This is a genomic window from Methanolobus psychrotolerans, from assembly GCF_002243045.1.
GTDB lineage: Archaea > Halobacteriota > Methanosarcinia > Methanosarcinales > Methanosarcinaceae > Methanolobus > Methanolobus psychrotolerans.
This window is the reverse complement of record NZ_MBKP01000005.1, coordinates 57,672-113,614: the sequence shown is the minus strand read 5'-3', so window position 1 is coordinate 113,614 and position 55,943 is coordinate 57,672. Positions and strand designations below refer to the sequence as shown.

Below are 55,943 nucleotides of genomic sequence, written 5' to 3'. Positions count from 1 at the left end.
GAAAAGATACACCGTGTATTACAATAACGGCATCGACGAGGTTCCCGATGTGGTTAAAAAAGTCGCAGGAAATGATGTGATAGTGCTTGAGATTACAAAGAACGATAACACCAACCTGAAGATAAAAGCCGTTACAAAAGATGGTTTAATCACAGAGTTCCGTGAAGTTTCCTCAACCAGCGGAATCGACCCCTCCGTATCCGTTTCAGCCGATGAGACAACAATAAGATCGATACTTTCCAGCGATGACCCCACTGGACAGTTGTCCTATTCACTTAACAATGGCGATCTTGATATTGAATGTAAAGGTTTCTTGAAGAAGGCGGCACTTGCAGCATTGAAGGCTTTTGCTTAAGTGATATTTGTTTTTTTGTAATCAGCCTGATAAACCTGTAATATTACTGAATTTGACTTCCAATTTTACCTCGACTACAGTACGACCTTAATTGAAAAACTGTATTAATTTGAGAAACAATCTGATGAAATGAAATGTAGATGTTATTATAAAGCGTTTGCTAAAATTTTTTGCTACATTCAATAACTTCAGTGTCGAAAATAGTATATTAATTCGGCTCTGTGGAAATCCTCTACTTTCTAATAAACAGCAGATAAATGCGGATAAACACGGAAGCACTTCCCTCTTGAGCTAAATGTCTGCTAAGCATTTGTTTGATAGATGATACAACTGTATCATATCTGCGTGCATCAGCGTTTATCTGCGGTTCATAATTCGTTGATGGTAGTCTGCATCCAGAGTCAAATAAATCAACATAATACCATCAGGCAGAGATTCTAAATATTTCCTATTCACTTTTTCTTTACATGTGTATCATTTAGATTTCCATATAATGCATAACCAGTTCTCATGACACCAAACACCCACCCCCAAGTCCTCGAAATCCACACCGACACCGAAGGCACACTCATAGAGCGCCCGAACCGCTTCCTTGCCATAGTTGAAATAGATGACAACGGCATCAAAAAGCAGGAGAAGGTCCATGTGCATGACCCCGGCAGGCTCATTGATGTACTTTATCCCGGCAACAGGGTACTTTTGCGAAAGGCCGAAAATCCGAAAAGAAAGACCGCATGGGATATGATAGCAGGCAGGATATCTGGTAACTGGATACTCATTAACTCTGCTTTTCACAGGCAGATATCCGGGTGGGTGCTGGAGAACGATATCGTTGATTTTCTGAGCAACGCAGACAGTATCCTGCCTGAGCAGAAGTACGGTGACAGCAGGCTTGATTATCTTATTCTCAAAGAGGGTAAGAGTATATGGGTGGAGGTTAAGGGCTGTACACTGGCAGAAGGCAGGGTCGCCTTGTTTCCTGATGCTCCGACCACGCGTGGAAAGCGGCATCTTGAAGAACTGATCAATGTTGTTGACGAGGGAAACGAGGCAGCGGTCATCATGCTGGTATTGCGGCCGGAGGCTAAGTGTTTCACTCCTAACTGGAAGATCGACCCGGAATTTTCAGAAACAATGCTCAGAGCATCAGAAAAAGGAGTAATGATCTTTCCGTTGCAGTTCACCTTCAAGGATAATAATATTTATTATCTGTCAGAGATCCCTCTTTGTTTTAAAAAGCCAGAGATCATCGAATAATCTTGTGAAGTTTTCAGTCAAGTGAGATCGCTTCAACCGGACAAACATCTACACATTTATCACAGTCCACACATAATTCTGCGTCAACAACCGCAACTCCTTCGTCATCCAGTGAAATGGCTTCCACCGGACATGTATCAACACATTGACCGCATCCTGTACACAGATCTCTATTAATTCTAGCTGCCATAATTATACTTCCTGATATCTCTTTTGCAAAAATACTGCAAACAGACTCTGGGATCATTGGATAAATAGTTATCTAATTCTTAATGCCGGATCTTATTCTGTGGGGATATTCTATAATCAAGCACTTATGACTGCGGATATTCTATGAATGAAAATCCACATGTATCAATCAATAATTGAGTATTTTTGAGATATCGATTTTATATGCATGAATTCAAGCATCCTTTATAATAGACAGTAGAAAAGAGCCTATCGTTTTAGAGCTCTGACAACCACAAAAGACCCTTTCCCATGACCTGGTATTACAGGCTCCGGCTTCTCAATATCCTTCATGCTTTTGAAGATAGTCTGGGTGAAAGAAACGTTATCAAAACCAGAATATTCGAGCAAGGACACGATCTCTTCCACAGAATAGAAAGTAGCAAGCTTATAGAATACACTTTGCGTCCTTTTTTCCTGATATACCCTGCCAACAAGTGAGTTCTTATCTATGAAACCTATGACAAAGTAACCACTGTTTTTTAGTATCCTGTTCACTTCCATGAATGCAGATCGAGCGTCATCCAGGAAACAGATGGTTGTGACCATCAGTGCAAGGTCGAAACTGGAATCTGCAAATGGAAGTTTTTCAGCCACACCATAGACTGCCTGCACTCCTCTTCTGCGGGCAACATTCATCATCATAGGTGATGGGTCCACACCAAAACTGATCCCCAACGGAACAGCAAACCTGCCGGACCCAACACCGATTTCAATTCCTTTTGCATATGGTGGCATATTAGCACGCAGTGCTTCAAGCTCTGATTCATAGACAGGTCTATTCTCTTCAAACCAGTAATCATATCTGGATGTATACTTTTCAAAGGGTCCGATCCTTGGCATGGAAGATGTCTAACCTCATAACTTCTTGTTAAGAATATAGTGAACTACCACCCTATAAATAGAGTGGATTCTTGCTTCATCATCAAATCTATTGATTTAATTCCACAAGCTTGAACTGTAGTTCCAATAGGGGACGTAATTCATCCACCTGTTCCAGTTCAGAGAACTGGAACTCCCATTAAATCTACTATTTAATGTGAGTTTGAAAACGGTGGTCTTCTTACTCCAAATTGATAAATTCAATTGAAGGAACTGAAGATCTACTTTAGAAAGTACACTCCCCCATAATAGTATCTCCTGAAAATTCCAGGTCCGCCACAATTCCCTCCTCCTCTTTTCTCAAACCATCTATCACTAACACCTGCCTGGCCTTGCTCCCGTACCGATAGACTGTGATTCCCTTGCACTTCAGCTCATAGGCCATCACATATATCTTTCTTATTTCTTCCATAGTAGCACTGGCTGGCAGATTTACAGTCTTGGCAACAGCATTGTCGACGTACATCTGGAAAGCCGCCTGCATCCTGACATGCCATTGCGGTGCAATATCCAGTGATGTGACAAATACACGCTTAATATCCCCGGGTATATCCGGGATGCTCTTAAGAGAGCCTGTTCTGGCTATCTCTATCATGATATCTCCACTGAAGAATCCTCTGTCCTTTGCGATTTTCTCAAATATCGGGTTTAATTCCAGCAACTGCGTCCCCATGACATTTCTAACAAAGGATAAAGCAAAGATTGGTTCTATACCGGAACTCGTATTGGCAATTATGCTTATGGTCCCGGTAGGCGCTACTGTATTGACAGTGGCATTTCTCATGGATCGATAATTATTTTCCCACATACTACCCCTGAAGTTAGGAAAAGAACCCCTGCTATTCCCAAGCTCAACTGATCTCTTCACAGATTCATCCCTTATGAATTTCATGATCTTTTCGGCGGTCTTTATGGCTTCCTCCGAATCGTAAGGTATTGCAAGTATGGCTAACATCTCAGCAAATCCCATCACACCCAGACCGATCTTACGGTTGTTCTTTGAGATCCTTTCGATATCTTCCAGAGGATATTTATTGGCATCGATCACATTGTCCAGAAAATGCACACCAAGCCTTGTGGTCTCACTAAGTTTTTCCCAGTCGATCTTACCATCACTTACCATTCTGGAGACATTGACAGATCCCAGGTTGCAAGATTCATAAGGAAGAAGAGGTATCTCACCACATGGATTGGTACTTTCAATTATACCAACATGAGAGACAGGATGTTTACGGTTCATCTCATCCAGAAAGACCAGACCAGGATCCCCTGTACGCCAGGCCATGGTCACTATCAGGTCGAAAACTTCCTTTGCCCGGAGTTTATTCGTGCTTTCTCCAGTCCTGGGGTTTATAAGGTCGTATTCCCTGTCATTTTCCACCGCTTTCATGAACTTGTCGGTAACTCCCACAGATATGTTAAAATTATCAAGGAATCCTTCCTTTTCCTTAGATGTTATGAATTTGATTATATCCGGATGGTCAACTCTCAGAATGCCCATGTTGGCTCCCCTTCTTTTCCCACCCTGTTTTATTACTTCGGTAGCCTGGTCAAATATCCTCATAAAAGATACAGGTCCCGAGGCCACCCCCCTGGTAGACCTTACCACGTCCCCTGACGGCCTTAATCCCGAGAATGAAAAGCCAGTTCCTCCGCCTGACTGGTGTATCAGGGCCATGTTGGTCAAAGCTCCAAAGATACCCCTCAGGGAATCCTCCACAGGCAATACGAAACACGCACTCAACTGCCCCATGTCCGTCCCGGCGTTCATAAGGGTCGGAGTGTTGGGCAGGAATTCCAGGTTTGCCATCATCCTGTAAAAATCTTCTTCTGTTTTTTTTGCATCCTCTCCATATCTCCGGTCAACTGAGGCTACAGTCTTTGCCACCCTCCGGAACATCCCGGCAGGGGTCTCTATGATGTTGCTTTCTGTATCTTTCAGGAGATATCTTCTTTCCAGTACCCTGACGGCATTGACACTAAGCTTGAGCTCATCTTTATGCACCCTCAGAAGCTTCTTTGCATCCCTAACATCTGCTCTTTTCTGGCGATACAGAATGTAAGATTTGGCCACCCTGGCATATCCATTCCTGATCAGTTTTTCCTCAACTATGTCCTGCACATCTTCCACATCAGGTATACTGTTTTTGAACGTATCTTCAATGGCCTCAACCACCTGGCCGGATATTTTCCCTGTCAGGTCGCCGTTCTTTTCCCCCACCGCCAGAAAGGCTTTTTGTATTGCCAAACTGATCTTTCCAGGTTCAAAAGCTACTATCCTGCCATCCCTTTTCCTTATATTTTCCATCTAGTACCCCTATCCCAATTAGAATTGATACTCATTCCTACTCAACTTTGACGGTTGAAAGTAATAAAAAAGTCCTTGATCAGTTGTTAAAACAAGACATACGTCATTTCTCCGGATGTACCAGCCAGCAATGGCAGTTCGACTGGAATATATCTCCGTGGGCAAAATTCGCTGCAATACAGCTTCCCCTGCAAACGGGAAGCCAGTTGCAATCCTGGCAAAAACCTTTTACATCCGAGGCTTTCAGGCTTCTGAAATAATTGAGGAAACGTGAATTATCCCATATCCACCGGAAATCCTTCTCTTTGACATTCTCCGTCTGCGCTCCCGAAAAGTAGTTGCATGGGAGCACTTCACCACTGGATGTGACAGTGCAGTAGGAAATCGCACCATCACACCCTATTCTTGTGCCGGCATCGATCCCATGTCCATGGGGCGGGCTGAAAGTGCACTCGAATTCCATTGGAGCTATATTGATACCATCCTTCTCTTTTTCAGAATGTAGAAACATGGTCAGCTCTCTCATTCTTGCAGGAGCCACTTCCAGTTCATCGGCATACTTGCCTCGTCCAAAAGGAACAAAGGGGAGAATGCGGAATGTCGTTATCCCCATTTCATTTGCAAGCTCATAAAGACGGGGGATATTATCAATGTTCATTGTGGTCACCGTAGCTGCAAGGGTAACAGGGACATCTGCCTTGATAAGAAGTTCAATACCTTTCATGGTTTTCTGCCATGAACCGGGGCACTGACGAAAATTGTCATGCACAGCAGGTTCAGAAGAATCAAGACTCACCTGCACACAGGCACCTATACTGGCAAGTCGCTGTGCAGCAGTCTCATCTATCAATGTCCCGTTAGTAGCAACCTGGATCAGTATGCCTTTTTCGGCTGCATATCCTGCAATGTCGAAAAAGTCATTTCTTATCATTGGCTCCCCTCCGCTTAGTATCAACTGCGGGATGCTGAAGGTTGCAAAATCATCTATCAGTTTGCAGCAATCACCAAAGCTTAACTCATCCCGGCCTGCCTCTCCTGCGCTGACAACACAATGCCTGCACCTGAGATTGCATCTTGATGTAAGGTCCCAGAGAACCCCGGCAGGAGCCGGAAGTTTCCAGTAGCTCAGTCTTTCCCTGCGCCACCAGAGAACCCCGTCATCTGTAAGCTTTTTAAGCAGGGGAGCACTCATGTCAAAGACATTTTTCCGATCAGCATTATAAGCTCCTGAAATTTCCGTGATGATCTCATCAAGTGTCCTGTACCCGTCACAAAGTTTCAAAAGCCAGAAGGCAGCCTCATTCAGTTCACGTTCATATCCTGTAAAAGGGTCTGTTATAACCCATATTTTGTCGTCCCTGTTTATCTTGAAGGGGAAATATGGCACAAGCTCATTTCTCTCCAAAATAGAAAAAGGTCCGGGAGCAGCTCCCGGTGCGTTTTGCCCAAAACTCACTTTATTTCCCCAATCATAACAAGGGTCTTCTTTCTCCAGTCGTGTATCTTTGCTTCTGATATTCCAAGAGCATGTGAAAGTTCAGTGATCTTCTTCGGATTCTCCGTAGCCTTCAGGAAATCTCCCAATGTCAAGATCGATCTTCCCTTGAACAGGACCGCAGTTTCATGACCAATTCCCGAAATTTCTATCAGGTCTGTTTTCAGTGTAATTTCCGGTAGCCTGACTCGTATATCCGGGATGTATGGTAGTGGGTCAGGTCCTGGCAGACATGAAAGTCCTGGTGACGGAGGACATGAGATATAAGGCGAAGGCGGGCATACTATCATCGGTGAGGGCGGGCATAGCAGGTCCGGTGCGGGCGGGCAGATGTATGGAGAAGGCGGACATACAAAACCCGGTGCAGGCGGACAGATGATGTGTGGTGATGGTGGGCAGATGAATGGCGCTATCCAGCATATCAGCGGGCAGATGACCGCTGTACCAATACCGACAGCAGCAAACGCATTGATTATACTTGCTCTCCAGCGTGAGTAATGTGGATTGGCTGCATAGAGATCATCAAGTGAATCAAGTACAGCATCCCGCATATCGCTGAAATCAGAGCTTAAGACAAGGTGTGTTGTAAGTGCCTGGTAGTAAAGAATACCTAGTACATCACGTCCAAGTCCCTCGCATATCCTGATACCACGATGAGTACCGCCGGTTGCTATCAGGTAGGCGGCTTTATTCATGATACCGCTGTTTATATGTACACCGCCATTGTCAGAGAAACCGACATACTTGTCTGTCATATGGTCCGGCTGATGGCCCGCAAGAACACTGTCTATAGGGTTTGCCGGGTCGTACAGGCCTCCATTGGTAGGGTCTTCCATATTGCGTGATGCAGGTGCAGACGCAAGCAGCCAGGCATCTTCTCCAAAGAGCCAGTTACCAGTTATAAGCGCGGCAAAGACATCTGACATGGATTCATTCAGGGCACCGGATTCGTTACTATATACAAGATCTGCAGTGTATCCTGTCACCGCATGTGTCCATTCATGTGCGATTATATCCAGCGCACAAAGTGGATCATAGCGTATTCCGTCACCATTGCCTATCTTGACATAACTGCCGTTCCATGATGCGTTGTTCCAGTTTACTCCGCAGTTGGCATAGATATGCATGTCAGCGCCGGCATCATCGTAGCTGTCACGTCCGTGTACAGTAAAGAAATAGTCATAGACCATTCTCGTATATAGGTGACAATCAACATCAGGTCCTTGAGTAGCTGCAGACCAGTTATTGTTATCGTCTTCAGAAATGGCTGCAGGGGGATAGCCACCGTCGGCATCGTGGGTTATTATCCTTGCAGTGCTGGGCACCCATTGGTCCTCAAGCAGATATTTGGCAGTGCCATGGTCATGTAATGTGTTAATCGTCATCGCACCCGCATATCTTCCTATTCCGGAACCAGTGGTTCTGGTATGTGTCTGCTCATTATTGTATTTCCAGACAATTTTCCCGGTTAATGCATCAACGAAGTATTCCCATTTTGCAGGTGTTTCATCCCCGCCGAGATCTTTGTCTGTACCGTTAACGGTCACATGCCACACAAGATGTGGCTCCTCCACAAACTGTGAAAGTACTATCAGAGTAGGTTCTGCATGTAAACGTGGCCTGGAATTGTTCCTGTCATCACTCAGCACCGCTTTGATAGCCTGCTCATCTGTAATTTTGGGTTTATCCGGCAGGTCCAGATTTGGTGCCAGCTTTCCTGTTGTTCCTTTTATATTGTCATTAGAGTCAATGTGAACGATTATTTCGCTGCCAAATACAGGCAGTTCTTTGTATATCTGCTGCATGCGGACATGTCGAATACCAATCCTGTCAGTATATACCTTTTTGAGCAGCATCTCCTTTTGCACAGAATTCAATAAAAAGAGCTCTTTGTTCGCATCCATGAATTCCATGGCAGCATTTCCGGGATCTTTCTGCCCTGATCGGGCAAGTATTCCCTTTACCCGCAGTGGACTACCCGTTTTTTCATCCCATTTGATCTCAATATTAGGGTCTGTTTTCCTAAGATTCTCTAATACATCTTTCTGTTTCTTAACAGGCTCATACATAGTTCTCTCCCCTGAGTACAGCCTCCACTAATTGGATTGCTGATTTTTCGTTTATTGAGGATATGGTCTTAGCCATAAGACTTAGAGCGCCCCCGCTAAGCTCTGGCTTTGACTCTCTCTCTCATTTATATTTGAGAGCTTATAAATTATAAAGTTTACTCTCAAAAAACATTTAAACTATCTTAATACCCAATCGAAAAAATAGAAATGTAAAGGATATTTACTTTTTATGCTTTTTCTTCTCTTCATGTTCCACAGTGGTGTTGTCGCACCAGGCATCGATTTCAAGGTCTGCTGCACTTTTTGTATCGTCATTTTGTTCCGGTATGGTACACCAGTTATCTATTTGTTCCTCAAGACTCGGAATTTCAATGTCCTCTATCTCTTTTTCCTTTTTTTCTTTGATTTTATCCATCGTGTCCCTCCTAAAAATATATCATCTCTGCCGGTTAAAAATGTTTTCACTTGTTCATTTACTTAAGATATGTGCCCCAGTTTGATGTTTATCGATCACAGAATAAGAATGCTATCCGGAAAAATATAATTATAATTGAAATAATTAGTAAATATATTTGCCATGAAGAAGTCTGGCCACCAAAGTTGAAATACAGGTCGTTTTAATCATTTTATGGAGATTGGTATGAAACGGATCGTTTTAGGATTCCAGCACGTGCTGGCGATGTTCGGTGCGACTGTGACTGTTCCTCTGGTTGTTGGTTCTGCTATAGGACTTCCATTGTCGGATATTGCAGTGATGATACAGGCTGTTCTTCTGGCGATGGGAATTGCAACCCTGTTACAGACATTTATAGGTTCCAGGTTTCCCATTGTCCAGGGTTCAAGTTTTGCCTTCATCCCGGGTCTTATTGCCATTGGTTCGGGAATAGGTCTTACCGCGGTGGAAGGCGCCCTGATCGTAGGTGGTATTGTCGAAGGGCTGACCGGGGCTTTAGGGCTCATCGGTAAACTTAAAAAGCTTTTCTCACCCCTTGTAACAGGCATAACCATCATGCTTGTGGGTTTCTCCCTTGCCAATGTGGCTGTCCAGTATTCTTTTAACTATTTTGCTGATGCTGCCGGTACTACAATCCTGCCTTCTTCTGTCATTGCCCTTGCGACTTTCATCACCACAATACTTGTTGCATTGAAAGCAAAAGGCACCTTCAGGACCATGCCTGTGATTGCAGGCGTATTGGCAGGCTACATTCTGAGCATAGCATTCGGACTGGTTGATTTCAGTCTTGTGAAAAGCCTGCCATTTTTCAGTCTCCCAAAATTGCTTCCATGGGGCACTCCGATATTTGATATAAGTGCCATAGTAATACTTCTTTTCGCATTCATGGTAAGCATTATAGAAAGTGTGGGCGACTATCATGCCATATCCACCATTGCAGACCTGCCAATAGACAACGGGAAAATAAACCGTGGTATTGGTTCGGAAGGTCTTGCATGCTCTATTGCCGGTGTATTCGGTGCATGTGGTACTACCAGTTATTCTGAGAACATTGGCCTTGTGGCTCTGACAAAAGTATCCAGTGTACAGGTAGTTCAGATAGGTGCAGGCATTCTCATACTGTTCTCACTTATTCCAAAATTCTCCGGCCTGCTGGCATCTATCCCTGCGCCTGTACTTGGTGGCCTGACAACCGCACTCTATGGAATGATAGGTGTTACAGGACTTAAACTGATAAAGGATAGAGTGGAGCTGAATGACAGGAACACGCTCATTCTTGCAAGCTCACTGGTGCTTGGTCTTGGTGCTCCGCAACTTCCTGCAGAGTTCCTGGCAAATTTCCCGCAGATAATTGCAAGTATCCTTGAATCAGGAATGGCAGTAGGTGCCATATCAGCAATAATAATGGATCAACTGCTCAAATAATTATAAAATTAATTATTCAAATAAGGTGGAAATATGATAAAAGATGTAAGATGGGAAGGTGTTTATTCATTTGAGGACTCTCCGTACCTGATGGAGGTCCTGACCGAACTGCGGTCAAAAGAAACAGAGAACATCAAGTTCAGGAAGGGTCTTGTTAAATTAGGGAGGTATATGGGTTATGAGTTTACCAAGACCATGGATTTTAAACGTGTCAGGATAGAAACCCCTCTTGAGAAAGCCGATGGTGTTGTTTCGGGTGACAGGAACAATGTGTTCATTATCACAGTGCTTAGGGTTGCCATTCCTCTTATGGAAGGTCTTATCAAGACTCTTGAACATGCAAGGGTGGGAATTGTATCAGCTTCAAGGGGAAAGGCACCTGACTTTGAGATTGAGATGAAGTACATCAAGGTCCCGCATATAAAGGAAGAAGACACCCTGATAGTAGCGGACCCAATGATAGCAACCGGTTCAACCCTTCTGAAGACAATCAAAGCGATAAATGAATGCGGCAATCCGAAAAGGGTGGTCATAATCGGTGTACTTGCAGCTCCCGAAGGGATCAGCGCAATCAAAAAAGAGCTGCATGATGTTGAAATATATGTGACCAAAATAGACAGAGGACTAAATGATAATGGTTACATCCTGCCGGGTCTTGGGGATGCGGGTGACAGGGCATTTGGTGAGCCTATCAACATTTCCTTCCTCCCGATGATGCATAATCTGGAATAATAAATACAAAAAAAGAATCTGTTACCACGGTAACAGATCATATGTTTTTACTCACTGATCTCATTGATAGTCCTTATTTGTACGAGTTGCCCCCACATGTGGAAACTCATCATGTCATCTCTTGAGTATGCAACGAATTCAACTTTAGTTCCATCATTCTTGAATTGTTCAGCCAGATTAATGGGATCATAGTGCATATCATCTTCAGTTATTATGCCATAGAATCCGCCTTCAAGGTTCTGGTATGTAACTGTCCCGCTGCCTTTTATCAATTCGTCTTCTGCAAGGACCATGATGTCCAGACTGAAGGTGTCTTCAGTTCCGGTCTTTTCTTCCCATGGGCGCATGTAAACTGCGGATAAGCTTTGGTCGTCAGTATCGGTAACTTCAAATGTCCACTGGTGTGAGCCACCTGCACCTGTCAATCCCTCAGTTCCTGTCGTTTGTTCATAACTGTCACCTTTAAGCTCAAGCCCCTCACTGGCGGTCATGTTCCATGAGTATCCTGTTGTGGGATTCTCTTCAAGTATAACAATGATGGTATCTCCCTTAAGGGCATATGCAGTACTCTGGCTGTCATTTTCTGAATAGGAAATCATAATGGGCTGTACTTCCTCAGTCATTTCATCAACTGCATTATTTTCCCCAGCAACCGGTAATTCTTCCTGTGTGGTATTATTATCCGTGGCCACACATCCAAGACTTACGATTGTAATTGAAAGCATTGCAATGACGGCAACGATCTTAATGTATTTATGATTCAAGCATCTCATCTCCTCGTTTATTTCCTAATAATTGATTTTCAACTATATACGCATTTATTTAGATTCAGTTTGGTTTGCAGTTACATAAGGCTAATAACTCGTCATCATTTTGCAACAATAAAATATAAGTATTATGGCCTGTAATACTTAAATATAAGTTTAATTACTTATTATACTTAATAATAAGTCCTAAAACTGCTATTATTTACAATAATATAAGCAATGTTTTCCAAGAAATATTTTCCACGAAATGGGGCTGAAGGCTATAATCTACAAAGATGACTTATGTGCTGTTATAACAGGGGATCTGGTAAGATCTTCAGAACTTGAATACGAAGACCGGAAGTTGTTTCTGTCCTATTTGCGTGAGTCTTTCACATTTATAAAAGAACAGTTACAGCTTCAGGATGCTATTCTCCTGCCTTTCGGGATATTCAGAGGCGATAGTTTTCAGGTAGTTCTTACCCGGCCGGAGTGTGCTTTGCTTGCTTCTGTCCTCCTGTCCCTGAGACTCCGTTTGTTTAATAAGGATGCAAAGGACTTAGCTGCACGCATTTCCATCGGTATTGGGACAATTGACTATATTCCTGAGTCCGGTAATGTGGGAGAAGCGGATGGTGTGGCTTTCAGGCTTTCTGGCAAGACTCTTGATGGCATGAAGCAAAAAGATCAGAATCTGATGATCGTTACTTCAAACCAGGCACTGAATCTGATGCTTGAAGTGCAATGTGTTTTTTTGGATCTCATTGCCGGGAGGTGGACAAATGTCCAGAAGGAGATACTTTTGGAGAGACTTTCAGGTTCAACACAGGAAGAGATAGCTTCAAGGCATGGAAAGTCTCAGTCTACTATATCCCAGAGCCTGAAAGCCGCAGGTTTTGATGCTGTCAAAAAGTTCCTCACGAACTATGAAAACTTATTTGAATATCCGGATGCATTTGTAAAGAGTGATAAATGATGGACACCGACCTTCTGAATGTTTCACTGCTTGCAAAACTAATTCTTTCACATTTGCTTGCTGATTTTGTATTCCAGAGCAGGTCTATGGTCGATGACCGTTTTGAGAATAAATGGCGTTCCCGATGGCTTTACATGCATGGATTGATCGCAGGTTCACTTGCATATGTCCTGTCAGGAGCTTTCACTTATATCTGGTTGTTTGTTGCTTACACAGTTTCCCACATACTTATAGATGGTTTCAAGTCCACAAGGAAAGATGATCTGAGATGGTTCATTCTTGACCAGATGGCACATATTATTACAATACTTGTTGTTTGGACCCTGATCACGGGACCACTGAGTGTTGTAGGGGAACTGTCATTTATTCCATTTGCCGGAACTGAAATGTGGGTACTGCTTGTTGCCTACATAGTTGTGATCTGGCCAAGTGGAATAGTAATTGGGAAATTTACTGAGCCCTGGCAGCATGACAAAGAGGGAAACGATGGTGAAGGTTTGCTGAATGCCGGACTATGGATAGGTCGGCTGGAGCGTTTTTTACTCCTTACGTTTGTCCTGCTTGACCAGTATCAGGCAATTGGTTTGCTTGTAACTGCCAAGTCCATATTCAGGTTCACAACGGATCGGAAAGTGAGTGAGTATATACTGATAGGCACCCTGTTGAGTTTTACCATTGCTGTTTTTATAGGCATAATTACCAAGTGGGGATTGGGGATTGGTTTATAAGTTCTGCTTTATGTTTGTCAATATATGCTTGAAACCCATGATACATAAATTTAAATATTACAGAGTAAGATATTAACTGCCGATTAGAGTGAAAAAGTGAAAATATAGATATAGCAACAAAACTGAGATACAGGGCAATAAACCTGAACCATTTCAGAAGGTGTATGATGAGCAGACTAAGCCACCAGCTTTCATCATGCTGGAAAAAGACGCAATATCCCTGCTTTCAATGTGAAGCCGGTTGATACGTTACCCTTATATGCCGTCAATTCAATCTTTACTAAAAACGAACTGTATCTCCCCAATAAGAAGACCGGTTTCGAAAAACCAAGGGTAAAGATTTCCGTTTCCATATTTTATTAAGAAAATTCATTAATATTATTTTTGGTTACTATTTGCTCTCAGGTGTTTAACGAAAGGTTAAAGCATGTTGTGAACATAAAAATATTTAATATAATGTAAAGCCCAGTCTTCAAAGCCAATTACCATGCATTTTCAGAGTTGCATATCATGACAGTTATTATTTCATTGGAAAATATTTGCAGGAACAAAACAACGATACTTGCCCAGCACGAAGGTAAAAACACACGTATAAATGTTGATACTACCTGTGCAAAGATTAAAAAATGGGGGAATGAGTTCAATCTCCCAAAAATGGATCTTATGGATAGAGATGTAGCTTTTGATCTGCTTAACAAAAAAATGGAAATGTACTCAATTTGCAGTAATTGCTATGTTCCGCCAACGGTGATGAGTGCTTACTGGATAGAGAATGGGAAGATCTCCAAAGATATCGTAAAGAAATACAAGAGTGTGAATATAACGTTTGAAGAGATAAAGTGAGGAGCACTCCCTGAACAACGTTTTTCAATGGAAGATACATATGGTTGTAACAATGTCAGTAGAGTCCCTTTGCGGATATAAGACCTACGTAACAGCAGTCACTGAAGGCAGGAAGACGCATATACATATCGAAACAGATTGTGATAAATTGAAAAAATGGGGCTGTGATTTTGATCTTCCCAACACTGAAATGTCAAATCAGAATATTCCTTACTATGAACTTATTATGAAGAGCATGAAGAACAGTATATGTGAGAATTGTTATGTTCCTGCAACAGTAATGAATGCATACTGGGTGGAAAATGAAAAAGTATCCAAGACCCTCGTAAAAAAAATACATAAAGTGGAGATTTTCATTGAGAAGATTGAATGAATATTTTCAGATAAATATGAATATTTTTGGTGTGACTGCATTTCAAACTTTCAGAATTAAATATCTTTATTATAAACAAAAAGTCTCAGGGTATAAAGGATAAATTGTTATTGAAGCTGAGGCGCAAAAACTAACAATAATTAAGATATATATTCTTAAAAGGACAATAATGGCAATTTGGGAGAGTGTCATTATGTGGGATTCTTTTGCAGTGGAATTTTAGAAAGTAATCTAAGTTTATTCTGTTTCAATTGTAGTTATTGGTATAATATTTTCTGTATGTGCCCGAAATTCATTTGATTCCTGAAGCAAGAAATGACCAGAGCAATATTACCCGATACAATGTCATAGGTGTTGAATATGGTTCATTGTGAAACAGTAAATCGGATTGATAAACGCAATAACAGGTATAATAGTGAACAAAATGGAACTGAAAAAATTACTAAAGGATATGTTAAAGCATCTGAGAATGAGAATCTATTCAAAATTTATACAAACTCCATAGGAATGGAATTTGTACTCATTCCTGCAGGTAAGTTCATGATGGGTTCAAAACAGGATGTTACTGCAAGACCGGTTCATGAAGTTACAATTTCAAAAGCATTTTATCTTGGAAAATATCCGGTAACACAGAGAGAATGGATGTCGATAATGGGTAGTAATCCATCTTTCTTTAAAGGACATTATAACCACCCAGTAGAGCAGGTTTCATGGAATGATGCACAGGAGTTTGTTAATAAACTGAACGCAAAAGAGGGTACTGATAAATACCGTTTGCCATCTGAAGCCGAGTGGGAGTTTGCCTGCAGAGCAGGTACAACAACCAAGTATTCTTTTGGAGACAATGAATCCGATCTGGATGAGTACGGATGGTGTTCAGGAAAAACGACTCATCCGGTAGGTCAGAAGAAGCCAAATCCATGGGGTTTGTATGACATGAATGGCAATGTTTGGGAATGGTGTGAGGATAAATGGCATTCAAGTTTCGAAGGTTCTCCTGTAGATGGTAGTGCCTGGAAGTATAGCACCACTTCCCTCCGTGTTGATCGTGGAGGTTGCTGGAGCAGCCTGTCCAGATACTGTCGGTCAGCACTTCGCAGCGCCAACATTGCCTCCGATCGTATGGGATTTACAGGATTCCGTCTTCTAAGGGAACTTTAATAACTTACTGCTTATAGTTTCCTCATATATTTATAGTTATATTTCTATTTCTATTTATAGTTCTATTTGTTTTCTGATCTTGTAAATTCCAGGTTCAATTCGTTTCTTTTTTCCAAGAAATGTAGGAAAAACTAAAACCTCATCTATTTTGTTTGAAACCAGACCTGTTTTGAGAGAAAAACATATATTCACGTTGTGAATTACATTATATATACTAAAGTTTTTCTTGCATTTTATCAATCCAATTAAAACTAAATACACACTGATTACTTTTCACTGCAAAAAGCATACTAGGAATTGGAAAACAGGGGATTTTACATGCAATCGGTCGTACACGTAAACTCAAGCATCTGTGGCTTCATACATATAGTAAAAGGAAAGCTTGATGGGAAGAACATCATCATAGATATTGAAACACCTTGTTCAAAGGTAAAAGAAATGTCGCACATGGAAGTTCCTATGATGGAAACCCTGGACATCAAGGACAATTATGTGATGGACAGAGCTCAGAAAGCTCGTTGCTGTCCCGGATGTATCTTACCTACAGGTGTTTTACACGTCTGCAGGCTGGAGTCAGGGATGATCGCAAAGAGCCTTGCAAAGCAGGTGGAAACAATGACAATTGAGTTCAAAGAGGGCTGATATTCCTGATTATGAATAATTAAGCTGCTTTTTGATAACTTTTTGTTCCTTGTTCTCCATATTTTCCTCTTGCATAAAATATTATATTAGATACACGCAGTGTAACTGTTATAGGATACATAGTAAGACTGCAGCTTCTTCTCTTTTACAGCACCACATTAATAATAAAGTTCATTATTATTGGCTGTCATTTTTGTAAGCCAGCAGAGATTGCTATTCTAAGCTCTGTTTCTTGAATCTTTACAGTCGTCTCTCTAAATAAGATAGCTAGAAATTTCAAACTTTTTCTACCGAAGCTATGTTGGATAGTCTTATTAACTAATCAAGCAAATGATAAAATGGGAGTTATATGAAGTCTAATAAATCAGCTCAAGATGATAAGAAAGATTCTGAAAGTGCATTGAGTAAGGTTCTTGAAAGAAAAGAGGAACTTGAAATGATAAGAGATAGCAGTCCTGTTATTTCTTTTCTCTGGAAGGCGGGTCCGGATAATGAAAAGGAGCTTTGGCCTGTGGAATATGTTTCAGGTAACGTGAACCTTTTAGGCTACACAGCAGATGACTTTCTTTCCGGTGACATTCTTTATGCTGACATAGTTCATCCGGATGATCTGAATATTTTGCGGGAATCTCTCACAAAACAATGTCAGGAAGGAGTTGATTTCTTCGACCACAAATACAGGATAATCTTAAAGTCCGGTGAAGTACGCTGGGTTAATGAGAGGACTTATGTACTGCGCGATAAATCTGGTAATGTGGCACATTACCAGGGTACGATCTTCGATATAACTGAGCAAAAAGAACAAGAACAAACTCTTCAAGAAGTATTGAAAAAAAAGCAGCATCTGGAAGAAATTATCAATAATAGTTCTATCATGTTATTCCTGTGGAGAAACGAGCAGTTCTGGCCTGCAGATTATGCTTCCGATAATGTTTCAAAACTTGGTTATCCAGTTGAGGATTTTGTAGAAGGCCGTATCGTTTATAGTGACCTGATACATCCAGATGACTATGAAATGGTTAAAAAAACACTTGCAGAGCAGTGTGATAGTGGCAGTGATACTTATAATCAGGAATACCGCATAATAACAAGAGACAATAAGACATTGTGGGTGAGTGAGAAAACTTTTATCCTGAGGGATAGAAATGGAAATGTAACTCATTTTCAGGGAATTGTTCAGGATATCACAAAGGAGAAAGAAAATGAAATAGCCCTCAGACTGGCACTTGAAAAGCAGGCTGAACTGCTGGAAAGAAAGAAAGCCCTTGAAACTATTGTTAACCATAGTCCTGTAATAGCTTTTCTGTGGAACGCAGATCCGGACGACGAAAATGAGCTTTGGCCGGTTGAATTTGTTTCAGATAACATAGATCAGTTTGGATACTCAGTTGATGATTTCCTCTCTGGAGAAATCCTTTATGGTGACATAATCAACCCTTTGGATCTCCCTTATATCCAAATAGAACTTTCAGATGTTGTCAAAGAAGGTGGAAATGTCTTTGTCAAGGAATACAGGATAAGAACTAAGTCCGGAGATGAGAGATGGGTGGAAGAGCAAACATTCATTCAGCGTAATGATGATGGGGTTGTGACACATTATATGGGTGTTATCCAGGATATTACGGAACGAAAGGATAATAATACTAATTCAAACACATCTGTTAAATAAAACCTTCTATTGTTTGAGATTTAGGAGCTAATACTAGCAGTTGATTTTATCTCTGCTGTATATTTATATCCGCAATCATGGTATTTGTAATGTTGGCATTCACTTATTTTACCGTTCTTTTTGTGGTTGGAACTCTCACACCTGGGATAGTTCATGCTGAAATATAGTCCCTCTTAATACATATCTATCTATGATTACCAAAGCCAAATGTATTAAGTTTCACTGAAATCAATATCTACCGCACCTACCTTTTTTGCCAGATTTTTTGAAAGCATGCCCAGTTCCATTTTACACACATACATAACTGCAGCAGGAACAATGCAGATAGAACAACAAGTGTCTTTTGCCTGTTCCATGGCATAATTTTCCTTAATGTTGAGTGTTTGCTTTTTGGGTATTTCCATATGTGACATCTTGGCTACCTTGGCACAATCCGTTTCGATATCAGTTATTACCGTTTTTCCTTCAAGCTGGCCACTGATCTTATGTTTAAAACCGCATATTGTTGAATTTACTTTTACACTCGATGGCATGTTTTATCTCCTGAACTAATGTTGTTGGATTACATTCTTTTTATGTGATATGACTCCAAAACTAAGTATAGTATGTGGGATTAAGATAGGTTTAAAAGTTTTTGTTAAAATCAAAAAACACCTGTTTTTCAGCAGTTCCGTTTTTTTGCTATCAAAATAAAGTAATGTGACTGATGCCACATTATAAAAGCTATTCTTCGTCACCAGAACAACTGCAACAGATATTTCCTTTCAAGATCTCTTTCCAGTCCCCGATCACATCATGTGTCCAGCAATCATCTGCACCTGCTGCCTCTCTCATAGTAAGCGCAAAAATGTATGAGAGATCTTTTACTGTGGCTCCTGCTTCCAGAGCACCTTTGAAATGTTTCAAAACACATGGTTTTGACCTGGCTTTGATGGAAAGTGCAAAGCATAGGAACTGGTATGTTTTTTCATCAATTGGCCTTTTCTCGGCATAGAGTTTGTCTATTTCATCAAGTTTACTGGTAAATTCGGGGAAGAACTCTTCAAGCATTCTCATTTTATAATCTCCGCAGTTTTATATAGTTAACACTGTAAATCCGGCATATGTTCTATGAACTAAATGCCAATTAATTCAAAATATGTTGAAATACATATTTAAATCTAATTATTCATTTTCTTCCTGCCAGAAAATATGCCTGGTATAATGGCTTCATACCTGTATCCTGAAGTATTTGCCAAATACTCTGGGACTTTTCTCCATTACAGCAACATATGCACCGAGCAGGATGAAGACACAACCAATAATAGTGTTTGCAATTAAGGGTGTATGCAGGATTGTGTAATCAAAAAAGATGCCACTTACAGGTTCAATCAACGCCAGGATGCTGCCTTTTTGCGCTTCAATTTGTGCGATACCACTTACATAAAGCAATGCTGCCAAGGCAGTGTTAACAACACCGAAGATTATTAGCATATTCAGATTATCTATAAACACTGGTTCTGAGACTTTGCCAGCAAATGGCAGAAGCAGTATCACGCCTATAAAGGTATACCAGAATAACTGGGCAACGCTCGAGTAATCATCTTTAATATAGCGGATAGTAACAATTTCACTACCAAAAGAAAAACCAGAGAGTACTCCCGAAGCAATGCCTATTATGTACCCGTTGCCAGTTGTTAAACCTGCAGTAACATTACTCAGATCAACAATGAATAAAAGTCCGATAAGTGATAGTATCAATGCTACTATCCCTTTGAGGGTAATCTTCTCCTTGAGTATGAGCGGCGAGAGCAGGGTAACATACATAGGTGCCGTGTAAAGCATTAGTATTGCCACTGAGAAACTTGTATATTTTATGCAGACAAAATATGTGAAAATAGTAGTAGTATTAATAAACCCGAGCAATAATAGGCATCTTTTTTTCTTCCTAGGTACGATCTGGGACAATTTTCCAGTGATTATTATGAATATCAGTAGTGAAAGCACACCAAAGAGTTGCTTGTAGAAGATCAACGGTCCTGTCGGGATAGCTTCCAGGTAATCAACAAAAACGCCCATCAGGCCAAACAGAACAGAGCCAGTAACAAGTTCAACATATGGTTTTTTAGTTGACGGGCTCATCAGATGGGAAATGGTGATATGGGTTATATAGGATTTGGTGGTGTAAGGTGCCTTAAAACAGTGATAAAAAAACATGCTAATCTAGCTGAATGCACATTAAATGAGCTGCTTTTAATGCAAAAGTATTAATTCTTTTATATCCAAATTTTACCGGGGGTCAGGAAATGCCAACATTTGTTCATATTGACATACCGACAGATAAGCTTGAGCGTGCAAAGAAGTTCTATTCCGATCTTTTTGAATGGGAATTTGAAAAACCATTTCCAGAAATGGATTATTACCTTTTCCAGACAACTGGACTGGATGGAAAAGAGGCCATAGGGGGTGGAATGGGTCTCCGTGGCGAGCCTGACCAGCGAATAGCCGGTTACATAGGAGTCTCCTCTATAAAGGAATACGCAGAAAACATAGAAAAGGCAGGAGGTAAGGTACTGAATCAAATGCCTGTGCCTGGATGGGGATATCTTGCAATATGCCCTGATACTGAAGGAAACCTATTTGGTCTGTGGGAAGAGAATAAAAATGCAAAATAAGGACAGGTGCTGAATGAAAATATGCAACATCAGGCTTTGCAACATATCCTCTCATTATTATATCCCTCATTGTTCCTGATATGTGACAATTTTGCTGGCAGAGGAACAGATTAATTGTTACACTCGTTTTTTATTTTATTGTTTTATCGTTCACGAGCAAACATAATAAATTAAATTATCTGTTTTTAGACGTTACCTTTACATATCAGACTCACACTTAAACTATCCGTTAGTAACGTGTATATACAAAAATTATTTATTACGGTCGTTTACTCGCCTGTAAGCAGACATAGGCCGTATAGAAAACACGAAATCTATTAAAGGAGGCTTAATGCTGGATATAGATCCTACAGGTATCCTTGTCAGATACAATGTCAAACTCGAGAGTGAACTATCCTCTGATGAGGTTGCAAGAGAACTTTTCCCTACTGACATAATGCTACGTAATATTGTTGAAGCAGTCTTTGAGGGTGATGAAGATGAGGTCATTGTTGCTCTCAAAGACGCAATAAAAGCCGGTAAAGACCCTATATCCCTGATAGACGATGCCCTGATGGTAGGAATGGGTATTGTATCTCAATTATATGATGAGGGGCTTCTTTTCCTTCCTGATGTGATAATTGCATCCCATGCCATGAGTGATGGGATCGAACATTGTAAACAGATATCCGGAAAAAACCATGAATGCAAGGGAACAGTTGTATCCTATGTTGTCGAAGGGGATATCCATGATATCGGTAAAAAGATATTGACTGTGCTTTTGAAATCCAACGGATATGAGGTTATAGATCTTGGAAGCGATGTGCCTACAGATCAAGTTATAAGTGCTGTCCTGAAACACAAACCTATTATGCTCACTGGCACTTCTCTTATGACTACGACAATGTATTCATTTATGGAAGTTAATGCCCGTTTGCTTGAGAACGATATAAGGATACCGTTTGTTTGTGGCGGAGGAGCTGTAACCCAGGATTTTGTAATGAATTATGAACTTGGAATATATTGTGAAGATGCTGCAATAGTCCCTAAAATTGCAGATCTGATACTCAAGAACAAAAGTATCGAAGAACTAAGGGAACAATTTCATGTACACTAAAAGTGTTAATGCACAAAAAACAGAAAAGGACAGGTGGCTCACATCCAAAGATATATCCCTCTTGTGTAGATTGGATTGAAGGAAGTACATAATTCAGATGAGAGCCAAATATTAATCTGCAACTTCCATGTATTTAATATCTCCTTTTTTTAGGGAAGAATAAAGATGCTGGAAATTAGTTTTTAATTAGATGCTTGTACATAAGTGTGCTTTATCTAATGCCTGTAACTAAAGAAAACATATCTGTAATGTCGTAAGAATATATAATAATGAAAATGGAGGTCATATCATCAGTTCTGATAATCTCATGGGAAATATAAATCCATCCTGCCTAAGGGACGCAGAGCTGATAAGTGTTGGTCCTGTTTTTTCTATAATCTGGGATAATAAGGATACGAGATCAGTATTATCCATTTCAGATAACATCTCTCATTTAGGTTATTCACCCGCGGACCTGATATGTGGGAAAATAAATTATTCCGACATTGTCTATTCACAAGATCTGGAAAAGCTGAACGAAGATTTAGGTCAATTCCAAAAAGACCACAAGAAATCATATTTTTCAACTGGTTACAGAATACAGGCCAACGATGGCAGGATATGTGAGGTCATTGAAAAGACCTTCAAGATTTTACAGGACGGAAGTGGTCTTCTTCACGGACTTGTATTCGTAACAAGAAATCCTGGTTCTAAATACGCCATAATTGAGCAGGAAAATAACTATTGTAAACATATAGTTGATAGCATACAGAATTCTCTTTTGATACTTGACAATACATTACATGTTCTTTCTGCCAACAGGTACTTTTATGAGATTTTCAAAACTTTTCCGGAGAAAATTGAAGGCAGGCTGTTTTTTGATATTTATGGAAGAAACTGGGATCGTCCACAACTGAAACTGTTCCTGGAAAGATTGCTGGTTGATAATATTTTCTTTGATAATCTTGAAATCGACTGTAATGTTGAAGATCTTGGCAGCAGGACAATGCGCTTTGCTGGAAGAATTCTTGATATTGGAATGGATTCCAACAGACATATTCTTCTTTCAATAGAGGATATTACAGTCCAGAGAAAAGCTGAAATGGAGCTAAAGGCATTTGAGGAAAAGTATTCCACACTTGTTGAGAAAGGAAATGACGGAATTATTATCATTTATGATGAAACGCTGAGCTTTGTAAACTCCAAGTTTTCCCAGATGACGGATTTCAATAAAAATGACATCAATGGAAGAAATCTTCTGTCCCTCGTTCCTCTGGAATATCACCGCATGATCTCAAAACGTTTAAAGAAAGTCCTCAAAGATAAACGTGGTATCAGGAGAAATGATGAGATCGAGTTTCTTAAAATGGATGGAACTGCCTTCCCTGCTGAGATAAGTATTTCTTATATATTACATGAATACCGGCCTTCTGTGATGATGGCTGTAAGGGACATCTCGGAAAGAAAGAAAACTGAAGCGGAGCTTAAAGCATCAGAGGAGAAGTATTCTACACTTGTGGAAAAGGGAAATGACGGTATAATTATTATTCAGGATGAGATTTTCAAATTTGCCAATTCCAAATTCTCGGAATTAACAGGCTATTCCCGGGAAGAATTGCAAGAAAATGAGTTCATGGATCATGTGCCTATCGATTATCAGCGCATGATAAGCAAACGCATTAAGAAAGTCCTGAAAGACAGGCATAGTATTCGTCGGAATAACGAAATAGAATTTATTAAAAAAAATGGTGATGCTTTCCCTGCAGAAATAAGTTTGTCTTTCATTGTCCACGAGGAAAAACCTTCTGTAATGATGGCTGTAAGAGATATATCGGAAAGAAAGCTTGCTGAAGCAGAGATCAAGGCTTCCGAGAAAAAATATTCCACACTTGTTGAAGAAGGGAATGATGGTATCATAGTGGTACAGGATGAAGTTCTTGTATTTGCCAATATGAAATTCTGTGAAATTACCGGTTTTTCCAGGGCTGAAATACTTCACCGGTCATTTGAAGATTTCCTGTCACTTGAATACAAGCGTCTTGTTATGAATAAATTCAAGAGGAGCCTTGAAAAGAACCGCAAGGCTTCCCTTAAGTATGAGATAGAGTTTGTCTCAAAAGAAGGAAAGAATACACCTGCAGAAATAAACTCCTCCATCATAGACCATGAAGGCAGGCCTGCTATTATGGCTATTATCAGGGATATTACTGACCAGAAACAAAAAGAAAAGGAACTCCTTGAGCTTATTGAAGTTCAGAAAGTCCTGGAGACCGTAATCAAGAGCAGTCCTGCAGTTGTATTTTTCTGGAAGCCTGATGAGGAATGGAGAGTTGAGTTTGTTTCAGAGAACATTTCCCAGTTTGGCTATGAGGCTGATGAACTTATGTCCGGCAAGGTACTTTACGGTGATATAATTCATCCATCTGATATGGAGAGACTCACACTGGAATATGATATCTTCTCTGGCGAGGATAATCTGTCGTTTGAGTATCGCATACTCACTAAATCCGGAGAGGTCAGGTGGGTAGATGAGAGATCGGTTCTAAAACGTGATGCTGAAGGAAATCTGCAGTATATACAAGGTATTATTGTTGATATCACAGAGCGTAAAAATGTGAAGAACTTCATGCAGATAGGCTCAGATATGGGTATACTTTTCAGTCCGCTGGGTGATGTAGGTGATATGTTCTCCCAACTTGTAGAGTTCACCTCCCAGATGGATAATCTGGATTGCGGTGCTCTTTATCTGGTCGATGAGATGACCGGTGATATGAATATAGTGGCTCATTCCGGTTTGTCCTCTGATTTTATTAAAAGCACAAGGCACTACGGTGGTAAATCCATTCATTCACGGCTTCTTAAAACCGAATATCCTCTGTATACAAGATATTATGAACTTATGTCCATGACTCCCGGGGATAAGTTAAGTTATGAAGGTCTTGAAGCCACTGCCCTGATACCTGTCAGGTATGGTATGGAGCCGGTAGCTATATTGATGCTTGCTTCACATAGTGCTTATGAGGTTCCGTTTGATGTCCGTGAATCTCTGGAAGCTATTGCTTCTCAGATAGGGCCTGTTATAGGTCGAATGCGTGAGCAGGCCGACGTGCAGAGAGATATCCGGAATCTGCAGGTGATCTTTGAGTCGATGACAGATCTGGTTTTCATGCTGGATAATGATGGTTGCATACTTTATGCAAATCCGTATTCATGTAAGAGACTTGGTTATTCTGAAAATGAAGTTGTGAGTATGAGTTTTCTTAATCTTTACCCACAAAAGAGATTCCTTGAAGCAGCATCTGTGCTGAAGGACATTCTCAGCGGTAAGGCACATGTTTGCACAATACCTTTTGAATCTTCTTCGAAAGAGATTATATCTGTTGAGATGCGCTGCTCGTTGGGGCAACTTAATGAAAATCCTGTAACGATATGCGTCTCCAGAGAATATCTCTGATTTTTTTTGCTTTAAGTGGTGTAAATCTGCTTTTCCTATGAATTGTTATTATAGCTATCACAATAAAAAATACAAATATATTTAGCTACATTTACATTTTTCTTTGTATATAGTTTTTTGGTTGCTAATTTTCAGGGCTACTGTTTTAATTTTTGTGCATATACAAATAAAAGTGCACAATAAGTCATATTTAAATTTTACTTTAGATTTAATCGTAACTTTTTTATGAATATTCACTTCATATAAAAACAAGCATCTATCAGAGTCATACTTACAAATATTCGGACATTATTATGTATTACATATGTTGTATAGTACATTTCTTTATATAATAGTATATATTCGTATCTTTTGAAGAGATATATAAAAAGATTAGCCTACAAATATTAGATACAAAAGTACACTACAAAAGTATGCATTCAAAATAAGCATCAAATGCCATATATATTGTATAGATTCGATTCATTATAATTTGAATCAAATGATTATGTTTATATATATGTATAGCTCCTAAGTAACATTTATATATGATAATAAAAGTGCATATTTGAGGTTCAAAAGAACCTTTTTTGTGTAGATTGGATTGAGCTTGATCCAAGCTCAGTTAGCTAGACTAATGAATTGAAGGAGGTATAGAATGTTAATAGTAGACAAAGAAGGTATCCTGATAAGATACAATGTTAAAATGGAAAAATCAATGACCCCTGAAGAGGCGGCAGCAGAACTCTATCCAAAAGATGAGTTATACCGTGCAATCGCAGAAGCGATCTTTGAGGGTGAAGAAGATGATGTAATTGAAGGTCTTGAAGCAGCTATAGCAGCAGGTAAAGAGCCAATTGCACTCATCGATGATGCACTTATGGTAGGTATGAAGGTAGTAACTGACCTTTACGACCAGGGTATTATTTTCCTGCCAAACGTTATGATGTCAGCAGATGCAATGCTTGAAGGTATCGAGTTCTGTAAAGCTGAATCCGGCGCAAGCCCAGAAACAAAAGGCAAGATCGTTGTCCACGTTGCTGAGGGTGACGTACACGACATCGGAAAATCAATCGTTGCAGCCCTTCTTAGAGCAGCTGGTTATGAAGTAGTCGACCTTGGCCGTGACTGCCCAGTCGATGAAGTTATCGAAGCTGTAAAGAAAGAAAAGCCAATGATGCTCACCGGAACAGCACTCATGACAACCACCATGTATGCATTCAAGGAAGTCAACGACCGTCTTGTTGAGGGTGGACTCAGCCTTCCATTCGCATGTGGTGGCGGAGCTGTAAACCAGGACTTCGTTTCAACCTACTCACTTGGAGTATATGGTGAAGAAGCAGCAGATGCACCAAAGATGGCAGATGCTATCCTTAAGGGCGCAACTATTGCAGACCTGAGAGCTAAATTCCACAACCACTGAGGTGACAAAAATGGCAATTAACAGATTCACAACAATGGCTTACTCCGAAGCTGACGAAATGGTATTCGGTAGAGCAAAGAAACCTGTAAAAGCAGGACTTGACCTTGAGATCGGTGCAGGCTACACAACTGCAGAAGTTAACTACGCACCAAGACCAGAAGCAGGAGAAACCAAAGAGAAACTCGTAAACGAGTACCAGAGGATCACAAAAGACATTATGGCAAGAATGGTCCAGGTCGGTTTCCCATCCGTAGTACTTGAGACAGAACACGTCCAGCAGATGACAAACCACCCAGAATGGGGAGCAGCTGTTGCACACGCACAGAAGACCATCATGGAAGAGTACCATGAAGAATATGGTATAAAATGTGCACTCAGACACACCCCTGGTGACGTTAGAGAAACAAAGGAATTCCTCGCACTCAGAGGCGACAAGATGGCTGTTGTCATGGAGTCCTTCGAACAGGTCGCAGAGAGCGGCGCAGACCTCCTGTCCATTGAATCAATGGGTGGAAAAGAAGTCTTCGACTATGCAGTACTCAGGAACGACGTTCCAGGTATGCTCTACGCAATTGGCTGCCTTGGTACCATGGACATGGACTACCTCTGGCAGGAGATCGCAAAGGTTGCTCAGCAGAAGGGCGTAACCGCTGCTGGTGATACAGACTGTGCACAGGCAAACACTGCAATGTTCATTGCTGGTGGTCTCCTTGACAAGAACCTTGCACACACACTCGCAATCATCGCAAGAACACTTGCAGCACCAAGATCACTCGCAGCATACGAGGCTGGCGCAATTGGCCCAGGAAAAGACTGTGGATACGAGAACATCATCGTAAAAGCAATCTCTGGTATGCCAATGTCCTTTGAAGGTAAGACTTCAACCTGTGCACACTCAGATGTCATGGGTAACCTTATCATGCAGTGCTGTGACCTCTGGTCAAACGAGTCTGTCGAATACCACGGTGAATTCGGTGGTACAACCGTACAGTGCTGGTCAGAGTCACTCAACTACGACTGTGCACTCATGAACACTGCACTGAAGTCCGGTAACGAGAAGATCCTCAGAGACCTCCTCATGGCTTCCGACAGGTTCAGAGACCCACAGTCCTACATCCTTGCATACGACAACGCATACAAGGTAGGACAGGCAATCGTAAAGGACGGAAACGACATCTACCTCCGTGCAAAGAACGCTGCAACAGAATGCTGCAACATCCTGAACACCTCCACCGGTCTCGAAATGACAAAGTTCGAACTCGGTGCACTTGCAAAGGCAACCGCAGAACTCGAGGCACTCACTGCAGAGTCCGAGACATTCATGAGCGACTGCATGGCAAAGTACAAAGCAGAAGTTCCAGTATTCAAGCCAGAGAACTACGCTCTCTAAATGTAGTATTAAGAAGTTTTTCTTAGGAAAAACTTCTTTCTTTTACTTTCAAAAACGAAAACTTATCCCAATTATCAATTCAAACTTAACTCCACAATAAATTTCATAGGCTTTACAGAAAAAACGGGTCACAACGCCATCAATTCTACCTCCAACTCCACAACCTTCATTTTTATGGCATGTGTATTTATACAGATCTGTAAAGCCTTTGATCCCTATTATTTGAATTCTTTCTTGAGCTCCTCTTTCTGTTAGTAAAAGAGTGAGTCGTAATTCTCAACTAATTATCCGTTATTCTCCGGTCATTTTAGTTGCCAAAAAGACAACATATATGGTGAGTACTTCTTTTTTTCATGATATTTTATCTGCACTCAAAAGCCTTTAAATAATATTTACAATTCGTATTAGTATTAAATAAAAATATGTTAAAGAGTCTTTGAATATGTGACTATTTGATTAAGTATGTTAGATGAAGTTAATATCCGTTTCATAGCCTCTTGTTCATTAGATATCATCAATTTAGCCAGTAGCTCAAATATGAGCTTTAACTAACAATTATTAAAGCAGGAAAAAGTACAATGAAACTAAAGAACTTTACACCTTTGGCATTCTTAGCATCACTTGGGGCAGGAGGAGTTGCAGTAATGCCTTTTGTACTGATGCAGTACACCATAGAACATGGAAGCGATCTCATAACAAGACCTCAACTGTGGGCACAGGAATTATCAAATATCTCTCATATTTATTATTATTCACTTGAGACTACAATGATCCTATTTACTTTCCTTCATTTCATATTAACAATCTGGTTTACCATTAAATTATTCAAGTGGATGAAAACAGACAAATATAAAGAATTAATAGAGAACCCTTTAACAAATACAGCTATTCTTGCACCATTGATCTCTTTATTAATGACAATGAATGTTTTTATAGGACCTATCAGATATTTCATTCCAGGTTTAGCATCTAATTTCCAGAGTATGATGTTTCCAGCAATGATATTCTGGTCTTTGGTATTCCTGCTTGTGATGTTTACTGAGATCAAACTTTTAGGTATTTCTTTTAGAAAGGGGTTTGATATCACAAAAATCAATTTTGGATGGCTTTTGCATCCGTTCTTATTAGGGATGCTCTCAGTTGTTGGAACTGGTATTGCTGCGATGGCTGATAACTCCTCAATTGCAAATAGTGCCGCTTTTATGAGTATGATCTCTGGTTCGATGGGAATATTTTTATTATTTGTAAAGATGGTTGTATTGTTTAAAAGCCATTTTCAATCAAGCAGACTTCCTGATAAATATTTCCTTCCTAGTTTCCTTATTGTAATACCTAACATAACCCTTTTTGCCCTAAGTGCATTTCGAATTGGTCATTTTCTTGAGCATCACCATGGATTCAACTTAGGAGCATATTTTTATTTAGTAATTGGGATATCATTTGCATTCGAAGTATGGTATTTACTTTTTGGGCTATCTTTATTGAAGGAGTATTTTAAGGAGAATCATTTCAAAGAGTTCTATATAACACAATGGGGTTTGATCTGTCCATTTGTTGCATTTGTAGTTCTTGGTGCATTCGCCTATGATATCATCCTGACAAACGCATTATTCTACGCAATTCTTGCATTGACAATGCTAATTACTATCGTATTGTATTTTGAATTACTTGTAAAGCATATCAGATGTTTTGTATCTGAAAATACTAAAGTTGGTTGTGAGGATTAAATATGTGGAAAAGAATATCCTTTTTACAAAAGAACTTGATCTATAGCATTCCGGCATCTATGATACTTGGAATTGCGTATGGCTCTATTTATGATCCATCTTTCCTGGGAGTTCTCATTATACCTTTTACGTTCCTTATGGTTTATCCGATGATGGTAAATCTCCAATTTAAAAAGGTTTTTTCAAAAGGTGATACGAAATTACAGGTCGTAACACAGATAATTAATTTTGGGATAATCCCATTTTTAGCTTTTGGAATTGGAAAAATTTACTTTCCGGATGAACCTTTAATTGCTTTAGGTTTGCTTCTTGCATCTTTACTTCCTACAAGTGGCATGACAATCTCATGGACAGGGTTTGCAAAAGGGAATCTGAATGCTGCAATAAAAATGACAGTTATAGGATTGATAGCAGGCTCTTTAGCAACTCCTTTATACGCCAAATGGCTGATGGGAACTGTTATTGAAATACCCCTAGTCAGTGTTTTTAAACAAATAGCAATTATTGTATTTTTACCAATGATCGCTGGTTATGCAACCCAGAGATATATTATTTGGAAATATGGTGAGGCAAAATATCACAAGGATATAAAGAACAAATTCCCGATGATTTCCACACTGGGAGTTCTTGGTATTGTTTTTGTTGCAATGGCACTCAAATCAAATACCATTGTTTCACAGCCAACGATGCTGTTTAATTTGTTGATCCCCCTGGTCATTTTTTATGCAATCAATTTTATAATAAGTACTCTTGCAGCAAAAATGTTATTCAATCGGGAAGATGGGATTGCTTTAGTGTACGGAACTGTTATGCGTAATCTTTCCATTGCTCTTGCTCTTGCCATGACCGTTTTTGGCCCACAGGGTTCTGATATAGCTCTGGTCATTGCACTGGCATATATTATTCAGGTTCAGTCTGCTGCATGGTATGTTAAGTTCACAAGTGCCATCTTCGGAAAGACAATGGACCGGGCAAAAGATGTCATGGAACAGGGTATTTTTGCACTTTCTGAAGAAGCAATCCTTCATGATGCAATAAAATTGCTTGATGAAGAACACATACATTCCCTTGCAGTTTTGGACAGGAACGAAAGCCCGATCGGAATGATCACATCAGAGATGATCATCAATTTCTTAGCTGATGGAATTGAGATGAGTGAGAAACTAAAAACAGTAACATTACAGCCGATTTTGAAAATGAGCGAAAAGGTACCTCTTAAGGAAGTGATCACCCTTATGAAAAGAAAGCATACATATAAAGTATTGATCACGGATGAACAAGGGAACTTTAAAGGAGTGATCACAGAAGCAGATATTTTGGATAAATTGAAGACTAGTGTATGAAAGTTTTTATTTATACCAATGGGGATGTTTTTTAGTCCCCTCCTTTTCTTTTCCGTTTACATTAATCCTTTTTTCATGTTCATTGCCTTAATAAGAATTAAAAAGGATTCATAATGTGCTTTTATAGATTTTTTAAAAAGTATCTATTATCCACCATCTTTGCTATATTAGAACAGGCTAAAGTGGGCAATGCTTAGAGAACAACTTAGATATCCAGATGCAAAATAGACATTGCAGGCCTAATAAAAGCCTATTACATAGTCTAAACTTCTCATCTTTTTCTGAACCCGTATTCTCCTTTTCTTTTCTCGATCACGTCACCGATTAACCATTCGGGACCAAGTTCCATTTTTTTGACCTTGCCGTTGTCCAGCCTGACATAAGAATATGTCCTGTACTCCTCGTAAGTTGTAACGTTATCATTCTCATCATAATCCTTCTGTATGTATTTTTCCTCTTTCTGCTCGGTGATGGTGCCTCTCCAGCTGTCGTTGAGTTTCTGCCGGTATAATACAACCCCGAAGGATACAGCGATTGCAGCTCCCAGGACAGCCAGTGGCTCTCCTGTAAGTAAGTATACCGCTGCGATAAAGACCAGTGCAAAGATGATTGCTACGTATTTTGCCATAATACCTCCTTCCTGTTTGAGTGCAGATTATTACATATAACCCATTTGTATTTAGTTAATAAAATATAATATTTTGCATCTGTGTTTTCCCATATCCTAAAAAAGATATAGGGGCTGGAAAAAAGATCATACATGGACTGGAAGAAACGGATATCTTATTAGTCAGCAAAAATAAAAATATCAAGCAAGTTACTGCGTGTTTCCTCGTCAATGAGTTTAATGTATCTGTCTGTCAACTCATTCTCATAGTTGTAATAACTCAGACCAACAACCGTGGAACTTATGACAAGCTTTTGCACTGCTATATCAGGCAAAGTGAAAGCTCCCTATGTCAGATGAATGATGACAGCATCATTGGAAATTTCTGTTGTGCCGTTTTGTTTTTCTGTGCATCCTGCGTCAATAATGATGAGTGCCAGAGATGGGAATTCATTAGTTACAGTTTTGTCGAATTGATTGTGGATTAGGACATCGGCTTGGTAGAAGTGACTCAGGCTGAATAGTTACGTTTTATAATAGTTACATTTAATTAAAGTTTAAGTACGCCACAGCCACAGCCACGATTCAGCAGGAAATCTATTTTTGAAATGATCTCTTCCTGGTGAAAATCAGACAATTCTTCGAATTCTTCCTTATGTTTCTCCTTTACGTGCTCTATCATTTTGTCTTTAACTTTTTTAGGATCGTTGTCTACCACAATGAAATCATCATTGAACCCAAGATCTCTGCATCTAAGTATATGAACTATAATAAAACCTCCTGACTAAACTAGAAACTCCTGATTTATTAATTTTTGTTTCAACTGCTAAAAATAAGGGTGTTATCACCCATACCTCAAAGGAAGAACGAAACACCGATCACAATGAACAGAATACCTGCTGCCGTTGAGATGGTCTTTTTGTTGATCTTTTCCATAAGCATCTTCCCTACGTAAATAGCCATGGCAGAGAGCAGGAGCAATGCAAAAATCACACCTATAAATACCAGAAGAGGATCGTACTGCGTAGCAAAAAGAGCAGCCGCAAGTTGTGTTTTATCGCCCAGCTCCGAAACGAGGATAAGGCCAAATCCGGATATGAAGGGACTTTTCAACTCGTATGAACCATCGTCATCGTCATTTTCCTTCTTCAGCAGGGTTGTCAGGCCAAAAATAATGAAAAGTATGCCTGCTCCTATGCGCACATAGTCCATTGGAACCTTGTTGGCAATGAAATTTCCCAATAGAATTGCAAGACCATCTGTTAATATGAATGCCAGCATCACACCGGCAAGCAGTGAGGTATATTTTCTTGTTTTTGTAGACAAGACAAGTACCGCAAGCTGAGTCTTATCACCCAGTTCAGCAAGGCCTACAAGTAGGAAAGGGATAAGAATATCCGGAATCATGTGACGTACATCATCAACTTATTATTTAAACTATGTTAAACCAGTCTTTGCCCGGTCTGGTATTCCTGTAAGTTTTTATTATATTCGAATATCTTAATTTAAGACAATATATAGTGAAATGGGGTCAGGGCAAAATATATGATCATAAGCAGTATCCAAATGTCCGAATAATGAAATAGTAATAAATACTAATAGACGGCAAGCGGTTGCTGAATAGCGATATTAAAACCAGGTTAAACCTGAAAAATAGCAAACTATATATAAGAGCACAAGCCAACCGTAATCCTACTATTGCCATCCAGATGGTTAAGAACAGGTCGAAAGTAGGAAGACCGACCTGTAAAACATGTAGTATAAAATAGAGGAAGTGACAAAGCATGGGTAATCTTAGGCAACCAAATGCAAATGAAGCTACTCAGACCTTCAACAGGTCCAAGAGTGTAGTACCGATGTCAGGTATCTGTACACGTTGTGTGGACGGATGTCGTGGAAACTGTGAAATATTCAAATCTACTTTTAGAGGACGTGAAGTCCTGTACCCCGGACCTTTTGGTGAGATCACTGCCGGCGCAGACAAGAACTATCCTATTGACTACTCCCACCTGAACATACAGGGATATGCAGTAGGTGCAATCGGTATGCCGGAAGGCATGGTTCCTGGCCCTGAAACTGCAAGATTCCCGAATGTAAATACCGAAACAGAATACGGATGGACTAAGAAAATTAAAATGAAGGTACCAATCTTCACCGGAGCATTAGGTTCCACCGATATTGCAAGGAAGAACTGGGAACACTTCGCCATCGGTGCGGCTATTTCTGGTATTACCATCGTTTGTGGTGAGAACGTTTGTGGTGTTGACCCTGAACTTAAGAGGGGCGGTGACGGCCTTGTAAAAGAATCCCCTGAAATGGACCGCAGGATTGAGCTCTACAAAAAGTTCTATGACGGCTACGGTGAAATGCTTGTCCAGATGAACGTAGAGGACACAAACCTCGGTGTAGCAGAATACCTTTCCAGCAAGCACGAAATGGACACTATTGAACTCAAATGGGGCCAGGGTGCAAAATGCATTGGTGGAGAAATAAAGGTAAAGGACCTTGACCGCGCAATTGAACTCAAGAAGAGAGGATACATCGTAACTCCTGACCCTGAGCTTGCATCTGTTCAGGAAGCATACAAGATGGGAGCCATAAGGGAATTCGAGAGACACTCAAGGCTTGGCTTTGTTACAGAAGAAGGATTCCACGCAGAGTGTGACAGGCTCAGAGATCTAGGATTCAAACGTATCACACTTAAGACTGGTGCTTACTCTATGGCAGAAACTGCAATGGCTATCAAATACAGTTCCGATGCAAAGATAGATCTGCTCACCTATGACGGTGCTCCTGGCGGAACCGGTATGAGCCCATGGCCAATGATGGAAGAATGGGGAACGCCAACCTTCTACCTGCAGTCACTTGTATACGAGTTCGCACAGAAACTCACTTCAAAGGGTAAGAAAGTACCTGACCTTGCAATGGCTGGCGGATTCTCAAGCGAAGATGGAATTTACAAGGTTCTGGCAATGGGTGCCCCATACTTTAAGGCAGTATGCATGGGTCGTGGCCTTATGATCCCCGGAATGGTTGGAAAGAACATCGGCAAGTGGCTCGATGAAGGAGACCTTCCAAAGACAGTTTCTGAGTTTGGTCACAGGAAAGAAGAGATCTTCGTGCACTACGAGGAACTGGAAGAGCGCTATGGAAGTCAGATAAATGAGATCCCACTGGGAGCTATCGGTATCTACTCTTACTCTGAAAAGACAAGGGTTGGCCTGCAGCAGCTGATGGCCGGATCCAGGAGATTCAGCCTCCCAACAATATCACGTAAAGATGTCATGGCACTTACAGAAGAAGCAGCAAAGGTATCCGGTATTGCTTATGTGATGGATGCCTACAGGGACATCGCAGAAGAGATACTTGACGGATAAAAAGTAAGGTAATACTTACTTTTCTTTTTTATTTTTTTGCATTATACTTCTTTTGCTATTCTTTTTGAGAAAAGAGGAAGTCGGTTAATCTTCAACTTCCAGTGCCTGAATTATATCGTAGATGTTAAGTTCACCCCTGGCAACCCTTAGCACCATCGGGTAAATAAAAGAACAATCATCGATATTACTCCAGCGTTTTTCACCTATTGTTCTTATCAGTTCGTCCATGACCTTACCGCACTCATTACAATACTTTGTTTTACTTTCAATACCACAAACAATACAGTTCATGAATTTACCTCCACACTTTATACTACCACAGGATTCAATCTATGGTTATTTGAAATGTTTGCGCTGATAGTATTTAGATTTTGAGTTGTTCAAAGATGCAGCGTTATATTAATAATAGAATCTATCATTATTCAGCGACATATATGATAATTTGCATTTACCAGAGGTAAAAACGTGTCTGATAATCTTTTTGATATTAAGGTCGGAAATTTATGTTTCAAAAACCCCATTGCACTTGCCCCAATGGGAGGAATAACCAGCAGTAGTTTTGCAAATGAAAGGGCAAAAGATGCAGGACTTGTAATAATTGGCGGATACAGCCTTGATGCTGCTACACAGAAAGCAGCCTCAGAGATAATTACAAGAGGAAGAGAAGAATTCACATCTGATGAGCCTTTAAAACTAATTGAAAATGAGATTAAAGCCGTAGATGAGGGACCTATGATAGGTGTCAATGTCAGGAGTGCAACCATAGAACCTCTTATTGAAGCTGCAAAGATCATAAAGGATGCAGGTGCAATCCTTGAACTGGATGCACATTGCAGGCAGAAGGAAATGACAGACATCGGTGCTGGACAGGCACTTCTTGCGGAGCTTCCTAGGCTTTGTGATTGGATTGGTATGATCAAGGAAACAGGAGTTGTACTTTCTGTCAAGGTACGCGCAAATGTAATAGATGACATTGAGCTGGTAAGGAAAATAGAATCTGCAGGTGCTGACATACTTCATCTGGATGCCATGAAAGAAGGCTTTGGAGCTGATCTTAAACTTATAAAGAACATACGTGATTCCACAAGGATGTTCCTTATATGCAATAACTCTGTCACTGACATAGATGCTGCAAAGGAGATGTTCACAAGGGGAGCAAATATGGTTTCCGTTGCAAGGGGAGTTCTTGAAGACACACATCTTATTAGCCAGCTTGTCCGGGACATATCGGCCCAGCAGGAAGACATGGGTTGGTACAATGCACCAAAACATATTTGCAGAGGAGAAGGGGACCTGAGAGGTCTTGCTTTTTGCTGCCTGCCTGTAAAACCATGCCCCGTACACAACAATATAATGAAACTGGGCTACAGTGCACAGGAATTTACAGATATCAAGATGGAATTTGCCAAAGGGACTATGCTTGAATTCGGGGACAGTACATGTTTTGGAAGTCTGGTCTGGTGCTGCAAGATATCAAAACCATGCTTCCTGAGAGATGGTGTACTAGAGACACTGGGTCTTTCTGATGCAGAATATATGCGCCTGAAAAAAGAGCTTGCTGATTATATAATAGATAATGCTAAAAAACCCATCAACGGCCCAAAGAATTAACCAGACATGAACGATTCACTTTACACAATTGACAGGGGGAATTATCCCATCCCTTCCTATATTGCCCGCTGTGCACAGCTTGCAATGTGCCTTGAAGTATCTGCTTCCCCAAAACCAGGCAATGTTGACAGGCACGATGACTATGAGGATACACGTTACGAACATTTCCTTGCGTCAGCCATCAGTATGTATCCGGCAGTTGAGGAAGCTTCAGCAAAGATAAAAGGTGTGGGCAGATTCATCAGGAATGCTGTTACAGAAAGTGTAAGATGGCAAAGAGGAGGAAATACTCATTTCGGAGCATTCATACTGCTGGTACCGCTTGCAATGGCTGCTGGCGAGATACTGCAGGATGATGAGCCTTTTACTATTCAACAACTGGTAGAATGCGCATATAGGATCGTGAGGAATACAGACACAACCGATTCTGTAGACTTCTATAGCTGTTTTGAAGTAGCAGGAGTTAAAGTAAACCCTGCGGAAGAATTTGATTTGCAGAATAAGAATGTTATCGATGAACTCAACGAAAAGGATATGAGCCTTTACAAACTCATGGACATTGCCAGAGGATATGACATTATAGCCAACGAATGGGTTACTGGTTTTAAGAGATGTGCCTTGTGCGCAGAAACAATAATTAATGGCATGAGTGGCAACCTAAATCCGTCTAAAATAAAAGCTGACATCAATGATGTCACCATCTATGCGTTCCTGAAGATACTTTCTGAGAATGAAGATACATTCATCAGCACAAAATACGATTCGCAAACCGCTATTTATGTCTCAGAAAAGGCTAAAGTAATAATTGAAGAAATGTATAATATCGATAAAAACTTTAATATTATAGTACCATTAATAAATGAACTGGACAAAGAGCTTCTTGAAAAAAAGATTAATCCGGGATCCACAGCAGACATAGTCATTGCAGGTCTGTTCATCTCATTGCTTGCAGGAGTTAGGTTCTGATGCTTAAAAATTTAAACCTTGATGATTTTGGGATTTACGAAGGGATCTCAGAAACTATTGTTACAACAAACCGGGGATGGACATCAAACGCTGCACCAATGGGCATTATCCGCAAGAAAGACAAATTGTTCATACGCTTGTTCAAAGACTCAACGACCTACGATAATGTACTTTCGGAGAAAGTCCTTGTTGCAAATATTACCTGGGACCCTTTGGTCTTTGTCAATTCTACTTTTACAGACCTTGAAGATTCGGATTTTCAAACCATCAATTTTAATTGCAGGAGTTTAGTTACCCTCAAAAAAGCCCAGTGCTGGGTTGCTTTTGAGTGTACGAACACTAAACTTACATCTGAAGCACTCGTAGCAGAACTGATACCCATAAGGGGCCATGTCAACAAGTGTCTGATAAGAGCTCCTAACCGTGCTTTTTTTGGAGTCATTGAAGCATGCATACATGCAACGAGATACCAGCTTACGGGCGAAGATAAATATCTCAAGCTTATCAAGGCATACGGAGATATAGTGGACAAATGTGGCGGAGATAACGAAAAGGAAGCAATGAGACTGTTGTATGGCTTTCTGTAACACACACCAATGAAAAGAATTAATATCAAAAAGACTATTTTCCCCCTATGACAAAAACGATAGCATGGGGAATTACCGGAGCCGGCCATTTCCTTACATCCAGTTTTACGGTTTTCAGGAAGATAAAGAGTGAATACGACATCCTGGTGAATACATTTCTTTCCAGCGCTGCTGAAGAAGTGGTGAGGATGTACGGACTTGAAAAAGAACTGAAAACAATATCCTGCGGGGAATACCTTGAGGAAATATTCCTTGAAACACAGCAAGGTAAAAGCTGGCCAAAAACAGGACGTTTCCTGCTGGATAAATATGATGCCCTTGTTGTAACTCCTGCTACATCGAACACTGTATCCAAGATCGCATACGGAACAGCAGATTCACTTGTAAGCAATGCTGTTGCACAGGCTGTAAAAGGAGGAGTGCCGGTCTATGTTATTCCCGTTGACATAGCAGGTGTTATCATATCCGAGCTTCCCTTTGGAATTGCCAGGGAACTCTGCCAGAAATGTGATCCATGCCCCCCAAGAGAGAACTGTCCGAATAATGCCATAACTGACCAGGTAGACCTGCTAAAATGTAACGGATGTGGGATATGCAAGGAACTTTGCAATTTCAAAGCGATCAAAGGCGGGCCAGTTGAGCTGAAAGTAAGGGATATTGATACCAGAAATGTAAATCTTATCAGGGAACTTGAGGGTATTACAGTACTGGAAAAACCCGAAGATATACCGGGAATCCTGCAGGACATATAGCCTGATTAATTAGTACATTACTCTTTTACCTGCTTTTACCAAGGCGTTTACCTATCTTTTTCATGTGACCGGCAAACATTTGCTTGACAACAAATAATACAGGTGTCTTTCTGCCCCCGGGACTTGTATGACCTTTGCGTATAGCATCCAGCACACCTTCAACAGTCGTGGATCCGGTTTCAATTTCAGTATAGGATCTGCCCACCATCTGTGCTTCATGGGAATCGCTTCCGCCAACCATGGGAAGTCCCAGTTCCAGAGCAGCTTTTCTGGCTTTATTGTTGGGACCGTCAGTGATACAGCGGGAGTTTAGCACCTCCACAGCATCTGTATCAAGTCCTTCCAAATAGCCAATACCATGAGATGTAATCTTAAAAGGGTGAGGAATTATAACAACTGAACCCTGTTGGCGTGCCCTTTTGATAGTTTCCTCCGGACTTAATCCGGGATCAATAGGTTCACGGACACCGAGCACAAGTATATGACCTTTAGAGGAACTTACCTCCACACCCGGTATGACTATCTGGCTTGAACCCAGTTCTTTTGCCCTTCTGGAACATGCAATGCCGCCCTCTATAGTATCATGATCACATATGGCAAAACCATCCAGTCCGTTTTTGGATGCATATTCAAGAATATCGTCTAGACTGGCATTGCTATCTTTCGAATAATGTGAATGGACGTGAAGGTCAAACTTCATGGATATACCATAGCCTTCAGAGTTTATAAAGATATTTTAAAAACAGGAGTTATGCGAACGGGCAATAAAATTTTGGTGGTTGGGTGGTTGGATAGGATTGGTGGTACAATAGAGAAGATTTCCCGTTCGCATATATACTAACTACCTTATCGCATATATATATATCGCTGACAATAAAATAAATTAATGCCAAATATAATGCAATTCAAGACAGTTCTGTTGCTAAAGAAATGGCTTTATTTATAATCTTGTCCCTTGCTTCAAAATCTATTGAAACTTTTTCATCATAATGAATACTATGAACAATGCCTTCCGCAAAAATCCATGCAACTATGGACATCCCTTTTTCTGACATCGGAAAAGAAAGACTTATACGTTCCCACTTTGGAAGCAGATCACTTATCTGCACCTTAAGCTCATTGAATCCAAATCCTGTTTTTGCAGACACTATCACAGGATTAGGGGCAAGATACCCTAGACTTAACATGCGTTGAGCCAGCTCATCTTCTGATATGAGGTCCATTTTATTGAAAACGGTCACAATGGCCACGTCCTGCAATTGATCCCACATCGTTTCATGACATACAAGCAATTTTTTGCGTATAATCTCCAGAGATTCTGAGGAATCAACAACAAGGAGAACAACATCAGCGAGGAATATCTCATCAAGAGTGGATCTGAATGCATCTATCATCCAGTGAGGAAGATCTTCTATAAATCCAACGGTGTCGGTTAACAGGACTTCCCTTCCATGCACATTCAATGAACGCGTGGTGGGGAGCAACGTAGTGAACAACATGTCCCGGGCTGGCACCTCTTCATCCACAAGAGCATTGAAAAGGGTACTTTTTCCTGCATTGGTATATCCGGCAAGTGCCAGCAGTGAAAAACCCCTGGAGTGCCGGAGGGCCCGGAGGGATTCGTTATCCTTCAGAATTGTCTCCAGTTCACTTCTAATTCGGATCATTCTGTTCTTTATATCCTGTGCATAGGAGTCTTCATAGCCCCCTAGACCCATAAAACCCGGTCTTTCCTCTTTTTTAAGGATGGATATGATAGCTCTTGCTCGTGGAAGCTCGTATTGGAGCCTTGCAAGTTCGACCTGCAACTTGGAACGATGAGTGGTGGCTCTGGTTGCAAATATCTCGAGGATGAGCTGGAACTTATCAATGGTCTCGCAGCGGCATATCTCTGAGAGATTGTACACCTGCATTGTACTGAGCGGATTATGGAATATTATTTTATCGGGACAAAGCTCCGCAACCATCTGTGCCAGTTCATCAACCTTACCCCTGCCAATATGATACTTCCGATCCGGATGCCTTGCCTGTACCATTTCACCAATGATCTTATAATCTGCTGCTGCAGCCAGTTCCCTGAGTTCATTCATCTGAAGCTCATTCTCTTCATCTTCAGTTCTTGGATCGTTTCTTTTCACTATAATGGCACTTTTCATAAGTATACCTGGATTGTCATTGAATACCCAGCTCTTTCAGAAGAAGTTTTCTTGCACCAAGAGAGACATGGTGAGCAAGTTCGATACATCGTCTTTCACTCAGAGATTCCTGGTATTTGAAATCACTGGAGAACATACTGTCAATAACCCATTGAGGTTTATTGTACATATCACCTGCTTCTGTGACAATAGTACCACCGAACTTCAGTTCTGAAACAGTCTCTTCAACCATCGTCACAACATCCGGAATATCCGGCGAGGACTTGCTCCTGAATGATCTTATGGCTATCTGTTTAATCTTTTCGATGTGGTCAGCTGTAACAGAAGCAGCAACAGCCGCACATACCATTAGATATTCATCACCTGTCTTATGACGTCCTGAAATATCCACTGCGATTATATCAAACATCTGCTAAAGCAAAGACAGGTATATTATATAAGTTTGAGCAGAATCTTTACATTTTGATCCTGCCGATGTCAATATACTCGATACCGCTGGCATACTCCACGGCATATAGCATCTGTTTGCGGACACTGTTGGCAAGCCTTACGGCCCTGGACATGAGAGGAAGGAAGAATTCATAGTCATGCGGGATTGCATGGACAAGATACTCTGAGTGAGGAAGTTTGATGAGTGATTTGACTTCGTTGTACACCCTGAAATGAGTACCGAACTTAAAACCGGTCTTTGGAACAAATCCCCTGCTGCGAAGATCTACATAAGTGATATACTTACGCATAAAATCTGGATCAATAGAAGATGCTATTCCTGAAAATCGCTCGTGGCTGAGAATACTACCCTCTGTGCCATCAATGATAGTTATGATATCCTGCTCCAGCAGGTATGCGGATTCTACAAGGGATAACTGGAGACGGTCGTCATCAAGAGGCTTGCCGTAAAATCCATTTTCATAAAGCAAATGCGAAGCATCTTTATCCCATACAAGGACACGGTCCTCAAGCATAGTTGCAGGAACAGGCTCATCCTGAGATGGAAGGGCATCCATGCTGCCTTTTATATCTGCTATTTTGACCTCATAATAAGTGAGATCACTTTCCTCATCTACAATAGCAAGTACCATTTGCTTGCGAACGTTTGCAGCTGCACTGTATTGGGAAACCAGATCCTTTAGAAGCATCGGGATACGCTCGGACCTTACGTAGACAAACATCTTTGCCTGGGTCTTGCCGGGATGACCTCCCCTTGGATATACCCTGAAGTCCGTAACACTGGGCTGGACATAATAACCCCTCTCACGAAGGTCCTTGTAAACGATATATTTCAGTTCAAAGAACTGTTGTCTTTTAGAGGCTTCTGTGAAAAACTCCTGAAATGTAAGGGTCTTTTCATCCACCTCGATCTCAAGCCTGTTCTTGTAAAGCAGATATGCAGCCTCAACAAGTGTAAGTTCAAGAACATCGCCCTTTGGACGCCCGTAATACCCGGTATTATACAGCTCATTAATAGCCTGTTTCCCGGCTTTTACCCTATCTTCTACAAGTTTTCCAATCAAAAAATTCACCTTAAATAAATAAGAATATGCATACTAATGTCTATGGATTGAAATATTGAACTACCTATTTAACCATAGTCCCATATTTTTGGGTACTTATTACACACCAATTATGTCAATTATTAGTACGTACGAATGCTAAGTTTATTATTTAATAGCTTTGGACATTTGAGCCATTATTAGATTATTTCGTGCAGCAGAATAATAAGAAGGTAATGTCGAATTCCATGCGGAACCTATTGGCTTTTCGCCCGAAACATTACACAACGTACGAATACTAATGATTCGGACAGTTCATATCCAGTTCATATCCAGTTCATATCTTCAGTTGTAGTACCAGGTAACAACAATATAGTTCCAGGACACCAAACTTATCCTTAAGGATCTTGCACAATTCATGCGAGGGCATCCCATTGTAAACAAGAAAAAAAGGATACTGATTTTTATTTTTAATATCAACTGAATGTATAGAGACAAAATAATGGTTGAGAAAATGCCATTATGACATTTCCTCATATTCTGGGCTTTCGACTTTTCCCATGAAAAGTATGCAGCCCGTCCTCTTATCTTCTATGAAGAACATGAAAGGATGATCTGCCGTAAACTCATATTTATAATAAGGTAATGAGTCATAACTTGCGATTTCTGTTGCTGCAGCAGCTTCAGTTCCTTTTTCATCCACACTAATGTATGCCTGATGAACCACTTCGGTTATGGATAAACCACTAGTGTCACTGATGCCCGAAAAATCAGCCACATCCGAAGAATCAAAGGCGTCAACAATTCCCATATCCTGTAATGGTCCATTTAATTCAGCCCTTGCTTTGAATGTGAACTTTGGCAACAGGATTTTAACTTCATAGGAATTAAGTTTATTTTTTAAAGCATTGTAATAATTAGACGTAAACTCATTTTCGAAATCTTCAATGTTATTTTCAGATGGAAGAATAATGTACATGCTAATATCATCACCCCTATATGGTAATTCTAATATCTGTGCGTTTTCATCTTTTCCATAACTGTATGTCCCTATGGCATACATTGTATCAACTTTCTTCTCCTGCCCGTCGGAAAGACGAAATACTCTTTTTCGTGTATCAGCTTCTTTAAATTCTTGTAGCCACGTACCATTAAAATAGACGGCATTGGTAATTATCAGCTTTGCAGGTCCATCAAAGCATCCTTCAGCCAGTAGATTTTTTATTTTATTATTGGTTTTATTCTCAACCCAACTATTGATAATAAGTCTAGACTCTCCCGGTTGCCCTGCAAAATCAAGCGGAGTTATCATTCCACCATAGTAGTTTTTCACAGTTGAGGTATATTGTTCATTCAATGGATAATCTTCACGAACCCATAGGGCATTTGCAGTTTTAAGATCATATGCACCGTTGTTAGAATTGATTGTATCTATCATCTCTTTTGAACTTCCTTCAAGAACCGGTTTGCTGAGAGGATAGTAAAATACATTTGATATCTGGTCTTTTGTAGAACCTTCAGATCCATCATAGCATATTGCCATTGCAGTGAATATACTATAGGGTGAAAAGCAGACATTTTCATCGTTATTATTTATGATTGAATAAATATCAAAACCAAAGGCATTGTTCGCAGCTGCGATATCATAATCTTCAACTGTGTCAGCATATATCGTAGAATCTACATCTAAAGTATTATCGTTGACAGATGATTCATTAGTTTCTATAATGACTATATTTGGCAGACCCTCTGAATTTGATGAAATCTCCGTTTCTGATGAATTATTGGCATTTGTATCTTCAATACACCCTGAACAAAGCAATACGCTAAATATAAGCATTATCAATAACATTATTCTATTTATCATGACAAAACCACTATTTTTTTATACTAGAGTATAATTTTTCTTTTATTTAAGTTCTTTTAAATGAGACTGAGTGGAGATGTTGGTATGATTTGTACAACCAAGGATAGATAAAGTGCAATCCAACAAAAAGATATAGTAACACGTTCCATTGTGTTGTGTTGTTAGTGGGGCATATATTATTTCAAAAAATATTACTCGGAAGAGGTAACATGAAGTCAAAGCCCAATGAAAAGAAAAGAGCACCTGAAGACAAAGATTCAATAGTCGTTCCAAAATATGACGATGATGCCAACTATAAACCCATGCTCCGAGGTGTGATTAATACCCACTGCGATTATGATGGCGGCAAGGTTGAAGGTCACCAGGAGTGATGAGATCAGAAGGCTCTGGTGAGATATATTGACACTTCTGTTTTTTAAGTACCCAATCTGATCGGATAATACGAGGACTTTCTAAAGGTACTCTCCATTACATGAAGAAGAATACTGAAGCTGATAAGCCATTCACACTTAATGCTCATGTTAGGGAAAGGTTGGAGATGTGGGAAGAGGTTTGAAGAGAATAAATTAGATAGATTCAAGTAAATTGATAGCAAACATTGATAAAAGGTGGTTAATTGGGTATGGAACGCACTCTTGAAACAGATTATGATTTATCATCAAATGTTACTGTGATACTTCCATGTTTTAATGAAGAAACTTACATAAAAGGCATAATAAACTCTATTCATAGCTTTGGTTTAAACAATATAATTCTAATAAACGACGGCTCAGCGGACAATACAACAAAAAAAGCAAAAGAAGCAGATAAAAACATAGTAGTTATAGAAATTTCCAACAATTATGGACACACTAAAACTCTTTTATCAGGAATGTATGCTGTCAAAACAGAATATGCACTAATTCCAGAATATTCACACAATATCGAAAGGTATGACAAGCGATATCTTTTGAATTTTATTAGATTTGGAATTGAAGGTAGGCATTCTCTCCTATTGCCTGAAAAAGACCCATTTCTCAGAAAAAAAACTATATATGATTTTTTCAACCCAAAAATATCTTCCTTTTTACGAAAAAAATATGGCGTTATTCTTCTGGAACCCCGTTTAGATTGTGTTCTAGTTGGTCCATCGTTGTTAGAAAAAATTAAAATGGGCACCTTGGGAAATGAGTTTATTATGTTAGAGCTGATTCGTATTGCTGCAAGAGATAACTTAAAAATTGGAACTTACAATCTTGGACCCTTTGTACCCTTTCAATACCGCCATAGTTTACTAGACTCTTTTAGAGAAAACTATCAGGTATATAATTACTTAAGGATAGCGTTTCCAACAACGAGAGTTCAAAATATTAAAGATCAAATTATTGTAGCTATAGTAATATTTCTATTACTTCGTATTATTGAAACCATTTTTTCTAGATTGACATTCATTTTTAGCTGATTTTATGCCCATGACATACGGCCAAACACACTCTCCGAAAACTTTAATTGTTAGATGATATCATTGTTTTTGAACAAGCGTACAAAAAATTATAGTTACCTATATCCCCTTACAAACATGCGAAGGGTATGATTCGAACCAAACTCACTCGATTATATGCTCCATCCTGAAAAACTCTTTACTCAATATATTTCTAGCACTTTACAAAATACAAATGCTGCCTGTCAGGACAGTACATATCCAATTCTACTTTCATCCTCTGCAGCAGATCACAGCAGTACCTGGAAGCAACACCATAGTAATTTTTGAGTAGCTTGCAGAACTCCCCGGTGGTCATGCCATCGTACATGTGGCCTTTGAGTTCGCATATTATACAACTGGCCAGTTCTTCCTCAGACACTGTATCTGCGATCTCAATGTCTTTGATCGTTTGGCGCTCGGTGTGCTCTTCGCCATTAACCATTACTTCTTTTTTGATGCGGAAACAAACATCATGATAACATGTTCTATTTTCGTATGGGCACTTGCTTTTTATGAACATATTACTCACTGTCAACTCTTATAGCAACTGATATTTCCCCGCCCACTGAATTTGTATAGTCGCTGATTACCTTCTGGTTGGTTGTAGCCACAAAGACCTCTCCATAACAATAAACTTCCAGGTTGTCTTCGTGATTGATGACCCAATCCCTGAACATCTCTATTAACTCTGCTTCGGTAATTTCAACTTTAGAAGGATGTATATCTTCGCAGTTTGGACATTTGCTCTGGAAATTAAAAAATATGGCCATGTTATCACACCTGTATATTTTATACGGAGTGCATGTTGACAATGCCATATAAGGGCAAGCCAAGTAGAGTGAAAGTAATATTTATTTGAGTTCTCTACCAAGAATATCGTCAGTTACGTATTCTTCAGTAGCGATTACAACAGGATTCTTTTTTGTGGTTTCTTTAGGTGAAACTGTCTCTTTCTGCTTCGTGTTTGTTACTGATAGTGACTCACTGATAATTGATTTAATCAGAGCCTTGCCATCGGGACTTTTCAGGTAATCGGAGATGTGTTCTGCAACAGCTGAGCTCTGTTGTTCTCTGATGGTAGACTCGTTGCGTGCCAGGAACTCTGCAACCGCCAGAGAAACGATATTTGACTGACTCCCATATTTTCCAGTTTCTGCGAGTGTAGCAACTCGCTCGATGAGATATTCATCCATTGCATATGATTTTGCTACTTTCCTTCGCCCAGACTGTACCATGTGCAGTAGTTAGTTGTTAACCAATATAAAAGAAGTTACAAACTGGTTAGTAACTATGTTAACAATAATTTTATATACGTTGTTTAACTAACTGGTTATCTAACAGGTTAGTAACATGACAGTACAATCAGACAAACTCAGGTATGTAGGATTCTATGCCCCGCGTGAGATGGTTGATAGAGTAGAAACTTTGTCGAAAAATGGTAGGTTCGTGAAGAAGAGCGAGGTACTGAGAGCTGCCATCGTTGCCGGACTGGATGTAATAGAAAGGAATTGAAAAAATGAGTAAGAGAAGATGTGAAGTTAAATCGTTCTCGATGGACAAAATGACCCTCGATGACTTGGAATATCTGATAGGTTCGCACTACTGCAACAAATTGGGGCAGAGTGATCTTGTATGTGGCCTCATCAAACACGCGGCTGCAGAAGCAAGAATACTGACGAACATGAAAACAACTGGGCACGAGATCACAATCCCTCAGGGCTGGTTCGGTGGTTCTGCCGGTATATCAATGGTGGTACCAGCATGAGCGACATACCTGAACACATCCGCCAGAAGTGTAAATATGAACTTGACCGTGCCAAACCATCTACTATACTGGCCATGGAGAATGGTTCAGAAGTAGAGCGCCAGATCATCGCTGACCTGAGAAGATACGCAGGAGAGGAGTAGATGCCCGTACCATACAGTGGCCAACTCGAAGAACAGATCGAGAAGTACGACCTCCGCTATGATGATCAAATAGGACTTTTCCAGGAACAGAAGTTTGCCGACGACGTCCAGGAGCCTGAAGATTATCTTACAACCGTACAGCGAATACTTGCAGAGGTGGACTGATGGCCTCCCGACGCAGCAGAGGGCGTGGAGTCACTCCGGGTACGGTCCGTGGAACAGACAAGAACTGGCTCTCTGATGGCATGGACGAACGTCGCCAGAATCACGCAGAGGACTTTTGCAAGTCTGCCCTCGGCCAGTGTACGACCTGCAAAGTATGCGGCAGCAAACAGGCACGCTGTGTCGATGCAAGGGTCACTGACGGCAACGGTGCAACCTCCAGCTGGAGATGTGATGCATGTGGCCAGCAATTCATCCGGAACATCTCACCCGAGAAGATGGCACAATACTACCAGGAAGATCTGCACGTGATGCTCACCGCGAGAAAAGCACAGGAGGCCAACGCATGACCTCCCTTCCCATCCCTCAGCTGAGCGGATTAACCCGCAGCATGTATCCGGGCATACAGGAACTGGTCAACGCCCGCAAATGTCCTCAATGTGAAGCCACGATCGACCCCGACAAAGAGTTTCGTGACGGCCGGGCCATGAACGAATACATGATGACAGGCCTTTGCCAGGCATGCCAGGACAAGATCTTCGAAGACGGGGACGAATAATGATAGACATTGCCCTGGTCACACGGAAATCCTGTCCGCGATGCAACTCTATCTCCATCATACGCAGGATCCGTCTGGGAGGATATAGGTGTGGAAACTGCGGATGGACGGGTACGGCGGTGCAGCTAATATCCGTTGGGCTCAGGCAGGATCCTCCAACCGGACCTGGGCGTAGGAATGGCCATGTCGACCATAGATACGCAGTTGGTATAGCTGCTCATACAAGAGTTTCTCCTGACCGGTTGTCCCGGATCAGGCAGCTCAAGAGAGAGAATCCTCATGCCAGTGCCCGGACACTTGCGATGATAGGGCATGAAAGCGAATACGCAGTCCTCAAAGCCCTTAAAAATTGTGACCCGGAGGAACCCGACTCCACATGAGTTCCTCCATTACCTCCGTTTTTGATGATACTGGTGTCCAGGTGCAGCGTCCGATTCCTGCAATCATCATTGTCCGCAACGGTACTGTTCTGTACCACCCAATAACCCCATATTCACACAGCCGTTGCGGACTCCTTCGAAAATAGGTGAATAAAATGAATGACACAGAAGTAGAAATTGCAATAGACCTGAACAAGGTCCCAAGAGGCGTAATGCGCAACCACATCGACCCATGGAAAGATTACGACGAAGAAGATATCCGCTCTTTTATGGAGTACGTGAGCCTCAAAATATCTCAAGCACCTGAAGGAGCACACGTAATTGTATACGGAAAAGCACCCACCCCGGTGGCCATGAGAGTTGGTGCACTGCTCTATTCGATGAGCGATGACGTGACACACTCCCTTGACTTTCACGGGAGGAAAGAGATCATTGTTGGTGGAGAAGTGATGTGAAATGGAAAAAACACACACAAAAGAGGATCTCATGGAGCTCCTTGTAGCTGAGAATATACGATCAGTTCGTGAAGGCATTCTTCGACATCTTGACGAACGTAAGGTACCAGCCATCCTTGGGCATGCGGCTATAATGACCATAGACGACGACATCCGCGCAAATCGGAATAAGGAAGAACTTGAGAGGGTCTGCTGCATTGTAGATACTTTCCATGAAAGAGTAAGGATCGCCAAAGTAATGGCGCAGGGGGAGAACTAAATGGCCAACGAAGCAATCCAAGTATTGTTCGTCGAATCCGGCCTGGAAGAGACCCTGACATACACCGAGTTCCTTGACAGGACAATCCAGACCAGAGAGGATATCGGTGATATAGACATCGTGGCAGCTGCCAGGGCTGTGATCAAGATCCTCGGCGGATCCCTACGGGAAGCACACGACGAACACGTCGAACCGGTAGAACTGGAGTTCCCATACTCTGTGAACACCCAGTTCATCACCCATACTCAGACCTATGAAATATCCACAAAAGTAGGTGCAGAGGTAGACTCAAAAGGCAACATCAAACCATCTGCACAGGTCACCATCTCCCGAAAGCTGGAGAGTGGTGAAGAAGTCTACGAACTGATCCATGCAGATATGAAGCGCGGGCTGGAAGAGATCTCAAGTGCAATTGCAGAGGTCCTCAAAAGAGGTGGTCAGTGATGGCAATGCAACTCAACAAAGAGGCTCTTGTGCCTATCCTGGAATCAGCCGGATTCAAGAAAACAAACCATACAGTATGGATGATAGACAAAGAAGGAACTCCGTATGGCGTGGATTTTAGTAAGCATGTCATATTCAGATATGAAGGCACAGAAAGGATTTTTGAGGACACTGAAGACCCATATCTGAACACACTCAAGGAGATGTGTGTGAATGGTACTGTTGGTGCAGGCAAGGGTGCGGCCTGTGAAATCTGCAATACGACTGTGTCATTCAGTCTGGCAGAATCTGCCCGCAAGATGTGGGGTCAAATACTCTGTGCAGCGTGCTGTACCAAGGCAAATGCACACGGAGGAATTCCCCCTGCCGTACTGATCATCGGATGGGAAGCCTATGAGAAGCAGAAGCAGTTGGAAGAAACCCCAGATGATGAACAGAAGTTTGCCGACGACGTTCAGGAGCCTGAAGAATCTCCCAGGGAGAATAAGGCCCCTGAAAATAATAAGCCTGTCGATGAACCGGTACCAGATATCCCCCAACATGTCGCAGTATACTCCATTCCTCTACAGCCAATAAGAGGTATCAAAGGCCTAATACCCCAGCTGTGCGAATGCGGGCACATCAAAATAGGCATCAAAGGAAAGACGACCACGTCAGGAAAAGGAAAACAATTCCGGCCACCACAGAAACTGGATCATTTCGTCATCACGACAATGCAGAAGGAAAATGATGATTTCGTGGAAGATACTGCCATAATGGCAAAACTTGGACCAAATTGCACAGAGATCCCGGTGATACTACTATACGACGAACCATCTCTCAACTTTTTCACCTCCCTGGCTCACTATGATTCAGCACAATGCCAGTGCCGTGGAAATGGCGAGATCGCCGTAAAAGCAGACGGCACACAGATACCATGCAATCCTGATACGTGCGACTATGCACTGCATAAACTGTGCAAACCAAATGGTGTGCTCTCTGTTGTACTGCAGGATGCTCCCCGGGTAGGAGGAGTCTGGAAGTTCAGGACCACCGGGTGGAATTCCATCAGAAACCTCATGTCTTCGATAGAATTCATCCACGGCATGACCGGTGGCAGACTGGCAGGCCTCCCATTAATGCTCACCCTGCAACCAAAAACCACAGTGATCCCGGGAACTCGAAATATCACTACTATCTACATGGTGAACATCGAATACCGCGGAACAATAGGAGATCTACTGAATTGTGCTGCAACCAGACTGGCAACTCCCGACCAGATAGCACGCATTGAAGCAAAAGCAGCGACTATGTTGGCATTGCCTGAATCACCAGAGGAATGTAGAGACGTCCAGGAAGAATTCTACTCTGAAACGGTGGTGACAGCATGAGTATATTTTCCATAGACCGAAACTGCAATGCAAGAAAACTGCAGGACAGGTGTGCTGATCTACACCTCTCAATTTCAGGATATCTGAGCTCATCCGGACATAACTCCGCTGAGGCAAGAGATATCCTTATAGAATCCATCGCAGACGTTGAGATCTTACTGGATGAGCTCAAAGGCGGACTTGACTGCCATGATGTTGTTGACGCGCTTATTGCAGAGAAGATATCCGAGGAGGCGGCGGAATGAATCTTGATAGAACCTTCCTCATATCCGATCTTCCGGAGAAGGTCAGCAAACCTATTCGTGAGCTTACCAAAGAACATGTGATCGGTCTTGTGGCCGACTACAATGATGCACTTCGATCGCAAGGACAATACCTCGAAGTACCTGATCAGGAAGAGCTTGCCAGGCATCTCTTTGAATCTGCAAAGATCAAGCTCAAGATCGCAGCTGTTGTTGACGAGGACAAGCTGAGCCAGTGGCACATATACCCAACAGACGCCAACCAGAGTAGATTGGACGAGTACGAAGATGCATACCGCAGAAGGCAACAAGCTGCAGCTGAGCAAGGAGGTAGTTCTCAATGAGCTCAGAGATATCCAGTCTACCTTCAGACCACATACTTTGCCCGTACTGTGGCAGTATCAACCAACCGTCTCCAGTTCCATCTTTTACCCCCGGCAAGGTTGATTATGAGATGTATGGCTGCAGGACATGTAAACTGCCAATTGTGGTTGAGTCAAAAGTGGAAATCGTGAGAATTCCAAGACGAGTGGAAGGCGTTGAGCAGATACAGTGTGCGGACTGTGGCGGACTGTTTGCCGGCCACGAAGTGAAGTACATAGATCATGCATTTCACTGCAGGAGTTGTCTGGAAGAATGTACACATGGAACCCATCCAGACGATGAGCAATTCCTATGTTCCGGATGTGGCACTCTGCATAGCACCACTGATGGAACACTTTCTGAAGATGGTGGCAAAATATGCAAGGGGTGTTTTGAAATTGAGCTTGAAGAGCGTGAGAGGAATAAAGGACTCCAGAAGTGTGGTTCCTGTAAAGAGATGATTCCACGTAAGCAAATAGTATTCAGGGACGGATATCTGCTTTGCCCCGCATGTCTCTCTGAACGTGAACAAAGCACCAAATCTTGTGAACAAATACCGACTTCAGATGAACAGGACTCATATGTTGATGAACAAACACCTGTAAAAGAGGAAGAAACCCTCCAATCAGATGAACAAAATGAACAATATATCAATCTCCCTGGGTCAAAAACAGTATCCTATCGCATAGATGGCGATTCCGTCAGCCTGCGGTACAAGAGTAATGACTGTAACACATACACATTCGATGTGATATGGGATATTGTAGATTCCACACCGTCTAATTGGATGAAACGTATCGACAATATGTTGAAGGCAGAACAGAACTGCATTCAAAAAGCAAGTGCTTTGAATCAGTTATGCAAGGCGATCAACCTTGGAACTGTCAAACTCCCTGGATGTGATGCATAATGTGCTGCTGGACACGATTCATAGAAGAGTGGAACAGGGAACATCCAAAAGACGAAGACACGGGTGATGAATGATGGCCTTGCTACTCACTGAAGCAGAGTACGCCCGCCTACGTGACCACATTAAGTTAGGCGACAGGATATCCTGTAGTACAAAGAAGCGTCACACAGGAGGAAGGACAAGAAAAAGCATTCCATACAAAAATTCACATCCTTCCTCTGTTGTGAAATCAAAGGACTTCGGTAGACGAGATATCGCATACGAGGAGGAAAAATGGGTTTCAACCATGGTTCGTTGTCAAGTTCGCAACGGACGTGCATATGTTCAATCCGGTATCGTAGTGTCAAACAACATTATTGCGATTAGTTCCCCCCTTGGAGAGGTGAGTCCCGATGAGCAGCCACCTGTCAGCTACTGAATGCAGACGCCGTGGATGCGAACACCTTGAAACCGTCATCATCGAAACGGTGAAAGGACCTCGGAGAAACTCGTTCTGTAATGTCACTGGCAAGGTTCCTGGAAACATGTCAACGTGTCCACTGGAGGGAAAGCAATGACCGGAGTAGATCATAAACTACTCCATCCAGGGATGAGAGTATTATACCATTCATGGAAGGGAGGGCCTGGAAAAGAGTATATAGTGTGTAGCGAACCACGTGAACTCCAACTCGGTACGTGGGTAGTAGACCTGAAGGGCAAGTCAGGATGTGTAGGCGTAGATTTCATCTCCAAGATACTGGATGTGACAGAATGAAGGTACTTGCAGTACGCCAACCCTGGGCTGCCCTCATCGCTCAAGGATACAAGTGTATGGATATCCGGTCTACTGACTGCCACTATAGGGGTCCGGTTGCCATCTATGCAACCCGCGGAAACGTCCGGAGGAAAGATAAGATCTATTTCAAGAACATCCTGGGAGCAAGTGGATTTGAGCAGCAGAACCGTGGATATCTCCTGTGTGTAGCGGATATTACAGGCACAATAAGGTTTGACACTCCGGAGAAATTTGCTGCATATTCTGAGTGCCATTACTGCAGTCCATTTTCTTTTGTTTCTGGACAGTATGGCTGGATCCTGTCAAACGTCCGGGAGCTGGACCGACATATCCCTTACAAGATGCCAAAAGGCTGTGTGAACTGGTCAAGAGTCAATGATAGTGTTGTGAATGCGAACCTAAACCAATACTATCCTGTCACCCAGGGAGTGGAGGCATGAATCGTACGCTCTCAAATACCGTTGCATCCAGAAACGGCAGGTCAATGGAACAATCCATACTTCACTACATGGGCTTGCAGCACGAAGGACAGCCAGTTGATTCCTCCCTGCAAGGACATCCCCTTGAGATCAAGTCTTGTCAGACGAATATCATCGATTCATACAATTCGAATGGTCGCAGATCTGGACGGTTTGTATTCGATTCTGAGCAGCTATCTTACCTCACATCGAATGACGGTTTTTTCGTTTTCATCGTACACGAGGATCTGGTCGTACATCATACATGGATGATGAAGGCCGGGCTTGTGCGGCTGCATGAGTTTGACGGTGTCCGGAGCGTACCATGGACAACTGTAAGGAGGTGGTTAAATTGAATTTTGAATCCAACCTTCCTTTAAATGCAGGTACTCTCAAAGAACAGTTTGTGTATCCAAAGAACACTGCTCTGAAAGACTCATACGTCACCCTCCTGGGGATGATGAAGCTTCAGAAGAAGATTCGGTTCTACGTGCATGAGTGTGTTTTTGCCATACTTGAGCAGAAAGGATGGATCACGGAGCACAACCCTGGAGATCCTGACAGCAAGCAGGACAAGAACTGGAAAAAGGCCAAGAACTATCTCAAAGTCTTAGAGAATCCGTACTTCAGGTTTGTAGGCCCTGGGGTAATAGAGCTCAGGGCATTTGATGCTGCTACAAAGCGCCAGGTAACCAATTTTGACCAGTTCTTCAAAATGTGTGCTGAGGATATCCACATGTCAGAGTACACCAGCTGTGATGAAGAAGTGATCTTTGAACCATGGGATGATGTTCTGGCGTGCAAAGAGCTCTCCAAAGAAGATGCATTATTAATTATCCATGACGTCGAGATGATGAATTTAGCAATGCCTCTGAAAAAAGATATTCTTGAAAGTAAATTCGAATCTGACTATGCCAGACAAGAATACATCGAGAAAATTGTTGAAAATGATAGTTCCTCAGAAGGTGTAGAGGTGTAAACATTATAAATTGGTGCGGGTATGCGTACACAATACGCATACTCTAAACCCCCCAAACCCCCAATAAATACGCTATGCAGCGAACGTTCGCCTTTTAAAAATAGTAGATACTATTTTTACGCATATAGTATGTGTACACATAGTATACGCATAGGCGAACAGGATATACTCCACACACATCCCAGGAGGAAAAATGAAAGTTCATATTCATTTGAATGTTGATCATGAGAAAAAAATATTGTTTGAATCATTAAAACCAGTTCATGGTAAAACATTCTCTGATATTCTCGAAGAGGGTCTGGATGCATGCCTGTCCATAGTGGCCCCGTCCAAACTCATAGAAGAAGAGATAACACAGGCAAAGGCGAAGTTAATGGAACTTGAGCAGAGTCTTATGACAGTGAGAATGATTG

70 protein-coding genes and 1 pseudogene (2 of these 71 cut by a window edge) are annotated in these 55,943 nt (G+C 41.3%); 47 read left to right on the top strand and 24 right to left on the bottom strand.

The features are described 5' to 3' along the window. Both BB781_RS02870 and sfsA read left to right on the top strand, forming a co-directional pair. On the top strand, nucleotides 1–355 hold the 3' portion of the coding sequence (locus BB781_RS02870; RefSeq protein WP_129582615.1) for a hypothetical protein. Its footprint begins 323 nt before the window's first position; 355 of the gene's 678 nt are visible here — the last part of the coding sequence; the start codon falls outside the window, past its left edge; it ends in the stop codon at nucleotides 353–355. Between the two features lie 510 nt (nucleotides 356–865). Then, nucleotides 866–1,612, top strand: a complete 747-nt coding sequence (gene sfsA / locus BB781_RS02865) for a DNA/RNA nuclease SfsA (protein WP_094226996.1) — start codon at nucleotides 866–868, stop codon at nucleotides 1,610–1,612. Between the two features lie 13 nt (nucleotides 1,613–1,625). Here sfsA and BB781_RS02860 read toward each other — a convergent pair whose 3' ends face one another. From BB781_RS02860 to BB781_RS02835, 6 genes are all read right to left on the bottom strand, one after another. Beyond that, nucleotides 1,626–1,802, bottom strand: coding sequence for a 4Fe-4S binding protein (locus BB781_RS02860; RefSeq protein WP_094227040.1), 177 nt, complete (start codon nucleotides 1,800–1,802; stop codon nucleotides 1,626–1,628). 248 nt (nucleotides 1,803–2,050) lie between these two features. Then, on the bottom strand, nucleotides 2,051–2,683 hold the full coding sequence (locus BB781_RS02855) for a class I SAM-dependent methyltransferase (RefSeq protein ID WP_094226995.1): 633 nt from the start codon (nucleotides 2,681–2,683) through the stop codon (nucleotides 2,051–2,053). 265 nt (nucleotides 2,684–2,948) lie between these two features. Continuing rightward, nucleotides 2,949–5,030: an adenosylcobalamin-dependent ribonucleoside-diphosphate reductase gene (locus tag BB781_RS02850; protein WP_094226994.1), complete on the bottom strand. Its 2,082-nt coding sequence runs from the start codon at nucleotides 5,028–5,030 to the stop codon at nucleotides 2,949–2,951. A gap of 103 nt (nucleotides 5,031–5,133) precedes the next feature. Then, complete coding sequence (locus BB781_RS02845; protein ID WP_094226993.1) at nucleotides 5,134–6,486, bottom strand: PqqD family peptide modification chaperone; 1,353 nt, start codon at nucleotides 6,484–6,486, stop codon at nucleotides 5,134–5,136. After that, entirely contained in the window at nucleotides 6,483–8,594 is a 2,112-nt protein-coding gene (locus BB781_RS02840) for a M4 family metallopeptidase (protein WP_094226992.1), read from the bottom strand. Before BB781_RS02840 ends, BB781_RS02845 begins: the two co-directional genes overlap by 4 nt. Before the next feature lie 220 nt (nucleotides 8,595–8,814). Continuing rightward, nucleotides 8,815–9,009, bottom strand: a complete 195-nt coding sequence (locus BB781_RS02835) for a hypothetical protein (RefSeq protein ID WP_094226991.1) — start codon at nucleotides 9,007–9,009, stop codon at nucleotides 8,815–8,817. A gap of 225 nt (nucleotides 9,010–9,234) precedes the next feature. Here BB781_RS02835 and BB781_RS02830 point away from each other — a divergent pair, with 225 nt between their 5' ends. Then, the gene (locus BB781_RS02830; protein WP_094227039.1) at nucleotides 9,235–10,473 is read left to right on the top strand and encodes a uracil-xanthine permease family protein; all 1,239 of its coding nucleotides are present in this window, start codon (nucleotides 9,235–9,237) and stop codon (nucleotides 10,471–10,473) included. A gap of 33 nt (nucleotides 10,474–10,506) precedes the next feature. Then, on the top strand, nucleotides 10,507–11,205 hold the full coding sequence (gene upp, locus BB781_RS02825) for a uracil phosphoribosyltransferase (protein ID WP_094226990.1): 699 nt from the start codon (nucleotides 10,507–10,509) through the stop codon (nucleotides 11,203–11,205). 47 nt (nucleotides 11,206–11,252) lie between these two features. Here upp and BB781_RS02820 read toward each other — a convergent pair whose 3' ends face one another. Next, entirely contained in the window at nucleotides 11,253–11,969 is a 717-nt protein-coding gene (locus BB781_RS02820) for a protease inhibitor I42 family protein (protein WP_164997758.1), read from the bottom strand. A gap of 250 nt (nucleotides 11,970–12,219) precedes the next feature. Between BB781_RS02820 and BB781_RS02815 the strand changes: the two genes are divergently transcribed. From BB781_RS02815 to BB781_RS02785, 7 genes are all read left to right on the top strand, one after another. Then, a complete protein-coding gene (locus tag BB781_RS02815) occupies nucleotides 12,220–12,927 on the top strand; it encodes a SatD family protein (protein WP_094226988.1) in 708 nt (235 codons plus the stop codon). Continuing rightward, nucleotides 12,924–13,655 carry a DUF3307 domain-containing protein gene (locus BB781_RS02810; protein WP_242492505.1) on the top strand — a complete coding sequence of 244 codons (732 nt, stop codon included), beginning with the start codon at nucleotides 12,924–12,926 and terminating at the stop codon, nucleotides 13,653–13,655. Before BB781_RS02815 ends, BB781_RS02810 begins: the two co-directional genes overlap by 4 nt. 510 nt (nucleotides 13,656–14,165) lie before the next feature. Next, nucleotides 14,166–14,498, top strand: coding sequence for a DUF6951 family protein (locus BB781_RS02805; protein WP_094226986.1), 333 nt, complete (start codon nucleotides 14,166–14,168; stop codon nucleotides 14,496–14,498). 40 nt (nucleotides 14,499–14,538) lie between these two features. Continuing rightward, the gene (locus BB781_RS02800; protein WP_094226985.1) at nucleotides 14,539–14,871 is read left to right on the top strand and encodes a DUF6951 family protein; all 333 of its coding nucleotides are present in this window, start codon (nucleotides 14,539–14,541) and stop codon (nucleotides 14,869–14,871) included. 360 nt (nucleotides 14,872–15,231) lie between these two features. Beyond that, nucleotides 15,232–16,032 carry a formylglycine-generating enzyme family protein gene (locus BB781_RS02795; protein WP_094226984.1) on the top strand — a complete coding sequence of 267 codons (801 nt, stop codon included), beginning with the start codon at nucleotides 15,232–15,234 and terminating at the stop codon, nucleotides 16,030–16,032. 318 nt (nucleotides 16,033–16,350) lie between these two features. Continuing rightward, nucleotides 16,351–16,674, top strand: a complete 324-nt coding sequence (locus BB781_RS02790; RefSeq protein ID WP_094226983.1) for a DUF6951 family protein — start codon at nucleotides 16,351–16,353, stop codon at nucleotides 16,672–16,674. Between the two features lie 349 nt (nucleotides 16,675–17,023). After that, entirely contained in the window at nucleotides 17,024–18,343 is a 1,320-nt protein-coding gene (locus BB781_RS02785) for a PAS domain-containing protein (protein WP_242492504.1), read from the top strand. A gap of 32 nt (nucleotides 18,344–18,375) precedes the next feature. On the opposite strand, the pseudogene BB781_RS15260 reads toward BB781_RS02785, so the two are convergent. The 4 genes and pseudogenes from BB781_RS15260 to BB781_RS02770 all read right to left on the bottom strand — a co-directional run. Beyond that, nucleotides 18,376–18,498 (bottom strand): annotated as a pseudogene (locus BB781_RS15260) (IS1 family transposase); the annotation flags it as partial. 57 nt (nucleotides 18,499–18,555) lie between these two features. Beyond that, nucleotides 18,556–18,876, bottom strand: coding sequence for a DUF6951 family protein (locus tag BB781_RS02780; protein WP_094226982.1), 321 nt, complete (start codon nucleotides 18,874–18,876; stop codon nucleotides 18,556–18,558). Nucleotides 18,877–19,066: 190 nt separating this feature from the next. Continuing rightward, nucleotides 19,067–19,399, bottom strand: a complete 333-nt coding sequence (locus BB781_RS02775; protein WP_094226981.1) for a carboxymuconolactone decarboxylase family protein — start codon at nucleotides 19,397–19,399, stop codon at nucleotides 19,067–19,069. A gap of 153 nt (nucleotides 19,400–19,552) precedes the next feature. Continuing rightward, complete coding sequence (locus tag BB781_RS02770) at nucleotides 19,553–20,464, bottom strand: DMT family transporter (RefSeq protein WP_164997757.1); 912 nt, start codon at nucleotides 20,462–20,464, stop codon at nucleotides 19,553–19,555. Nucleotides 20,465–20,628: 164 nt separating this feature from the next. Between BB781_RS02770 and BB781_RS02765 the strand changes: the two genes are divergently transcribed. From BB781_RS02765 to BB781_RS02735, 7 genes are all read left to right on the top strand, one after another. Further along, nucleotides 20,629–20,997: a VOC family protein gene (locus BB781_RS02765; RefSeq protein ID WP_094226979.1), complete on the top strand. Its 369-nt coding sequence runs from the start codon at nucleotides 20,629–20,631 to the stop codon at nucleotides 20,995–20,997. A gap of 331 nt (nucleotides 20,998–21,328) precedes the next feature. Continuing rightward, entirely contained in the window at nucleotides 21,329–22,093 is a 765-nt protein-coding gene (mtaC, locus tag BB781_RS02760; RefSeq protein WP_094226978.1) for a methanol--corrinoid protein MtaC, read from the top strand. A 307-nt stretch (nucleotides 22,094–22,400) separates the two neighbouring features. Continuing rightward, entirely contained in the window at nucleotides 22,401–25,526 is a 3,126-nt protein-coding gene (locus BB781_RS02755; protein ID WP_164997756.1) for a PAS domain S-box protein, read from the top strand. Between the two features lie 637 nt (nucleotides 25,527–26,163). Then, nucleotides 26,164–26,928: a methanol--corrinoid protein MtaC gene (gene mtaC, locus BB781_RS02750; RefSeq protein ID WP_094226977.1), complete on the top strand. Its 765-nt coding sequence runs from the start codon at nucleotides 26,164–26,166 to the stop codon at nucleotides 26,926–26,928. 10 nt (nucleotides 26,929–26,938) lie between these two features. Further along, nucleotides 26,939–28,318: a methanol--corrinoid protein co-methyltransferase MtaB gene (gene mtaB / locus BB781_RS02745; RefSeq protein WP_094226976.1), complete on the top strand. Its 1,380-nt coding sequence runs from the start codon at nucleotides 26,939–26,941 to the stop codon at nucleotides 28,316–28,318. Between the two features lie 578 nt (nucleotides 28,319–28,896). Continuing rightward, nucleotides 28,897–30,045, top strand: coding sequence for a selenoprotein TsoY (gene tsoY / locus BB781_RS02740; RefSeq protein WP_094226975.1), 1,149 nt, complete (start codon nucleotides 28,897–28,899; stop codon nucleotides 30,043–30,045). Nucleotides 30,046–30,047: 2 nt separating this feature from the next. Further along, nucleotides 30,048–31,388, top strand: a complete 1,341-nt coding sequence (locus BB781_RS02735) for a bile acid:sodium symporter (protein WP_094226974.1) — start codon at nucleotides 30,048–30,050, stop codon at nucleotides 31,386–31,388. A 271-nt stretch (nucleotides 31,389–31,659) separates the two neighbouring features. Here BB781_RS02735 and BB781_RS02730 read toward each other — a convergent pair whose 3' ends face one another. The 4 genes from BB781_RS02730 to BB781_RS02720 form a co-directional block, all read right to left on the bottom strand. After that, complete coding sequence (locus BB781_RS02730; RefSeq protein ID WP_094226973.1) at nucleotides 31,660–32,016, bottom strand: PEP-CTERM sorting domain-containing protein; 357 nt, start codon at nucleotides 32,014–32,016, stop codon at nucleotides 31,660–31,662. Between the two features lie 158 nt (nucleotides 32,017–32,174). Next, nucleotides 32,175–32,330, bottom strand: coding sequence for a hypothetical protein (locus BB781_RS15550; protein ID WP_164997755.1), 156 nt, complete (start codon nucleotides 32,328–32,330; stop codon nucleotides 32,175–32,177). 215 nt (nucleotides 32,331–32,545) lie between these two features. Further along, nucleotides 32,546–32,713 carry a hypothetical protein gene (locus BB781_RS02725; protein ID WP_242492503.1) on the bottom strand — a complete coding sequence of 56 codons (168 nt, stop codon included), beginning with the start codon at nucleotides 32,711–32,713 and terminating at the stop codon, nucleotides 32,546–32,548. 137 nt (nucleotides 32,714–32,850) lie between these two features. Beyond that, nucleotides 32,851–33,402, bottom strand: a complete 552-nt coding sequence (locus BB781_RS02720; protein ID WP_094226971.1) for a TMEM165/GDT1 family protein — start codon at nucleotides 33,400–33,402, stop codon at nucleotides 32,851–32,853. Between the two features lie 377 nt (nucleotides 33,403–33,779). Here BB781_RS02720 and BB781_RS02715 point away from each other — a divergent pair, with 377 nt between their 5' ends. Further along, a complete protein-coding gene (locus BB781_RS02715) occupies nucleotides 33,780–35,372 on the top strand; it encodes a glutamate synthase-related protein (RefSeq protein ID WP_094226970.1) in 1,593 nt (530 codons plus the stop codon). A gap of 84 nt (nucleotides 35,373–35,456) precedes the next feature. On the opposite strand, the gene BB781_RS02710 is transcribed toward BB781_RS02715, so the two are convergent. Beyond that, nucleotides 35,457–35,663, bottom strand: a complete 207-nt coding sequence (locus BB781_RS02710) for a hypothetical protein (RefSeq protein WP_094226969.1) — start codon at nucleotides 35,661–35,663, stop codon at nucleotides 35,457–35,459. 174 nt (nucleotides 35,664–35,837) lie between these two features. On the opposite strand from BB781_RS02710, the gene BB781_RS02705 reads away from it, so the two are divergent. From BB781_RS02705 to BB781_RS02690, 4 genes are read left to right on the top strand one after another with little or no spacing between them, the layout of a single operon-like run. After that, on the top strand, nucleotides 35,838–36,983 hold the full coding sequence (locus tag BB781_RS02705; RefSeq protein ID WP_094226968.1) for a methanogenesis marker 9 domain-containing protein: 1,146 nt from the start codon (nucleotides 35,838–35,840) through the stop codon (nucleotides 36,981–36,983). A 6-nt stretch (nucleotides 36,984–36,989) separates the two neighbouring features. Beyond that, entirely contained in the window at nucleotides 36,990–37,949 is a 960-nt protein-coding gene (locus BB781_RS02700) for a triphosphoribosyl-dephospho-CoA synthase (protein WP_094226967.1), read from the top strand. Beyond that, nucleotides 37,949–38,536, top strand: a complete 588-nt coding sequence (locus BB781_RS02695) for a DUF447 domain-containing protein (RefSeq protein ID WP_164997754.1) — start codon at nucleotides 37,949–37,951, stop codon at nucleotides 38,534–38,536. Before BB781_RS02700 ends, BB781_RS02695 begins: the two co-directional genes overlap by 1 nt. Nucleotides 38,537–38,583: 47 nt before the next feature. Further along, nucleotides 38,584–39,288, top strand: a complete 705-nt coding sequence (locus tag BB781_RS02690) for a dihydromethanopterin reductase (acceptor) (protein WP_094226965.1) — start codon at nucleotides 38,584–38,586, stop codon at nucleotides 39,286–39,288. A 25-nt stretch (nucleotides 39,289–39,313) separates the two neighbouring features. On the opposite strand, the gene BB781_RS02685 is transcribed toward BB781_RS02690, so the two are convergent. The 5 genes from BB781_RS02685 to BB781_RS02665 form a co-directional block, all read right to left on the bottom strand. Next, nucleotides 39,314–39,988 carry a CehA/McbA family metallohydrolase gene (locus BB781_RS02685; protein WP_094226964.1) on the bottom strand — a complete coding sequence of 225 codons (675 nt, stop codon included), beginning with the start codon at nucleotides 39,986–39,988 and terminating at the stop codon, nucleotides 39,314–39,316. Between the two features lie 205 nt (nucleotides 39,989–40,193). After that, on the bottom strand, nucleotides 40,194–41,444 hold the full coding sequence (gene hflX / locus BB781_RS02680; protein WP_094226963.1) for a GTPase HflX: 1,251 nt from the start codon (nucleotides 41,442–41,444) through the stop codon (nucleotides 40,194–40,196). Between the two features lie 16 nt (nucleotides 41,445–41,460). Continuing rightward, nucleotides 41,461–41,853, bottom strand: coding sequence for a DUF2209 domain-containing protein (locus BB781_RS02675; RefSeq protein ID WP_094226962.1), 393 nt, complete (start codon nucleotides 41,851–41,853; stop codon nucleotides 41,461–41,463). A gap of 46 nt (nucleotides 41,854–41,899) precedes the next feature. Next, the gene (endA, locus tag BB781_RS02670; RefSeq protein ID WP_094226961.1) at nucleotides 41,900–42,958 is read right to left on the bottom strand and encodes a tRNA-intron lyase; all 1,059 of its coding nucleotides are present in this window, start codon (nucleotides 42,956–42,958) and stop codon (nucleotides 41,900–41,902) included. Between the two features lie 499 nt (nucleotides 42,959–43,457). Then, nucleotides 43,458–44,804, bottom strand: coding sequence for a serpin family protein (locus tag BB781_RS02665; RefSeq protein WP_094226960.1), 1,347 nt, complete (start codon nucleotides 44,802–44,804; stop codon nucleotides 43,458–43,460). Between the two features lie 209 nt (nucleotides 44,805–45,013). On the opposite strand from BB781_RS02665, the gene BB781_RS15545 reads away from it, so the two are divergent. Together BB781_RS15545 and BB781_RS02655 are read left to right on the top strand one after the other, a co-directional pair. After that, nucleotides 45,014–45,175 (top strand): hypothetical protein, encoded by a 162-nt coding sequence (locus BB781_RS15545; RefSeq protein WP_164997747.1) that lies wholly within the window; start codon nucleotides 45,014–45,016, stop codon nucleotides 45,173–45,175. A 251-nt stretch (nucleotides 45,176–45,426) separates the two neighbouring features. After that, nucleotides 45,427–46,245 carry a glycosyltransferase gene (locus BB781_RS02655; protein WP_094226959.1) on the top strand — a complete coding sequence of 273 codons (819 nt, stop codon included), beginning with the start codon at nucleotides 45,427–45,429 and terminating at the stop codon, nucleotides 46,243–46,245. 193 nt (nucleotides 46,246–46,438) lie between these two features. Here the strand turns inward: BB781_RS02655 and BB781_RS02650 are convergent, their stop codons facing one another. From BB781_RS02650 to BB781_RS02640, 3 genes are all read right to left on the bottom strand, one after another. After that, complete coding sequence (locus BB781_RS02650; RefSeq protein ID WP_094226958.1) at nucleotides 46,439–46,786, bottom strand: hypothetical protein; 348 nt, start codon at nucleotides 46,784–46,786, stop codon at nucleotides 46,439–46,441. A 1-nt stretch (nucleotide 46,787) separates the two neighbouring features. Next, nucleotides 46,788–47,036, bottom strand: a complete 249-nt coding sequence (locus BB781_RS02645) for a hypothetical protein (protein WP_094226957.1) — start codon at nucleotides 47,034–47,036, stop codon at nucleotides 46,788–46,790. A gap of 81 nt (nucleotides 47,037–47,117) precedes the next feature. Beyond that, entirely contained in the window at nucleotides 47,118–47,501 is a 384-nt protein-coding gene (locus tag BB781_RS02640; RefSeq protein ID WP_094226956.1) for a hypothetical protein, read from the bottom strand. Between the two features lie 115 nt (nucleotides 47,502–47,616). Here BB781_RS02640 and BB781_RS15540 point away from each other — a divergent pair, with 115 nt between their 5' ends. From BB781_RS15540 to BB781_RS02555, 22 genes are all read left to right on the top strand, one after another. After that, nucleotides 47,617–47,778: a hypothetical protein gene (locus tag BB781_RS15540; RefSeq protein ID WP_164997753.1), complete on the top strand. Its 162-nt coding sequence runs from the start codon at nucleotides 47,617–47,619 to the stop codon at nucleotides 47,776–47,778. A 4-nt stretch (nucleotides 47,779–47,782) separates the two neighbouring features. Then, on the top strand, nucleotides 47,783–48,031 hold the full coding sequence (locus BB781_RS02635) for a hypothetical protein (RefSeq protein ID WP_129582613.1): 249 nt from the start codon (nucleotides 47,783–47,785) through the stop codon (nucleotides 48,029–48,031). Continuing rightward, nucleotides 48,028–48,174, top strand: a complete 147-nt coding sequence (locus tag BB781_RS15535; RefSeq protein ID WP_164997752.1) for a hypothetical protein — start codon at nucleotides 48,028–48,030, stop codon at nucleotides 48,172–48,174. The genes BB781_RS02635 and BB781_RS15535 overlap by 4 nt, the downstream gene beginning before the upstream one ends. Next, nucleotides 48,175–48,339, top strand: a complete 165-nt coding sequence (locus tag BB781_RS15530; protein ID WP_164997751.1) for a hypothetical protein — start codon at nucleotides 48,175–48,177, stop codon at nucleotides 48,337–48,339. It begins immediately after the preceding gene. Then, the gene (locus BB781_RS02630; RefSeq protein WP_094226954.1) at nucleotides 48,339–48,686 is read left to right on the top strand and encodes a hypothetical protein; all 348 of its coding nucleotides are present in this window, start codon (nucleotides 48,339–48,341) and stop codon (nucleotides 48,684–48,686) included. Before BB781_RS15530 ends, BB781_RS02630 begins: the two co-directional genes overlap by 1 nt. After that, entirely contained in the window at nucleotides 48,683–48,895 is a 213-nt protein-coding gene (locus tag BB781_RS02625; RefSeq protein ID WP_094226953.1) for a hypothetical protein, read from the top strand. The genes BB781_RS02630 and BB781_RS02625 overlap by 4 nt, the downstream gene beginning before the upstream one ends. Continuing rightward, on the top strand, nucleotides 48,895–49,275 hold the full coding sequence (locus tag BB781_RS02620) for a hypothetical protein (protein WP_094226952.1): 381 nt from the start codon (nucleotides 48,895–48,897) through the stop codon (nucleotides 49,273–49,275). The genes BB781_RS02625 and BB781_RS02620 overlap by 1 nt, the downstream gene beginning before the upstream one ends. Next, a complete protein-coding gene (locus BB781_RS15525) occupies nucleotides 49,272–49,421 on the top strand; it encodes a hypothetical protein (protein WP_164997750.1) in 150 nt (49 codons plus the stop codon). The genes BB781_RS02620 and BB781_RS15525 overlap by 4 nt, the downstream gene beginning before the upstream one ends. Nucleotides 49,422–49,430: 9 nt before the next feature. Beyond that, nucleotides 49,431–49,730, top strand: a complete 300-nt coding sequence (locus tag BB781_RS02615; protein ID WP_094226951.1) for a hypothetical protein — start codon at nucleotides 49,431–49,433, stop codon at nucleotides 49,728–49,730. Nucleotide 49,731: 1 nt separating this feature from the next. Beyond that, a complete protein-coding gene (locus BB781_RS02610) occupies nucleotides 49,732–49,989 on the top strand; it encodes a hypothetical protein (protein ID WP_094226950.1) in 258 nt (85 codons plus the stop codon). Then, a complete protein-coding gene (locus tag BB781_RS02605; RefSeq protein ID WP_094226949.1) occupies nucleotides 49,990–50,433 on the top strand; it encodes a hypothetical protein in 444 nt (147 codons plus the stop codon). Further along, nucleotides 50,433–51,803 carry a recombination directionality factor gene (locus BB781_RS02600; protein ID WP_094226948.1) on the top strand — a complete coding sequence of 457 codons (1,371 nt, stop codon included), beginning with the start codon at nucleotides 50,433–50,435 and terminating at the stop codon, nucleotides 51,801–51,803. The genes BB781_RS02605 and BB781_RS02600 overlap by 1 nt, the downstream gene beginning before the upstream one ends. Further along, the gene (locus BB781_RS02595; RefSeq protein WP_094226947.1) at nucleotides 51,800–52,048 is read left to right on the top strand and encodes a hypothetical protein; all 249 of its coding nucleotides are present in this window, start codon (nucleotides 51,800–51,802) and stop codon (nucleotides 52,046–52,048) included. Before BB781_RS02600 ends, BB781_RS02595 begins: the two co-directional genes overlap by 4 nt. Beyond that, the gene (locus tag BB781_RS02590) at nucleotides 52,045–52,389 is read left to right on the top strand and encodes a hypothetical protein (protein ID WP_094226946.1); all 345 of its coding nucleotides are present in this window, start codon (nucleotides 52,045–52,047) and stop codon (nucleotides 52,387–52,389) included. Before BB781_RS02595 ends, BB781_RS02590 begins: the two co-directional genes overlap by 4 nt. Continuing rightward, on the top strand, nucleotides 52,386–53,318 hold the full coding sequence (locus BB781_RS02585) for a hypothetical protein (RefSeq protein WP_094226945.1): 933 nt from the start codon (nucleotides 52,386–52,388) through the stop codon (nucleotides 53,316–53,318). The genes BB781_RS02590 and BB781_RS02585 overlap by 4 nt, the downstream gene beginning before the upstream one ends. Before the next feature lie 73 nt (nucleotides 53,319–53,391). Next, nucleotides 53,392–53,736 carry a hypothetical protein gene (locus BB781_RS02580; RefSeq protein WP_094226944.1) on the top strand — a complete coding sequence of 115 codons (345 nt, stop codon included), beginning with the start codon at nucleotides 53,392–53,394 and terminating at the stop codon, nucleotides 53,734–53,736. Further along, nucleotides 53,711–53,875, top strand: coding sequence for a hypothetical protein (locus tag BB781_RS15520; protein WP_164997749.1), 165 nt, complete (start codon nucleotides 53,711–53,713; stop codon nucleotides 53,873–53,875). The genes BB781_RS02580 and BB781_RS15520 overlap by 26 nt, the downstream gene beginning before the upstream one ends. Continuing rightward, the gene (locus tag BB781_RS02575) at nucleotides 53,872–54,072 is read left to right on the top strand and encodes a hypothetical protein (protein ID WP_094226943.1); all 201 of its coding nucleotides are present in this window, start codon (nucleotides 53,872–53,874) and stop codon (nucleotides 54,070–54,072) included. The genes BB781_RS15520 and BB781_RS02575 overlap by 4 nt, the downstream gene beginning before the upstream one ends. Then, nucleotides 54,069–54,533 carry an ASCH domain-containing protein gene (locus BB781_RS02570; RefSeq protein WP_094226942.1) on the top strand — a complete coding sequence of 155 codons (465 nt, stop codon included), beginning with the start codon at nucleotides 54,069–54,071 and terminating at the stop codon, nucleotides 54,531–54,533. The genes BB781_RS02575 and BB781_RS02570 overlap by 4 nt, the downstream gene beginning before the upstream one ends. Continuing rightward, nucleotides 54,530–54,907, top strand: coding sequence for a hypothetical protein (locus tag BB781_RS02565; RefSeq protein ID WP_094226941.1), 378 nt, complete (start codon nucleotides 54,530–54,532; stop codon nucleotides 54,905–54,907). The genes BB781_RS02570 and BB781_RS02565 overlap by 4 nt, the downstream gene beginning before the upstream one ends. Then, the gene (locus BB781_RS02560) at nucleotides 54,904–55,530 is read left to right on the top strand and encodes a hypothetical protein (protein WP_094226940.1); all 627 of its coding nucleotides are present in this window, start codon (nucleotides 54,904–54,906) and stop codon (nucleotides 55,528–55,530) included. The genes BB781_RS02565 and BB781_RS02560 overlap by 4 nt, the downstream gene beginning before the upstream one ends. A 193-nt stretch (nucleotides 55,531–55,723) precedes the next feature. After that, nucleotides 55,724–55,943, top strand: partial view of a hypothetical protein gene (locus BB781_RS02555; protein ID WP_094226939.1) — the start only. The gene runs 230 nt beyond the window's last position; the window shows 220 of its 450 coding nt (coding positions 1–220); its start codon is at nucleotides 55,724–55,726; the stop codon falls past the right edge of the window.

Coding starts and splice junctions, on each gene's coding strand:
- BB781_RS02595 (WP_094226947.1), top strand. CDS start 51,800: ATGAGTATATTTTCCATAGACCGAAACTGCAATGCAAGAAAACTGCAG.
- mtaB (WP_094226976.1), top strand. CDS start 26,939: ATGGCAATTAACAGATTCACAACAATGGCTTACTCCGAAGCTGACGAA.
- BB781_RS02855 (WP_094226995.1), bottom strand. CDS start 2,683: ATGCCAAGGATCGGACCCTTTGAAAAGTATACATCCAGATATGATTAC.
- BB781_RS02655 (WP_094226959.1), top strand. CDS start 45,427: ATGGAACGCACTCTTGAAACAGATTATGATTTATCATCAAATGTTACT.
- BB781_RS15525 (WP_164997750.1), top strand. CDS start 49,272: ATGAGTTCCTCCATTACCTCCGTTTTTGATGATACTGGTGTCCAGGTG.
- BB781_RS02570 (WP_094226942.1), top strand. CDS start 54,069: ATGAAGGTACTTGCAGTACGCCAACCCTGGGCTGCCCTCATCGCTCAA.
- tsoY (WP_094226975.1), top strand. CDS start 28,897: ATGAAACTAAAGAACTTTACACCTTTGGCATTCTTAGCATCACTTGGG.
- BB781_RS15540 (WP_164997753.1), top strand. CDS start 47,617: ATGACAGTACAATCAGACAAACTCAGGTATGTAGGATTCTATGCCCCG.
- BB781_RS02860 (WP_094227040.1), bottom strand. CDS start 1,802: ATGGCAGCTAGAATTAATAGAGATCTGTGTACAGGATGCGGTCAATGT.
- BB781_RS02735 (WP_094226974.1), top strand. CDS start 30,048: ATGTGGAAAAGAATATCCTTTTTACAAAAGAACTTGATCTATAGCATT.
- BB781_RS02775 (WP_094226981.1), bottom strand. CDS start 19,399: ATGAGAATGCTTGAAGAGTTCTTCCCCGAATTTACCAGTAAACTTGAT.
- BB781_RS02600 (WP_094226948.1), top strand. CDS start 50,433: ATGGCAATGCAACTCAACAAAGAGGCTCTTGTGCCTATCCTGGAATCA.
- BB781_RS02810 (WP_242492505.1), top strand. CDS start 12,924: ATGATGGACACCGACCTTCTGAATGTTTCACTGCTTGCAAAACTAATT.
- BB781_RS02685 (WP_094226964.1), bottom strand. CDS start 39,988: ATGAAGTTTGACCTTCACGTCCATTCACATTATTCGAAAGATAGCAAT.
- upp (WP_094226990.1), top strand. CDS start 10,507: ATGATAAAAGATGTAAGATGGGAAGGTGTTTATTCATTTGAGGACTCT.
- BB781_RS02675 (WP_094226962.1), bottom strand. CDS start 41,853: ATGTTTGATATAATCGCAGTGGATATTTCAGGACGTCATAAGACAGGT.
- mtaC (WP_094226977.1), top strand. CDS start 26,164: ATGTTAATAGTAGACAAAGAAGGTATCCTGATAAGATACAATGTTAAA.
- BB781_RS02715 (WP_094226970.1), top strand. CDS start 33,780: ATGGGTAATCTTAGGCAACCAAATGCAAATGAAGCTACTCAGACCTTC.
- BB781_RS02710 (WP_094226969.1), bottom strand. CDS start 35,663: ATGAACTGTATTGTTTGTGGTATTGAAAGTAAAACAAAGTATTGTAAT.
- BB781_RS02580 (WP_094226944.1), top strand. CDS start 53,392: ATGGCCTTGCTACTCACTGAAGCAGAGTACGCCCGCCTACGTGACCAC.
- BB781_RS02755 (WP_164997756.1), top strand. CDS start 22,401: ATGGGAAATATAAATCCATCCTGCCTAAGGGACGCAGAGCTGATAAGT.
- BB781_RS02640 (WP_094226956.1), bottom strand. CDS start 47,501: ATGGTACAGTCTGGGCGAAGGAAAGTAGCAAAATCATATGCAATGGAT.
- hflX (WP_094226963.1), bottom strand. CDS start 41,444: ATGAAAAGTGCCATTATAGTGAAAAGAAACGATCCAAGAACTGAAGAT.
- BB781_RS02770 (WP_164997757.1), bottom strand. CDS start 20,464: ATGAGCCCGTCAACTAAAAAACCATATGTTGAACTTGTTACTGGCTCT.
- BB781_RS02730 (WP_094226973.1), bottom strand. CDS start 32,016: ATGGCAAAATACGTAGCAATCATCTTTGCACTGGTCTTTATCGCAGCG.
- BB781_RS15520 (WP_164997749.1), top strand. CDS start 53,711: ATGAGCAGCCACCTGTCAGCTACTGAATGCAGACGCCGTGGATGCGAA.
- BB781_RS02690 (WP_094226965.1), top strand. CDS start 38,584: ATGACAAAAACGATAGCATGGGGAATTACCGGAGCCGGCCATTTCCTT.
- BB781_RS15530 (WP_164997751.1), top strand. CDS start 48,175: ATGCCCGTACCATACAGTGGCCAACTCGAAGAACAGATCGAGAAGTAC.
- BB781_RS02565 (WP_094226941.1), top strand. CDS start 54,530: ATGAATCGTACGCTCTCAAATACCGTTGCATCCAGAAACGGCAGGTCA.
- BB781_RS15545 (WP_164997747.1), top strand. CDS start 45,014: ATGAAGTCAAAGCCCAATGAAAAGAAAAGAGCACCTGAAGACAAAGAT.
- BB781_RS02650 (WP_094226958.1), bottom strand. CDS start 46,786: ATGTTCATAAAAAGCAAGTGCCCATACGAAAATAGAACATGTTATCAT.
- BB781_RS02790 (WP_094226983.1), top strand. CDS start 16,351: ATGCAATCGGTCGTACACGTAAACTCAAGCATCTGTGGCTTCATACAT.
- BB781_RS02835 (WP_094226991.1), bottom strand. CDS start 9,009: ATGGATAAAATCAAAGAAAAAAAGGAAAAAGAGATAGAGGACATTGAA.
- BB781_RS02625 (WP_094226953.1), top strand. CDS start 48,683: ATGACCTCCCTTCCCATCCCTCAGCTGAGCGGATTAACCCGCAGCATG.
- BB781_RS02780 (WP_094226982.1), bottom strand. CDS start 18,876: ATGCCATCGAGTGTAAAAGTAAATTCAACAATATGCGGTTTTAAACAT.
- BB781_RS15535 (WP_164997752.1), top strand. CDS start 48,028: ATGAGCGACATACCTGAACACATCCGCCAGAAGTGTAAATATGAACTT.
- BB781_RS02585 (WP_094226945.1), top strand. CDS start 52,386: ATGAGCTCAGAGATATCCAGTCTACCTTCAGACCACATACTTTGCCCG.
- BB781_RS02720 (WP_094226971.1), bottom strand. CDS start 33,402: ATGATTCCGGATATTCTTATCCCTTTCCTACTTGTAGGCCTTGCTGAA.
- BB781_RS02615 (WP_094226951.1), top strand. CDS start 49,431: ATGAATGACACAGAAGTAGAAATTGCAATAGACCTGAACAAGGTCCCA.
- BB781_RS02840 (WP_094226992.1), bottom strand. CDS start 8,594: ATGTATGAGCCTGTTAAGAAACAGAAAGATGTATTAGAGAATCTTAGG.
- BB781_RS02645 (WP_094226957.1), bottom strand. CDS start 47,036: ATGGCCATATTTTTTAATTTCCAGAGCAAATGTCCAAACTGCGAAGAT.
- BB781_RS02605 (WP_094226949.1), top strand. CDS start 49,990: ATGGCCAACGAAGCAATCCAAGTATTGTTCGTCGAATCCGGCCTGGAA.
- mtaC (WP_094226978.1), top strand. CDS start 21,329: ATGCTGGATATAGATCCTACAGGTATCCTTGTCAGATACAATGTCAAA.
- BB781_RS02795 (WP_094226984.1), top strand. CDS start 15,232: ATGGTTCATTGTGAAACAGTAAATCGGATTGATAAACGCAATAACAGG.
- BB781_RS02785 (WP_242492504.1), top strand. CDS start 17,024: ATGAAGTCTAATAAATCAGCTCAAGATGATAAGAAAGATTCTGAAAGT.
- BB781_RS02665 (WP_094226960.1), bottom strand. CDS start 44,804: ATGATAAATAGAATAATGTTATTGATAATGCTTATATTTAGCGTATTG.
- sfsA (WP_094226996.1), top strand. CDS start 866: ATGACACCAAACACCCACCCCCAAGTCCTCGAAATCCACACCGACACC.
- BB781_RS02575 (WP_094226943.1), top strand. CDS start 53,872: ATGACCGGAGTAGATCATAAACTACTCCATCCAGGGATGAGAGTATTA.
- BB781_RS02610 (WP_094226950.1), top strand. CDS start 49,732: ATGGAAAAAACACACACAAAAGAGGATCTCATGGAGCTCCTTGTAGCT.
- BB781_RS02695 (WP_164997754.1), top strand. CDS start 37,949: ATGCTTAAAAATTTAAACCTTGATGATTTTGGGATTTACGAAGGGATC.
- BB781_RS02800 (WP_094226985.1), top strand. CDS start 14,539: ATGGTTGTAACAATGTCAGTAGAGTCCCTTTGCGGATATAAGACCTAC.
- BB781_RS02700 (WP_094226967.1), top strand. CDS start 36,990: ATGAACGATTCACTTTACACAATTGACAGGGGGAATTATCCCATCCCT.
- BB781_RS02830 (WP_094227039.1), top strand. CDS start 9,235: ATGAAACGGATCGTTTTAGGATTCCAGCACGTGCTGGCGATGTTCGGT.
- BB781_RS02805 (WP_094226986.1), top strand. CDS start 14,166: ATGACAGTTATTATTTCATTGGAAAATATTTGCAGGAACAAAACAACG.
- BB781_RS02630 (WP_094226954.1), top strand. CDS start 48,339: ATGGCCTCCCGACGCAGCAGAGGGCGTGGAGTCACTCCGGGTACGGTC.
- BB781_RS02765 (WP_094226979.1), top strand. CDS start 20,629: ATGCCAACATTTGTTCATATTGACATACCGACAGATAAGCTTGAGCGT.
- BB781_RS02850 (WP_094226994.1), bottom strand. CDS start 5,030: ATGGAAAATATAAGGAAAAGGGATGGCAGGATAGTAGCTTTTGAACCT.
- BB781_RS02620 (WP_094226952.1), top strand. CDS start 48,895: ATGATAGACATTGCCCTGGTCACACGGAAATCCTGTCCGCGATGCAAC.
- BB781_RS02635 (WP_129582613.1), top strand. CDS start 47,783: ATGAGTAAGAGAAGATGTGAAGTTAAATCGTTCTCGATGGACAAAATG.
- BB781_RS02590 (WP_094226946.1), top strand. CDS start 52,045: ATGAATCTTGATAGAACCTTCCTCATATCCGATCTTCCGGAGAAGGTC.
- BB781_RS02815 (WP_094226988.1), top strand. CDS start 12,220: ATGGGGCTGAAGGCTATAATCTACAAAGATGACTTATGTGCTGTTATA.